This window comes from Pseudomonas abyssi, from assembly GCF_003444685.1.
Classification (GTDB): domain Bacteria; phylum Pseudomonadota; class Gammaproteobacteria; order Pseudomonadales; family Pseudomonadaceae; genus Halopseudomonas; species Halopseudomonas abyssi.
In genome coordinates, this window is the sequence record NZ_LMAZ01000001.1 from 639,942 (window position 1) to 694,434 (window position 54,493).

59 protein-coding genes, 1 pseudogene and 1 riboswitch (1 of these 61 running past the window's edge) are annotated in these 54,493 nt (G+C 62.3%); of the genes and pseudogenes, 20 read left to right on the plus strand and 40 right to left on the minus strand.

The window, feature by feature from the left end:
* Window positions 1-17: 17 nt before the first annotated feature.
* The 7 genes from ASB58_RS02955 to ASB58_RS02985 form a co-directional block, all read right to left on the minus strand.
* Window positions 18-458 (minus strand): PaaI family thioesterase, encoded by a 441-nt coding sequence (locus tag ASB58_RS02955; RefSeq protein ID WP_118129286.1) that lies wholly within the window; start codon window positions 456-458, stop codon window positions 18-20.
* Between the two features lie 9 nt (window positions 459-467).
* Window positions 468-2,120 (minus strand): acyl-CoA dehydrogenase family protein, encoded by a 1,653-nt coding sequence (locus ASB58_RS02960; protein WP_096003499.1) that lies wholly within the window; start codon window positions 2,118-2,120, stop codon window positions 468-470.
* A complete protein-coding gene (locus ASB58_RS02965) occupies window positions 2,117-2,755 on the minus strand; it encodes a TetR/AcrR family transcriptional regulator (RefSeq protein ID WP_096003500.1) in 639 nt (212 codons plus the stop codon). The genes ASB58_RS02960 and ASB58_RS02965 overlap by 4 nt, the downstream gene beginning before the upstream one ends.
* 94 nt (window positions 2,756-2,849) lie before the next feature.
* Window positions 2,850-3,020: a DUF2788 domain-containing protein gene (locus ASB58_RS02970; RefSeq protein WP_096003743.1), complete on the minus strand. Its 171-nt coding sequence runs from the start codon at window positions 3,018-3,020 to the stop codon at window positions 2,850-2,852.
* 84 nt (window positions 3,021-3,104) lie between these two features.
* Window positions 3,105-3,593: an Lrp/AsnC family transcriptional regulator gene (locus ASB58_RS02975; protein ID WP_118129287.1), complete on the minus strand. Its 489-nt coding sequence runs from the start codon at window positions 3,591-3,593 to the stop codon at window positions 3,105-3,107.
* 306 nt (window positions 3,594-3,899) lie between these two features.
* On the minus strand, window positions 3,900-4,769 hold the full coding sequence (locus ASB58_RS02980) for a cation diffusion facilitator family transporter (RefSeq protein ID WP_328587541.1): 870 nt from the start codon (window positions 4,767-4,769) through the stop codon (window positions 3,900-3,902).
* Window positions 4,770-4,780: 11 nt separating this feature from the next.
* Complete coding sequence (locus ASB58_RS02985; protein WP_118129289.1) at window positions 4,781-5,197, minus strand: polyribonucleotide nucleotidyltransferase; 417 nt, start codon at window positions 5,195-5,197, stop codon at window positions 4,781-4,783.
* Between the two features lie 117 nt (window positions 5,198-5,314).
* Here ASB58_RS02985 and hrpB point away from each other — a divergent pair, with 117 nt between their 5' ends.
* From hrpB to ASB58_RS03000, 3 genes are all read left to right on the plus strand, one after another.
* Window positions 5,315-7,852, plus strand: coding sequence for an ATP-dependent helicase HrpB (hrpB, locus tag ASB58_RS02990; RefSeq protein ID WP_118129290.1), 2,538 nt, complete (start codon window positions 5,315-5,317; stop codon window positions 7,850-7,852).
* 71 nt (window positions 7,853-7,923) lie between these two features.
* Entirely contained in the window at window positions 7,924-8,943 is a 1,020-nt protein-coding gene (locus tag ASB58_RS02995) for a methyltransferase (protein ID WP_118129291.1), read from the plus strand.
* Window positions 8,944-8,969: 26 nt separating this feature from the next.
* Window positions 8,970-9,154: riboswitch (yybP-ykoY riboswitch) on the plus strand.
* A 25-nt stretch (window positions 9,155-9,179) separates the two neighbouring features.
* On the plus strand, window positions 9,180-9,752 hold the full coding sequence (locus ASB58_RS03000; RefSeq protein WP_118129292.1) for a TMEM165/GDT1 family protein: 573 nt from the start codon (window positions 9,180-9,182) through the stop codon (window positions 9,750-9,752).
* Window positions 9,753-9,790: 38 nt separating this feature from the next.
* Here the strand turns inward: ASB58_RS03000 and ASB58_RS03005 are convergent, their stop codons facing one another.
* On the minus strand, window positions 9,791-10,732 hold the full coding sequence (locus ASB58_RS03005; protein ID WP_118129293.1) for a GGDEF domain-containing protein: 942 nt from the start codon (window positions 10,730-10,732) through the stop codon (window positions 9,791-9,793).
* 83 nt (window positions 10,733-10,815) lie between these two features.
* Complete coding sequence (locus tag ASB58_RS03010) at window positions 10,816-12,135, minus strand: beta/alpha barrel domain-containing protein (protein ID WP_096003507.1); 1,320 nt, start codon at window positions 12,133-12,135, stop codon at window positions 10,816-10,818.
* A gap of 214 nt (window positions 12,136-12,349) precedes the next feature.
* Between ASB58_RS03010 and ASB58_RS03015 the strand changes: the two genes are divergently transcribed.
* A complete protein-coding gene (locus tag ASB58_RS03015) occupies window positions 12,350-13,591 on the plus strand; it encodes an ABC transporter substrate-binding protein (RefSeq protein WP_407920668.1) in 1,242 nt (413 codons plus the stop codon).
* A 5-nt stretch (window positions 13,592-13,596) separates the two neighbouring features.
* Here ASB58_RS03015 and ASB58_RS03020 read toward each other — a convergent pair whose 3' ends face one another.
* The 5 genes from ASB58_RS03020 to ASB58_RS03040 all read right to left on the minus strand — a co-directional run bounded on the left by ASB58_RS03020 (window position 13,597) and on the right by ASB58_RS03040 (window position 17,694).
* Complete coding sequence (locus ASB58_RS03020; RefSeq protein WP_328587542.1) at window positions 13,597-14,688, minus strand: ArsA family ATPase; 1,092 nt, start codon at window positions 14,686-14,688, stop codon at window positions 13,597-13,599.
* Complete coding sequence (locus ASB58_RS03025) at window positions 14,631-14,912, minus strand: cory-CC-star protein (protein ID WP_096003510.1); 282 nt, start codon at window positions 14,910-14,912, stop codon at window positions 14,631-14,633. Before ASB58_RS03025 ends, ASB58_RS03020 begins: the two co-directional genes overlap by 58 nt.
* Entirely contained in the window at window positions 14,902-16,587 is a 1,686-nt protein-coding gene (locus ASB58_RS03030; RefSeq protein WP_118129296.1) for a carbon starvation CstA family protein, read from the minus strand. Before ASB58_RS03030 ends, ASB58_RS03025 begins: the two co-directional genes overlap by 11 nt.
* A gap of 277 nt (window positions 16,588-16,864) precedes the next feature.
* The gene (locus ASB58_RS03035) at window positions 16,865-17,458 is read right to left on the minus strand and encodes a LysE family translocator (protein WP_118129297.1); all 594 of its coding nucleotides are present in this window, start codon (window positions 17,456-17,458) and stop codon (window positions 16,865-16,867) included.
* Window positions 17,458-17,694: a DUF1272 domain-containing protein gene (locus ASB58_RS03040; RefSeq protein WP_118129298.1), complete on the minus strand. Its 237-nt coding sequence runs from the start codon at window positions 17,692-17,694 to the stop codon at window positions 17,458-17,460. The genes ASB58_RS03035 and ASB58_RS03040 overlap by 1 nt, the downstream gene beginning before the upstream one ends.
* A gap of 117 nt (window positions 17,695-17,811) precedes the next feature.
* Between ASB58_RS03040 and ASB58_RS03045 the strand changes: the two genes are divergently transcribed.
* Window positions 17,812-18,474 (plus strand): DsbA family oxidoreductase, encoded by a 663-nt coding sequence (locus tag ASB58_RS03045; RefSeq protein ID WP_118129299.1) that lies wholly within the window; start codon window positions 17,812-17,814, stop codon window positions 18,472-18,474.
* A 52-nt stretch (window positions 18,475-18,526) separates the two neighbouring features.
* On the opposite strand, the gene ASB58_RS03050 is transcribed toward ASB58_RS03045, so the two are convergent.
* A complete protein-coding gene (locus ASB58_RS03050; protein ID WP_181977852.1) occupies window positions 18,527-18,973 on the minus strand; it encodes a DUF2846 domain-containing protein in 447 nt (148 codons plus the stop codon).
* Window positions 18,974-19,261: 288 nt separating this feature from the next.
* Between ASB58_RS03050 and chrA the strand changes: the two genes are divergently transcribed.
* Entirely contained in the window at window positions 19,262-20,614 is a 1,353-nt protein-coding gene (chrA, locus tag ASB58_RS03055; RefSeq protein WP_118129301.1) for a chromate efflux transporter, read from the plus strand.
* 41 nt (window positions 20,615-20,655) lie between these two features.
* Here chrA and ASB58_RS03060 read toward each other — a convergent pair whose 3' ends face one another.
* From ASB58_RS03060 to ASB58_RS03070, 3 genes are all read right to left on the minus strand, one after another.
* A complete protein-coding gene (locus ASB58_RS03060; RefSeq protein WP_096003517.1) occupies window positions 20,656-21,309 on the minus strand; it encodes a 7-cyano-7-deazaguanine/7-aminomethyl-7-deazaguanine transporter in 654 nt (217 codons plus the stop codon).
* A 175-nt stretch (window positions 21,310-21,484) separates the two neighbouring features.
* Window positions 21,485-22,291 carry a M48 family metallopeptidase gene (locus ASB58_RS03065; protein WP_118129302.1) on the minus strand — a complete coding sequence of 269 codons (807 nt, stop codon included), beginning with the start codon at window positions 22,289-22,291 and terminating at the stop codon, window positions 21,485-21,487.
* A 304-nt stretch (window positions 22,292-22,595) separates the two neighbouring features.
* Entirely contained in the window at window positions 22,596-22,727 is a 132-nt protein-coding gene (locus ASB58_RS03070; RefSeq protein WP_096003519.1) for an entericidin A/B family lipoprotein, read from the minus strand.
* Between the two features lie 1,322 nt (window positions 22,728-24,049).
* Here ASB58_RS03070 and ASB58_RS20480 point away from each other — a divergent pair.
* Together ASB58_RS20480 and ASB58_RS20485 are read left to right on the plus strand one after the other, a co-directional pair.
* Window positions 24,050-24,205 (plus strand): annotated as a pseudogene (locus ASB58_RS20480) (HAMP domain-containing protein); the annotation flags it as partial.
* A gap of 84 nt (window positions 24,206-24,289) precedes the next feature.
* Window positions 24,290-25,063: a methyl-accepting chemotaxis protein gene (locus ASB58_RS20485; protein ID WP_425056557.1), complete on the plus strand. Its 774-nt coding sequence runs from the start codon at window positions 24,290-24,292 to the stop codon at window positions 25,061-25,063.
* Here ASB58_RS20485 and ASB58_RS03080 read toward each other — a convergent pair.
* Genes ASB58_RS03080 through ASB58_RS03090 form a run of 3 tightly spaced genes read right to left on the minus strand, consistent with a single transcriptional unit; the run spans window position 25,048 to window position 26,152 of the window.
* Entirely contained in the window at window positions 25,048-25,698 is a 651-nt protein-coding gene (locus tag ASB58_RS03080) for an SOS response-associated peptidase (protein WP_165771210.1), read from the minus strand. The two genes, ASB58_RS20485 and ASB58_RS03080, sit on opposite strands and share 16 nt — an antisense overlap.
* On the minus strand, window positions 25,695-25,955 hold the full coding sequence (locus ASB58_RS03085) for a putative signal transducing protein (protein ID WP_118129303.1): 261 nt from the start codon (window positions 25,953-25,955) through the stop codon (window positions 25,695-25,697). Before ASB58_RS03085 ends, ASB58_RS03080 begins: the two co-directional genes overlap by 4 nt.
* 2 nt (window positions 25,956-25,957) lie before the next feature.
* Window positions 25,958-26,152: a CPXCG motif-containing cysteine-rich protein gene (locus ASB58_RS03090; RefSeq protein WP_202974581.1), complete on the minus strand. Its 195-nt coding sequence runs from the start codon at window positions 26,150-26,152 to the stop codon at window positions 25,958-25,960.
* 113 nt (window positions 26,153-26,265) lie between these two features.
* On the opposite strand from ASB58_RS03090, the gene ASB58_RS03095 reads away from it, so the two are divergent.
* On the plus strand, window positions 26,266-27,408 hold the full coding sequence (locus tag ASB58_RS03095) for a 1-acyl-sn-glycerol-3-phosphate acyltransferase (protein ID WP_118129304.1): 1,143 nt from the start codon (window positions 26,266-26,268) through the stop codon (window positions 27,406-27,408).
* A 132-nt stretch (window positions 27,409-27,540) separates the two neighbouring features.
* Here the strand turns inward: ASB58_RS03095 and ASB58_RS03100 are convergent, their stop codons facing one another.
* Entirely contained in the window at window positions 27,541-27,816 is a 276-nt protein-coding gene (locus tag ASB58_RS03100; RefSeq protein ID WP_235827177.1) for a hypothetical protein, read from the minus strand.
* Between the two features lie 273 nt (window positions 27,817-28,089).
* On the opposite strand from ASB58_RS03100, the gene ASB58_RS03105 reads away from it, so the two are divergent.
* The 7 genes from ASB58_RS03105 to ASB58_RS03135 all read left to right on the plus strand — a co-directional run bounded on the left by ASB58_RS03105 (window position 28,090) and on the right by ASB58_RS03135 (window position 34,509).
* Window positions 28,090-28,551, plus strand: coding sequence for an outer membrane lipoprotein (locus ASB58_RS03105; RefSeq protein ID WP_096003524.1), 462 nt, complete (start codon window positions 28,090-28,092; stop codon window positions 28,549-28,551).
* 215 nt (window positions 28,552-28,766) lie between these two features.
* A complete protein-coding gene (locus ASB58_RS03110; RefSeq protein WP_118129305.1) occupies window positions 28,767-31,559 on the plus strand; it encodes a monovalent cation/H+ antiporter subunit A in 2,793 nt (930 codons plus the stop codon).
* A complete protein-coding gene (locus ASB58_RS03115) occupies window positions 31,559-31,885 on the plus strand; it encodes a Na+/H+ antiporter subunit C (RefSeq protein ID WP_096003526.1) in 327 nt (108 codons plus the stop codon). The genes ASB58_RS03110 and ASB58_RS03115 overlap by 1 nt, the downstream gene beginning before the upstream one ends.
* The gene (locus ASB58_RS03120; protein ID WP_118129306.1) at window positions 31,885-33,402 is read left to right on the plus strand and encodes a monovalent cation/H+ antiporter subunit D; all 1,518 of its coding nucleotides are present in this window, start codon (window positions 31,885-31,887) and stop codon (window positions 33,400-33,402) included. The genes ASB58_RS03115 and ASB58_RS03120 overlap by 1 nt, the downstream gene beginning before the upstream one ends.
* Window positions 33,399-33,905 carry a Na+/H+ antiporter subunit E gene (locus ASB58_RS03125; RefSeq protein WP_096003528.1) on the plus strand — a complete coding sequence of 169 codons (507 nt, stop codon included), beginning with the start codon at window positions 33,399-33,401 and terminating at the stop codon, window positions 33,903-33,905. The genes ASB58_RS03120 and ASB58_RS03125 overlap by 4 nt, the downstream gene beginning before the upstream one ends.
* Window positions 33,890-34,159, plus strand: a complete 270-nt coding sequence (locus tag ASB58_RS03130) for a K+/H+ antiporter subunit F (RefSeq protein ID WP_083723584.1) — start codon at window positions 33,890-33,892, stop codon at window positions 34,157-34,159. The genes ASB58_RS03125 and ASB58_RS03130 overlap by 16 nt, the downstream gene beginning before the upstream one ends.
* 11 nt (window positions 34,160-34,170) lie before the next feature.
* Entirely contained in the window at window positions 34,171-34,509 is a 339-nt protein-coding gene (locus tag ASB58_RS03135) for a Na+/H+ antiporter subunit G (protein WP_096003529.1), read from the plus strand.
* Between the two features lie 91 nt (window positions 34,510-34,600).
* On the opposite strand, the gene ASB58_RS03140 is transcribed toward ASB58_RS03135, so the two are convergent.
* Together ASB58_RS03140 and ASB58_RS03145 are read right to left on the minus strand one after the other, a co-directional pair.
* On the minus strand, window positions 34,601-35,926 hold the full coding sequence (locus tag ASB58_RS03140; RefSeq protein WP_118129307.1) for a Na+/H+ antiporter NhaC family protein: 1,326 nt from the start codon (window positions 35,924-35,926) through the stop codon (window positions 34,601-34,603).
* Between the two features lie 98 nt (window positions 35,927-36,024).
* On the minus strand, window positions 36,025-36,582 hold the full coding sequence (locus ASB58_RS03145) for an OmpA family protein (protein WP_165771211.1): 558 nt from the start codon (window positions 36,580-36,582) through the stop codon (window positions 36,025-36,027).
* Between the two features lie 148 nt (window positions 36,583-36,730).
* On the opposite strand from ASB58_RS03145, the gene ASB58_RS03150 reads away from it, so the two are divergent.
* Window positions 36,731-37,375 (plus strand): hypothetical protein, encoded by a 645-nt coding sequence (locus tag ASB58_RS03150; RefSeq protein WP_118129308.1) that lies wholly within the window; start codon window positions 36,731-36,733, stop codon window positions 37,373-37,375.
* Here ASB58_RS03150 and ASB58_RS03155 read toward each other — a convergent pair.
* The 5 genes from ASB58_RS03155 to ASB58_RS03175 form a co-directional block, all read right to left on the minus strand.
* Window positions 37,360-38,061, minus strand: coding sequence for an ATP-binding cassette domain-containing protein (locus ASB58_RS03155; RefSeq protein ID WP_096003533.1), 702 nt, complete (start codon window positions 38,059-38,061; stop codon window positions 37,360-37,362). The two genes, ASB58_RS03150 and ASB58_RS03155, sit on opposite strands and share 16 nt — an antisense overlap.
* Window positions 38,062-38,073: 12 nt before the next feature.
* On the minus strand, window positions 38,074-38,841 hold the full coding sequence (gene livG / locus ASB58_RS03160) for a high-affinity branched-chain amino acid ABC transporter ATP-binding protein LivG (protein WP_096003534.1): 768 nt from the start codon (window positions 38,839-38,841) through the stop codon (window positions 38,074-38,076).
* Window positions 38,838-40,094, minus strand: coding sequence for a high-affinity branched-chain amino acid ABC transporter permease LivM (livM, locus tag ASB58_RS03165; RefSeq protein WP_118129983.1), 1,257 nt, complete (start codon window positions 40,092-40,094; stop codon window positions 38,838-38,840). The genes livG and livM overlap by 4 nt, the downstream gene beginning before the upstream one ends.
* Window positions 40,094-41,020: a high-affinity branched-chain amino acid ABC transporter permease LivH gene (livH, locus tag ASB58_RS03170; RefSeq protein ID WP_118129984.1), complete on the minus strand. Its 927-nt coding sequence runs from the start codon at window positions 41,018-41,020 to the stop codon at window positions 40,094-40,096. Before livH ends, livM begins: the two co-directional genes overlap by 1 nt.
* A 99-nt stretch (window positions 41,021-41,119) precedes the next feature.
* On the minus strand, window positions 41,120-42,247 hold the full coding sequence (locus tag ASB58_RS03175) for a branched-chain amino acid ABC transporter substrate-binding protein (protein WP_096003535.1): 1,128 nt from the start codon (window positions 42,245-42,247) through the stop codon (window positions 41,120-41,122).
* 316 nt (window positions 42,248-42,563) lie between these two features.
* Between ASB58_RS03175 and ASB58_RS03180 the strand changes: the two genes are divergently transcribed.
* Window positions 42,564-42,866 carry a DUF2288 domain-containing protein gene (locus tag ASB58_RS03180; protein ID WP_202974582.1) on the plus strand — a complete coding sequence of 101 codons (303 nt, stop codon included), beginning with the start codon at window positions 42,564-42,566 and terminating at the stop codon, window positions 42,864-42,866.
* A gap of 87 nt (window positions 42,867-42,953) precedes the next feature.
* Here the strand turns inward: ASB58_RS03180 and phnE (ASB58_RS03185) are convergent, their stop codons facing one another.
* Genes phnE (ASB58_RS03185) through ASB58_RS03200 form a run of 4 tightly spaced genes read right to left on the minus strand, consistent with a single transcriptional unit; the run spans window position 42,954 to window position 46,229 of the window.
* Entirely contained in the window at window positions 42,954-43,718 is a 765-nt protein-coding gene (phnE, locus tag ASB58_RS03185) for a phosphonate ABC transporter, permease protein PhnE (protein WP_118129309.1), read from the minus strand.
* On the minus strand, window positions 43,715-44,551 hold the full coding sequence (gene phnE / locus ASB58_RS03190; RefSeq protein WP_118129310.1) for a phosphonate ABC transporter, permease protein PhnE: 837 nt from the start codon (window positions 44,549-44,551) through the stop codon (window positions 43,715-43,717). Before phnE (ASB58_RS03190) ends, phnE (ASB58_RS03185) begins: the two co-directional genes overlap by 4 nt.
* Window positions 44,552-44,559: 8 nt before the next feature.
* Window positions 44,560-45,363: a phosphonate ABC transporter ATP-binding protein gene (locus ASB58_RS03195; RefSeq protein WP_118129311.1), complete on the minus strand. Its 804-nt coding sequence runs from the start codon at window positions 45,361-45,363 to the stop codon at window positions 44,560-44,562.
* The gene (locus tag ASB58_RS03200; RefSeq protein ID WP_118129312.1) at window positions 45,360-46,229 is read right to left on the minus strand and encodes a putative selenate ABC transporter substrate-binding protein; all 870 of its coding nucleotides are present in this window, start codon (window positions 46,227-46,229) and stop codon (window positions 45,360-45,362) included. The genes ASB58_RS03195 and ASB58_RS03200 overlap by 4 nt, the downstream gene beginning before the upstream one ends.
* 162 nt (window positions 46,230-46,391) lie before the next feature.
* Between ASB58_RS03200 and ASB58_RS03205 the strand changes: the two genes are divergently transcribed.
* Window positions 46,392-47,204 (plus strand): hydroxypyruvate isomerase family protein, encoded by an 813-nt coding sequence (locus tag ASB58_RS03205; protein WP_118129313.1) that lies wholly within the window; start codon window positions 46,392-46,394, stop codon window positions 47,202-47,204.
* 16 nt (window positions 47,205-47,220) lie between these two features.
* On the opposite strand, the gene ASB58_RS03210 is transcribed toward ASB58_RS03205, so the two are convergent.
* A complete protein-coding gene (locus ASB58_RS03210) occupies window positions 47,221-47,649 on the minus strand; it encodes a PA0061/PA0062 family lipoprotein (RefSeq protein ID WP_147336785.1) in 429 nt (142 codons plus the stop codon).
* A 2-nt stretch (window positions 47,650-47,651) separates the two neighbouring features.
* Window positions 47,652-48,887 (minus strand): substrate-binding periplasmic protein, encoded by a 1,236-nt coding sequence (locus ASB58_RS03215; protein WP_118129315.1) that lies wholly within the window; start codon window positions 48,885-48,887, stop codon window positions 47,652-47,654.
* A gap of 319 nt (window positions 48,888-49,206) precedes the next feature.
* Here ASB58_RS03215 and ASB58_RS03220 point away from each other — a divergent pair, with 319 nt between their 5' ends.
* Window positions 49,207-50,055 (plus strand): SDR family NAD(P)-dependent oxidoreductase, encoded by an 849-nt coding sequence (locus ASB58_RS03220; protein ID WP_118129316.1) that lies wholly within the window; start codon window positions 49,207-49,209, stop codon window positions 50,053-50,055.
* Between the two features lie 52 nt (window positions 50,056-50,107).
* Here the strand turns inward: ASB58_RS03220 and ASB58_RS03225 are convergent, their stop codons facing one another.
* The 5 genes from ASB58_RS03225 to rfbB form a co-directional block, all read right to left on the minus strand.
* Complete coding sequence (locus ASB58_RS03225; protein WP_118129317.1) at window positions 50,108-50,974, minus strand: alpha/beta fold hydrolase; 867 nt, start codon at window positions 50,972-50,974, stop codon at window positions 50,108-50,110.
* 116 nt (window positions 50,975-51,090) lie between these two features.
* A complete protein-coding gene (rfbD, locus tag ASB58_RS03230; protein WP_118129318.1) occupies window positions 51,091-51,957 on the minus strand; it encodes a dTDP-4-dehydrorhamnose reductase in 867 nt (288 codons plus the stop codon).
* Window positions 51,957-52,502, minus strand: a complete 546-nt coding sequence (gene rfbC / locus ASB58_RS03235; protein ID WP_096003547.1) for a dTDP-4-dehydrorhamnose 3,5-epimerase — start codon at window positions 52,500-52,502, stop codon at window positions 51,957-51,959. The genes rfbD and rfbC overlap by 1 nt, the downstream gene beginning before the upstream one ends.
* Window positions 52,499-53,377 (minus strand): glucose-1-phosphate thymidylyltransferase RfbA, encoded by an 879-nt coding sequence (gene rfbA, locus ASB58_RS03240; protein ID WP_096003548.1) that lies wholly within the window; start codon window positions 53,375-53,377, stop codon window positions 52,499-52,501. Before rfbA ends, rfbC begins: the two co-directional genes overlap by 4 nt.
* Window positions 53,378-53,398: 21 nt before the next feature.
* A protein-coding gene (rfbB, locus tag ASB58_RS03245; RefSeq protein WP_235827179.1) for a dTDP-glucose 4,6-dehydratase crosses the window boundary here: on the minus strand, window positions 53,399-54,493 show its 3' portion. It continues 3 nt past the right edge of the window; 1,095 of the gene's 1,098 nt are visible here — the last part of the coding sequence; its start codon lies off the right edge, out of view — the gene reads right to left on this strand; its stop codon occupies window positions 53,399-53,401.

Consider the following 54,493-nt stretch of genomic DNA (forward strand, 5'->3'; position numbering starts at 1 on the left):
CGAAATGGCAACAGACCCTAGGCCAGCCCATCACTTGAGACCACGGCAAGGGTGACGGTGGCCTTGCTGAACAGCCGCTTCTTACCCTCCTGTAATGCGAATACCTCGGCCTCGACGACGCTGATCTGCTTGCCCGGTTTGAGTACCTCGGCGCGGCACAGCAGGGTCTTACACAGCGCCGGGCGCAGCAGGTTGAGCTTGAACTCGACCGTCAGTGGCGCGTAGCCCTCAGGCAGCAGCGTGGCGGCGGCGGCGCCAGCGCTGTGGTCGGCAATGGTGCCTTGCACCCCAGCATGGACGAAGCCATTTTGCTGGCTGTGACGGTGGAGAATCGGCAGCTCGGTTTCGACCCAGCCGGGCCCGCAGGCAACCAGCTTGACACCCAGGTCGCTGAGAAAGGCGGCGCGGTCAAAGCCGCTGCGAACCAGTGCTTCGATCTCTTGTTGTGTTCTGTTCATGCGCATCCCTCAGAGGTTGGCCGGTGTGGAGCGGGTGACCAGCGCCGCCACATCTATGCCGCGCGGCAGTGTGCCATACGCTTGCCCGTGCTCGCCCAGGCGGCTGGCGATAAAGGCGTCGGATACCGTGCTGTTGCCTGCTTCGAGCAGCAGTTTGGCCTGCAGTGCGATGGCGACATCTTCGGTCAGTTGGCGGGCGCGGTATTGAATGTCGTCGGTGTCGGCAAAGTGCTGCTTGATGTGCTCGATGCGCTGTTTCAGCGCGCTGGAACCGTGGCCGTCACCGAGTTCGATGAACAGGGCATCAAGCACGCCCGGTTCTTTGGACAGTGCGCGCAGAACATCCAGACATTGCACGTTGCCTGAGCCTTCCCAGATCGAGTTGACCGGCGCTTCGCGGTACAGGCGCGGCAGGATGGTTTCTTCAACGTAGCCGGCACCACCCAGGCACTCCTGTGCTTCGTTGATCATGCCGGGCGCGCGTTTGCAGATCCAGTATTTGCCGATGGCGGTGACCAGGCGAGCGAACTTGTCCTCCTGCGCATCGTGGGCGTTGTCCAGCGCTCTGCCCATGCGCATGGTCAGGGCCAACGCGGCTTCGCTTTCCAACGCCAGATCGGCCAGCACGTTTTGCATCAGCGGCTGCTCGCTTAGAACCCGCGTGCCTACGGTGCGGTGCGCGCAGTGATGCGTCGCCTGGGTCAGCGCTTGGCGCATCAGCGAGCTGGAGCCGATCATGCAGTCGAAGCGGGTCAGCGAGACCATCTCGATGATGGTGGGTACGCCGCGCCCCTCCGGGCCAACCATCCAGGCCAGCGCTCCGCGGTACTCGACCTCGCTGGAGGCGTTGGCCCAGTTGCCCAACTTGTTCTTCAGGCGCTGCACGTAAAATTCGTTTCGGCTGCCGTCGGGGCGGTGGCGCGGCAGCAGGAAGCAGCTCAGGCCCTTGTCGGTCTGCGCCAGGGTGAGGAAGGCGTCGCACATTGGCGCTGAACAGAACCACTTGTGGCCGACCAGTTCATACGCCTGCCCCGGACCGCCGACACCCACCGGGTAGGCGCGGGTGGTGTTGGCGCGCACGTCGGTGCCGCCCTGTTTCTCGGTCATCGCCATGCCAATGGTGGCGCCGCTCTTCTGCTCAATCGGCAGGTTGCGCGGGTCGTACTGGCCGGACAGGATCTTCGGCAGCCAGGTCTTGGCGATGTCGGGCTGCAGGCGCAGCGCGGGGACGCAGGCAAAGCTCATGGTCATCGGGCAGCTGGTGCCTGCCTCGGCCTGGTTGTGCAGGTACATGGTGGCTGCACGGGCAACCTGTGCGCCTGGGCGCGGATCGTTCCAGGGTGCGCTGGTGATGCCGGCTTTGATGCCGGCGGCCATCAGTTCGTGATACGCCGGGTGGAAGTCGACCGTATCCACGCGGTGACCGTAGCGGTCATGGCTCTTGAATACCGGCTTGTTCTCATTAGCCAGGAAGCCCGCCTCCATCAGCGCGCCGCCTGCCAGCTGGCCGTAGGCGTTGAGCTGCATGTCGGCCCAGTCGCCCTGGTAGCGATGCACCCATTCCTGCAGTGGCAGGTCGGCGCGATACAGGTTGATGCCTTCCAGCGGTGGGACCTGATTGGTGACTTCGTGGGTTTCGGCGTACTGCTGTAACTGGCTCATGGAACCTCCTTGGCGTTGATGGCGCGCAGGCAGAAACGAACAATGGCGAGGGTAACGGCCTCCAGCGTTTCGCTGGGCAGGCCGCTCTCGCGGTCTGCTCGGGCCTGTGGTGAGAGCGGGCCGACCAGCGATTCGGCGACAGCCCCGACCACGCAGGCGGATGTCAGCGGAATGTTCTCGACCTGAAAGCTGCCGTCGGCGATGCCCTCGGCGATCAGTTCGCCGTACAGCGATGCATAGGCCTGACGGTAGTACAGACGCTGGGTCTCGACTTCTTCTTCGGCGGGTTCGGCAATCAGGGCATAGGCGAGCTGGCGGCTGTGCCAGGCGCGCGCGGCAAACTGGGTCAGGCCGTTGCGCAGGCGGTCGACCGCGCGGCCTTTGGCCTGGAACTGCTGCTTGAGGGTATCCAGCTCAAGCCGCGTGGCCTTGACGAAAACGTCGGCAGCCAGCTCGCCCTTGCCGGAGAAATGCCGGTACAGGCTGCCGGTGGCCACACCGGCGTTGCGCGCCAGCGTACTCATGGTCAGCGAGCTGAATCCACCCTCGGCGACCTGCTGTACGGCGCAGTCGAGGATGTGTTCGCGTAGCGCTTGATCGCGCTCGATGCGGCTGGCGGTGGTGCGGTAGGCCATGTTCTGAATCCTGGTTCACTTCTTTGAGTGCTAGTGAATCAGGATTCAGACGTTGGAGCAGCGGGGAAAACAGCCAGAAAAGCGGCTGAATTGGTCAGTGTTCGACCACCATGATCAACACTTCCTTGACGATGAAGGCGGCCACACCCAGGCCCAGCGCAAAGAACAGCACGGCGGTACCGTAGCGGCCGGCCTTGGACTGCTTGGCCAGATCCCAGACGATGAAACCCATAAAGGCAACCAGCCCGAAAATCATCAGGGGCATGGCAATGGCTTCGAACTGTTCGTAATTCACAGGCGACTCCGGCGCAAAAGTGGGGCGCCAGTATAGCGGTGTCGCACCGATAAATCAGCGCTTGCTCAAATGCGTCAGCGGCAGCTCCGTACTGGCAATGATCTGATGAAGCACGAAGCTGGAGCGCACGCTGGAGACGCCTTCAATGCGCGTCAGCGTGCCCAGCAGCAGTTGCTGATAGTGCTCCATGTCCGGCACCACCACGCGCAGGTGGTAGTCGGCGTCCATGCCGGTGACCAGGCAGCAGTCGAGGACCTCGGGGCACTGAGCAATCACCTTTTCAAAGCCGGCGAAGCGCTCCGGGGTGTGACGGTCCATGCCGATCATGACAAAGGCGGTCAGCTTGAGACCCAGCTTGGCAGGATCGAGCAGGGCCACCTGGCGGCGGATCAGGCCGCTTTCTTCCAGTTGCTTGACCCGGCGCGAGCAGGGCGAGGGGGACAGGCCGATGCGTTCGGCCAGCTCCTGATTGCTGATGCGGGCGTCGTGTTGCAGGGCGGCGAGGATCTTCAGGTCGTAGCGATCAAGGTTGAGAGAATTCATAGGTTTTAACCGATTGCTGGTGTTGTCTGATTTTTAGGTTTTTATTGCGCCATTGGCAAGCATTTGTGCAAAAAGAGGGAATTAATGTCCGGGCTGTCGCGATACCATGTTCAACAGATTCAGCCAGAGCCGGTCGTCCAGATCGCTGCGTCCACAAGGCGAAGCGAAGCCAGAACATCCAGAAGATGTGCGGCAAACCGGTTACCCAGCCCACAAGGCACGGGAGCAAAGGCATCATCCCAAGAGGATGGAAGGGGACGTAAAAAGGCGAGCTGCCCTGCAGGCAGCTCGCCTTTTTTTATGCGCTCAGGCCGGGTCCTTGTGGACCAGTACGTCGGCCTGCGGGTAGCGCGCCATGATCGCCAGCCGGGCTTGCTCGCCCCGTTCGTGGGCCTCAGCCAGGGTGAGCGTGGCCGGCAGCTCAAGATGCAGCTGCATAAACCAATGTTGCCCGGACTGACGGGTGCGCAGGTCATGCACGTCGATGACGTCGGGTACGGCGCGGGCGATGCGCAGGGCCTCGGCACGCACGTCGTCAGGCAGTTCATGGTCCATCAGAATCTGAATGGCATCCAGCCCGATGCGCACGGCGCCGTAGCCGATGAACAATGCTATACCCAGACCGAACAGCGCATCTGCCTGCTGAATGCCGAACTGGGCGAGCAGCAGCGCGATGATGATGCTGAGGTTGAGCAGCAGGTCGGAGCGGTAATGCAGGGCGTCGGCGCCGACGGCGGTGGACTGGGTCCGGGCGATAACGTGTTTCTGGATCATCAGCAGGCCGAGCGTAGCGGCGATAGAGAACACCATCACAGCCACACCGGCCCAGGCGGTATCCAGCGGCTCGGGATTCAGCAGGCGGTTGATGCCCTGCAGCAGCACCAGCACCGCTGACCCGGTGATAAAGGCAGACTGCGCCAGCCCAGCCAGCGCCTCTGCCTTGCCGTGGCCAAAGCGGTGTTCCTTGTCAGCGGGCTTCAGGGCGTAGCCAACGGCAAACAGGTTGATGATCGACGCGGCTGCGTCCATCAGCGAGTCGATCAGGCCAGCCAGCAGGCTGACCGAGCCGGTGCTCATCCAGACCGTGGCCTTTAGCGCGATCAGCAGCAGCGCAACGGCGACCGAGGCGCGGGTCGCCAGCCGCAGCAGCCGGGCGCGCTCCTCGCTGGTGGCCAGCGGTGAACTCATCAGCCGCGGCCAGTGTGTTGCAGCAGGGCCAGTTGGCTGAGTGATTCGGCTTTGATCTGGGTCGCTTCGGCGAGCGGCAGATCCTGTCCCAGCTGCTGCTTGAGAATCTGCTGCAGCATGGCGGTATCGACCTGGCCGTCGGCGTCGACTGCCTGCTGCAGGGTCTCCGGGGCAACGCTGTATTTACCATTCGGCAGGTAGATGGCACCGGTTGCGAAGTCGACGCCAAAGGCGATCAGGCCCGGGATGATGTAGATCAGCAGGCCGATGCCATTGAGGATGGCGACGCCTGGGTCAATCTGGCTGCTGATCTGGCCTCGCCGTTCGGGGTAAAAAATCGAACCGCAGGCGCTGAGTTGGGTGATAAGGCTGCCGCACAGCACGATGGCGGCCAGAGGTTTGAGTCGGGTTTTCACGCGAGGCGCTCACAGCAGAGGGTTGACTGGAAATCGGCTTTAGCATAGCCGGCGGCCTGCGTGACGGGAAGCCTCCGGCCGCTATAATGCGGGCTCATTTCAGTCAGTCCAGGCCCCATGAACGACCTGCCCGTTTCCCAGATACTGCCCGAGCTTCAACAGACCTTCAGTGCGCATCACTCGGTGGTGCTGCAGGCACCGCCTGGTGCGGGCAAAACCACCTTGGTGCCGTTGGCATTGCTGAGGTGCGATTGGCTGGCCGGGCAGAAGATCATCATGCTCGAGCCGCGACGGTTGGCGGCGCGAGCGGCTGCCGAGCGCCTGGCCGAGTTGCTGGGTGAGCCGGTTGGGCAAACGGTCGGTTATCGCATTCGGCTGGAGAGCAAGGTCAGCGCAGCGACGCGCATCGAGGTGGTTACCGAGGGCATATTGCAGCGTCTGCTGCAGGACGATCCGGAGCTGCCGGGTGTCGGCGTGGTGATTTTCGATGAGTTTCACGAGCGGAGTTTGGATGCGGATCTGGGGCTGGCGCTGTGCGTGCAGACCCAGCAGTACCTGCGCGATGATCCACCGCTGCGATTGCTGGTCATGTCGGCAACGCTGGATACCGAGGGTGTCAGCAGCTTGCTGGATGATGCGCCGATCATCACCAGCGAAGGGCGTCAGTACCCGGTGGATATACGCTATGGCGCGCCGGCGACGTTGGGTCGGGCAAATGATGCCGAGGTCGTTCAGACCGTGCTGCGCGCAGTGGATGAGGAGGCGGGTAGCGTGCTGGTGTTCTTGCCGGGCATGGCCGAGATCCGCCGGGTGCTGGCGCGCCTGGAAGAGGCCTTGGGCGACCAGCCGAAGGTGCTGCTGACTCCATTGTATGGTGATCTCGATCTGACCGCGCAGCGCCGTGCAATTGCGCCAGCGCCGGAGGGTGCGCGCAAGATCGTGCTGGCGACCGCCATTGCCGAGACCAGCCTGACTATTGAAGGCATCAGGGTGGTGGTGGATGCCGGCCTGTCACGCGAGGCCGCTTTTGATCCGCTGTCGGGCATGAGTGCCCTGCAGACCCGCCGGGTATCCCGCGCAGCGGCGGAGCAGCGCGCTGGCCGTGCGGGGCGGCTGGAGCCCGGTGTCTGCTATCGGTTGTGGTCGGCGCAGCAGCATGAGCAGTTGGCTGCGCAGCGCGACGCCGAAATGCTGCAGGCCGATCTCGCACCGCTGGCATTGCAACTGGCTCAGTGGGGTATTCAAGAGCCCAGTGAACTGGTCTGGCTCGACCCGCCGCCTGCCGCTGCGTTGCAGCAGGGTAGGGAGCTGCTGGAGCGATTGGGCGCCTTGGTGCGCGATGGCGCCCACTGGCAATTGACCGAGCATGGCCGCGTCCTGGCGGGCTTGCCAATGCACCCGAGGCTGGCGCATATGCTGGTCGAGGGGCAGCGCCTTGGGCTGGGCGAATTGGCGGCGCGTATCGCAGCGGTAGTCGATGAACGCGATCTGCTGCGCCGCGCCGACAACGCTGATCTTGGTACCCGACTTGGCCTGTTTGACGACCCGCGCGGGGCCGATGTCGATCGTGGCGCGCTGCAGCGTGCCAAACGACTGGTAGAGCAATGGAAGCGCATGCTAAGCCGCCTGCCGTGTACCGACCCGGTCAGCGATCCGCAGAGTGATGACTGGCATGGCGTGCTGCTGGCGCTGGCCTACCCGGATCGTATTGCCCAGCGCCGTGGTGCGGCGGGTTCAGACTACCGTCTGGCCAATCGCCGCTCGGCCGGCTTTGTCGACGTCGATCGCCTGCAGCAGTGCGAGTGGCTGGCCGTGGCGGCGTTGGGTGGGCAGGGTGGTCAGCGCCAGGCGCGCATATTCATGGCCGCCGAGCTGAACGTTGAGCGTCTGCTGGCGGTGGAACCAAGCATGCTGGCGACGCGTGACACATTGGAGTGGGACAGCCGCAGCGAGACCCTGATGGCCGAACGGCAAGAGCGGATCGGCGAGCTGGTCTGGCGTCGTAAAGCCCTGCCGAACGTGGCGCCGGAGCAGCGTCAACGCGCGCTCTGTGAGGTGGTGCGACGTCAGGGCATCAACCTGCTGCCGTGGAAGCCGGAGCAGCGTCAGTGGCAGGCGCGGGTCATGTTGCTGCGCGAGCTGGATCTTGCGCAAGCTGCGGACAGCCGCTGGCCGGACCTGTCGGACGAGGCCCTGCTCGCCAGCCTGGAAGACTGGCTGGCGCCTTATCTGGACAAGGTCACCCGGCTCGCCCACTTCGCCAATCTGGAGCTGGGCAACATCCTCGCCGGACTGCTGCCCTGGCCGCTGCCCAAAGAGCTGGACGAACAGGCGCCGACCCACTGGACAGTGCCGACCGGCTCGCGCATTCGCATCGATTACAGCGAGACGCCGCCGGTACTCGCTGTGCGTCTGCAGGAAATGTTTGGCAGTGCCGATACGCCGCGCATCGCGGGAGGTCGGCAGGCGCTCAAGCTGCATCTGCTCTCGCCGGCCCAGCGTCCGGTGCAGGTTACTCAGGATCTGGCCGGGTTCTGGCAGGGCAGTTATGCCGAGGTAAAAAAGGACATGAAGGGGCGTTATCCCAAGCATTATTGGCCGGATGACCCGCTGCAGGCCGAACCCACCCGCCGCGCCAAGCCGCGTGGCACCTGACTGAGTTGATCTGTGCTTCCCTGGATCAGCACATCCCTTACAATGCGCCCCTTTGATCAGTGGAGAGCCCGATGGACAACACCAGCCAGATTCTTGAGCGCAGCGCCGAGCTGTTCAGCGGTCAGCGACTACTGCTGGTCAATCCCGCGGCCGATGGTCTGACGCGCAGCCTGGCGGCAGACTGGACGGTGTGGAGCTGGGATTATGCGTCCAGTCGCGGCCCGGCCGGTGCGCTGCCGGAGGATCGCCTGGTGTTCTCGCATCTGTGTCCGCAGGTCGATGATCTGGATGCGGCAATTCTGGTCATGCCCAAGGCGATCGAGCGCGCGGAGTATGCGCTGGCGCAGATGGTGCCGTTGCTGGCGCAGGGCAAGGCGGTGTATCTGGTCGGTGAGAAGAAGGGCGGCATCACCCGCGCGGAGAAGCTGCTGGGGCGCTACGGAGCGCAGCCTGAAAAGCTGGACTCGGCGCGTCACTGTCAGCTCTGGCGGGTGGTGGTCGATCAGCCGGTCGCACCGTTCCAGCTGGAAGACTGGCTGCAGCGCTACGAACTGAGTATTGATGATCAGCCGCTGCAACTGGTCAGCCTGCCCGGCGTGTTCAGTCATGGTCGGCTGGACGAGGGAAGTGAGCTGCTGCTGGCCGAGCAGCGTGCGCTGCCTGAAGGGCGCGTGCTCGACTTTGGCTGTGGCTCCGGCGTGCTATCGATTGTCATGGCGCGGCGTAATTCGGGCTGCCGCTTCGAGCTGGTGGATATCGATGCGCTGGCAATTTACTGCGCAGGTCAGTCTCTGGCGCTCAACGGCATCGAGGCAGAGGTTTATCCCTCGGATGGGTTGAGCGACGTGCACGGCCGTTTTGTGGCCGTGATCAGCAATCCGCCGTTCCACACCGGCATCCGCCAGGACACCAGCATTGCCGAGCGCTTCTTTAATCAGGTCACGCGTAATTTGCTGCCGCGCGGCGAGTTACGCATCGTTGCCAACGGCTTTTTGCGCTATCCACCGCTGATTGAACAGCACATCGGACCGTGTCACGTGCTGCGCGAGAATAACCGCTTCAAGGTTTACTCAGCGGTCGCACCGGGTTGATTCGGCTTGCCGTTGCCGTTATATTTGCGTCCGTCTTAGGGGAGTAGTCTCTCCGCAAGCGCCTGCTTGCACTGGCAAACGTCAACATAATTGATCCGCAGATCATGGCGTTTGCGACCCTCCACCGCCCTGCGCGGTACCGGGTTTGACGAGACCTTTGACACGCGACCACCAGCCGAGGGCGGGGGTAGTCGTGTGTCAATGGAATCGTAATCCCGCCCTCTTCTGGAACCTCCGTGGAAGCTTTTTTCGTATCAAGCGGGATTGTCACGCTGGCTGAGATCGGCGACAAAACCCAACTGCTGGCGTTGCTGCTGGCTGCCCGTTTTCGCCGTCCGTGGCCGATCATCTGGGGCATTCTGGTTGCGACTGTGGTCAATCACGCGATGGCTGGCGCCATCGGTCAGCTGGTTGCCGATTACCTCAATGACACTTGGCAGCACGCGATCCTTGCCGTTTCCTTCCTGGCGGTTGCTGCCTGGACGCTGATTCCGGACAAACTGGACGAAGACGAAGCGCCGCCGGTCGGACGTTACGGCGCCTTCGTGGCAACCGTGATTGCGTTTTTCCTGGCTGAAATGGGTGACAAGACGCAGATTGCGACCGTGGTACTGGCGGCGCAATTTGATGCTTACGTCTGGGTTGTTCTGGGGACAACGGTCGGCATGCTGCTGGCCAACGTACCGGTGGTGATCTTGGGCAATGTGGCTGCCGAGCGTCTGCCGCTGACGCTGATCCGCCGTGTTACTGCCTTTGCCTTCCTGCTGCTGGGGCTGTATTCGCTCTGGTTGCTGCTGGCTGGCAGCTAGCAGCCAGCGTTGTGCCGCCCAGCAGCACGCCCGCATGATCAGCCGTTGTTGATCATGCGGTCGCGGCCCTGTTGCTTGGCCTGATAAAGGCTGCGGTCGACCTTGTCCAGAAAGGCCCGCGGGTCGTCCCGCTGGCTCGGGGTAATGGTGCCGATACCCATGCTGATGGTCAGAAGCTGGCTGACCGGTGAGTTGGCGTGAGTGATCTGCTCCTTGAACAGCAGTGCCCGGCAACGCTCGGCCACACGCTCGGCGGCGCTGGCGTCGGTTTCCGGCAGCACCAGAATAAACTCCTCTCCGCCGTAGCGGGCGAAAAAGTCTCTGGCCCGGGCCGCCGCGCCGCTGAGTACCTTGGCAACCCGCTTTAGGCAGTCGTCACCGGCAATGTGGCCATAATGATCGTTGTACTGTTTGAAGTAGTCGATATCCAGCAGGATCAGTGAAAGCGGTTGGCCGTTGCGACGCGCGTTGGTCCATTCCAGCTGCAAAATGGAGTCGAACATGCGCCGGTTGGCGACGCCGGTCAGGCCGTCCTTGAACGAGAGTTCTTCGAGCTCTCGTTGCAGAGCCTTGAGCTTCTCTTCGGTTTTCTTGCGCTCGCTGATGTCGAACATAAAGCCGATCAGCGCTTCTACCTCGCCGTTTTCGTCCCGCGCCACATGCACCACATCGCGAATCCAGACATAGTCTCCATCGGCAGTCAGGGCGCGGTAGTCCGCCTCGTGGTCGGTGCCGGATTGTGACTGCGATACGCAAAAGTTGACCACCCACTCGCGGTCTTCCGGGTGCATGCGGGTGGCCCAGTCGTCCACGCTCAGCCAGCTGTCCTGCCGCCAGCCCAGCAGGTGCTCGATCTGCGGGCCAATGTAGGTGAAAGCCATGGTCTTCCAGTCGATCTTCCACGGAATGGCCTTGGTCGATTCCAGCAGGGTCTTGTATACCGCGCTGTCATGGGCAATTTCGGTGGCGATGTCGGTCATGGTCACATCTCTTCTGGCGGATGGTGTCAATCTGTCACGGATAAACGTTAGCAGGCTTCATGCCAAGTGGCCATTATGGTTGTTCACTGTGGCGATTGTGTGTCCGTGAGGCTGTGTACCGCGCGCTGGTACAGTGCCATCAGCTGCTCTGGTTGATCATAGACAATGCGTTCGCCGGCGCGCAGTTCGCGGCGCATCAGCCGAATCATCTGCTCCAGAACGGGTTGCCCGAAGTTGCTCGCTGGCTCGCCGGTGACCTCCGCGAGGCGTCCGGCAATGACAGCTGCATCGCTGACAACCGGGCAGATGCGGTAGCGATAGGTGCCGCCGATGGCCTCGGGTATCAGGTCCATAAAGCGGTCTGGTCGTTGGCGGAAAAAGCTCAGCGGCAAGCGATAGGCGTTGTGGCCGAGAATCGGCAGATCGTCCGGTACTGCCTCTTCCTCGTCCAGCACCTGCAGGCCGGTGGCCAGCGGCAACAGTTGATCGAGTTGATAGTTCTGGGCCATGTGCGGGTTGCCAACCCGCACCAGGTTGGCGATCAGCTCCCCGAGCGAGGCGTGGCCAATGATGGCAGCGCGCTTGGGCAGGCCGCCCCAGGCGCCGTCGGCGCCATTGAGCAGGGCCTCCAGCACCGAGGCGTTCTCGAACCCGCCGCCAGCATGCATGTGCACCAGCAGCTTGAGTGGGCTGGGCAGGCAGCTGCGCGCCACGGCGACAAAGGCGCCGACCTGAAAGGGCAGGTAGGTGCCGCGATCATCTTCCATGCTCAGGCCAAAAATCGGCTGCTGGGCCAGCAACTGAAGAATCTCGATCGTCTCGCTCGGGTTGTCGGCAAAGGCGTCACAGCCGTCGACGACGTTGATCAGAATCTTGGGAGCGCCGCCGTGATCGCCGCGAATGTTCTGTTGCAGCCAGGCGATGCTGGCCGGCAGGCTGCGCCGCAGGGTGGCGAAGTCATACTGGCCGCTCATGCCGTCCTGGCTCAGGTAAATTTCGTGCAGGGTATTGGGGACGCCATAGTCACGCAGCTTGAGCATGGAAGGAGAGGGCGTGAACTCGCCCGCGTCGTTGACCAGGCCGATATCGGTGAAGGCGTAGCAGCCGGTCATGTCGATCTGATGGTCACGCAGGTACATCATGAAGTCGTCGTCGACCTCCAGCTCATCGGGCATGGAGTAGTCGAGGGTGCCCAGCAGGATGCTGTCGAACCCGAATTCACGCACCTTGGGCAGAATGGCCAGCTTGTCCTGCAGGGTTTGGCCAACGCGCGCACCAACCGGGTTTTCGCGCAGGGACAGGTCAATAAAGAACGGGTTGATGTTGCGCAGTTGATCGATCTTGGCCTGCGCCCCAGCGAGAATCGCATGGGCGTTGCTGAGAGTGTCGTCGATTGTCGACATCGGCATTACCTTCCGTGGTGTGTCAGCTCCTGTGTATAGCACTGACAGGTCGGCCTTGCCACCGCATCTGGTCGCCAACTGCGACCAAAGCACACTGCAGGTTGTCATCTTGCTGTGTTACCTATGATGTAGATCAGCACGCTGACCGTATCCAAAACCCATAATTCGTGCTGCCGATTCAAGGATGTCTGTCATGAGCCCGTTTATTGCCCGTTTGTCGCGTTGCCTGCTGCCAACCCTGCTGTTTGGCTGGAGTTCACTGGCCTTTGCAGCTGACCCCATTTATCTCGGTTTGAACCTGCCTCGCACCGGACAATATGCCCAGGAGGGCCTGATGCAGATGCGTGGGGCGCTGTTGGCAGTGGACGAGCTCAATCAGGCGGGGGGCGTGCTGGGCCGGCCGTTGCAGCTACTGGAGCGTGACTCGGCCTCCAATCCCGAGCGTGCACGCCGCAACGTGGACGAACTGGCCAACGAAGGCGCCCGCATGCTGTTTGGTGGCGCCTCCAGTGCGGTGGCGATTGCGGCGGGACAGCGTGCTCGTGAGCGCGGGCTGCTCTACTTCGGCACCCTGACCTACTCCAACGACACCACCGGCGCGGCCGGACATCGCTATATGTTCCGCGAGAGCTACAACGCCTGGATGGCGGCGCGGGTGCTGTCAGCCCAGTTGCAGAAGCAGTTCGCCGGCAAGCGCTATTACTACGTGACCGCCGATTACACTTGGGGGCACAGCACCGAGCAGTCGATGCGGCACTTTACTGATACCACCTCGACCGAGACGCACGGCGCGACGCTGGTGCCTTTCCCGAATGCGTCGTTGCGTGAAATGCGCGAGTCGCTGCAAAAAGCCAAGGATGCCGATCCCGAGGTACTGGTGCTGGTGCTGTTTGGCGAGCAGATGGTCAAGGCGATGAGCATTGTCCGGCAGCTGCGTTTCGATGATGTCCAGGTGGTGGTGCCCAACCTGACCCTGAGCATGGTCGAGCAGGCCGGTCCCGCGGTCATGGCGGGGGTGATGGGCGCGGTGCCCTGGGCCTGGAATGTGCCGGCGCAATTTGGCTATGCGCGGGGTGAGGAGTTTGTCGGTGACTTTGTCGAGCGCTATGAAACCTACCCGTCCAGCTCGGCCGCGTCAGCCTACAGCATCGTCTATCAGTGGGCCGATGCGGTCACCCGCACAGGCTCACTGGACAGCGAAACGCTGATTCGTGCGCTGGAAGGGCACAGCTATGAATTGCTGAAAGATACCCAGACCTGGCGGACATTTGATCACCAGAACCTGCAGACGGTGTACGCGGTGCGTATCAAACCGCGTGCCGAGGTGATGGCTGACCCGCTGCATCAGGACTATTTCGAGATCCTGGACTCATTGGCAGGTGAGCAGGCTGCCCAGACGCTGGAGCAATGGCAGACGGTACGTCGTGAGGCCGGGCAACCGCTGACCTTGCAATAACGGCGTCAGAAGCCCTGCCTGGCGAGCAGCGCTGCGACCTGCTCCAGCGCAGGGATGTCCTGCACATCGGTCTCCAGCCACGGCAACTGGGGGCGCGGCAGCGCAGCGAAGGCCTGTTCGATCTGCCGCAGGTACTGCGCTTCCTGATCGCGCCTCCGGCGCAGAAAATCGCCGTCGGCGTCGCCGGGAATGACCCGGTTGACCAGGGTCGCGACGACCGGAATGCCTGCTTCGCTGAGTGCGCTGACCGCGCGTTCGGTTTCTAGAATCGGCAGGCGCTCGGGTGTCAGCACAAAGAGAAAGCCGCTCTGTACCGGATCTTCCAGCTGACGCCGGGCCTGGTGAAATAGCCGGCGGCGCTTGCGCAGGGTGTCGGCTATGTCGCGACTGCGGCGGTCCAGTCCACTGAGCTGATCCTCGTTGGGGTCGGCCAGCGGATTGGCCAGATCGCGCCCACTGCGTGGCGTCAGGTGCTGCAATACCTTGCTCAGCTCGGCAGACTTGCGGTTGTGACTGAGCAGGCCGTCGGTCCAGGCTGCCATGGCTTCGGGCAGCGTCAGCAGGCGCAGGGTGTGGCCGGTGGGCGCGGTATCAAAGATGATCAGGTCGTAGTCATCCGGAGGCGCCGTCAGCAGCCGCGCGATGCGCTCGAGCAGCGCTGCTTCCTGGGTGCCGGGTGAATGCCGGGTCAGCTGCATCTGGCGCTTCAGCTCCTGCAACATTTCCGGCGCGGCCAGTTTGCGCATGTGTTCGATGACCCGCGCCAGATGAGCGTCCACCTCGGCGTTCGGATCAATTTCCATGGCATCCAGGTTGGGCAGCAGACGGCGGGGATGGTCGTCGAGCGGCCGGGCAAACACATCACCCAGGCTGTGGGCCGGGTCGGTGGAAACCACCAGGCAGCGCTTGCCGCGCTGGGCGGCCAGCACGGCGAGGGCGGCCGACACGGTGGTCTTGCCCACACCGCCCTTGCCGCCGACCCAGATCAGGCGGCGCTCGAGCAGATTGGAAAGGTTGGCTGAAATAAAAGGTCTCCCGTTCAGCAGCAGCGGAAATGATCCAGTGGCGAGTGTTCCATGCCCATGCGTCGATGCCAGTCATGAAAGCGCTCAAGCAGCAGCGGCTGTAGCTCCAGCGTGTAGTAGGCGGCGGGGTTGGGCACGCCCATCATTTCGCTGAACACCAGCAGCATGAACAGGTCATCGTGGTCACGACGGCTGCGGGCAATGGCGCCGCGATAGCGCGCGCTGTAGCTCTCCTCCAGGAAGAAACGGGCCTGGCTCAGCCAGGCCCGCCAACTGTCACTGCGTTTAGTCGGCATCAGGCTGCTCCGTAGCCGCCAGGGCGCGATGGCGCTTGAGCGCTGCGGCGCATTCCAGCGCTACCAGAATCGCCGCCACCAGTACCACGATATCCAGCCCCAGCAGGAAGTAGTTCTCCTGTTCGAAGAAGGTCTTGAGCTGCAGCACCAGAGCCAGCACGGTCATCAGCAGCAGGAAGCACAACGGCAGCAGGGTAAACCACATGGGGCGGCGCATGTGCACCAGCATGACGGTGATTACCAGCAGGGTCAGGCCGGCCAGCAGCTGGTTGGTGGTGCCGAACAATGGCCAGATGATCATACCGCCGGAGCCGTCTGCACCGCCGGCACCAAAGGCCAGCAGCAGGCAGGTGCCGATGGCCAGCAAGGTAGCCGGCAGCGGCTTTTTCATCCATGGCTGGTTATAGATTTCGCCCCATTCCTGGAAGATGTAACGCTGCAGGCGCAGGCCCGTGTCCATGGTGGTGCCGGCGAACAGCGCGGCCATCACGGTCAGCAGGGTCGCTGCTGTGACCTGCGGCAGGCCCAGGCCGTTGTGGATCACGTAGGCGCCGCCTTCAACGAAAGCCGTTACACCGCCTTGGCCAAAGGCCGAGTACATGGCTTTCCAGTCCGTCAGGCTGGCAAAGCCGGCACAGGCGACCAGAATCGCTGCCAGTGACAGACAGCCTTCGCCGATGGCGCCGAAGTAACCGACAAAGCGGGCGTCGGTTTCCTTGTTGAGCTGTTTGGAGGTGGTACCGGAGGCGACCAGTCCGTGGAAGCCGGAAATGGCCCCGCAGGCAATGGTCACGAACAGCAGGGGCAGCAGCGACGGGGTGCCGGCGGGCACATCGTTGTTGATCATCGGGGCTACCAGCACCGGATTGAGCAGGGCGATGGCACCATAGAGAATCAGCAGGCCAACAAACAGCTGCAGTCCGTTGATGTAGTCACGCGGCTGCAGCAGCATCCACACCGGCAGGACCGACGCGATACCGGCATACAAAAACAGCAGCAGAATCCACACCGCGTTGCCGGACATGCCCGCTACCTCGGCGGGCATCTGAATCGGCACGCTGGGGCCGGCCCAGATCAGTGCATACAGCGCCACCACACCAATCACCGATACCACCGGCAGGCTGACGATGCGGCGATAAATTAGCTGGCCGACGATCAGGGCGACGACGATAGCACCCCACACCGGCAGCACCGCAGTGGGGAAGTTCATCATCAGCTTGGCGATCACCACAGCGAATACGGCGTTGACCATCAGCAGTACCAGGAAGATGACGATCATGAAAATGCTGCGGGCGCGCTTGCCGACCACGTCGCCGGTCAGCGAGCCGACCGATTTTGCCTTGTTGCGCACACTGGCCCAGATCGCGCCCATGTCGTGCACGCCAGCGAAAAAGATGGTGCCCATGACCACCCAGAGAAAGGCGGGCAACCAGCCCCAGATAACGGCAATGGCCGGGCCCACAATGGGCGCAGCGCCGGCAACCGAGGTGAAATGGTGGCCCCAGAGAACGAAGCGGTTGGTGGGGACGAAGTCGATGCCGTCTTCAAATTCGTGCGCCGGAGTACGAAAGTCCGGGTCGAGGCGGTAAATACGCTGGGCGATAAAGCGTGAGTAAATGAGGTACCCGAGGGACATCAATACCAGCCCGATCAGCAGAAGGATCGCTGCGCTCATGGGGTGGGGCTCCTGTGCGGTTGGGTCTTGTTTTAAGGGGATGCCTTTGTCTCAGGCAAGCCACTTACGACTATAGTTCAGCGTGGCGGCAGGCGTTTTACGACTAATGTCTAGGCTAGAGTCTGTTGCCGTTTCGCTCACTCGCTTACCGGCGGCCCTTTTTCGGCCATGCTGCGTTGCCGGTCGCTTGTGGTGGAATGACCACGCCACGTTTTTCGCTCCTTGATTGGCGGCTTTACAGGCAGCAACAGACGGGAGAGCGAAACGGCAACAGACCCTAGCGACTGGCAAGCCACAGGCCGCAGCCAATCATCAAACCGCCCCCAAGCTTGCGGGCGGCAGGCTGCTCAAGCGGGCTGGACAGTCGGCTACCGAGCAGCGCATACGTCCCCTTGACCAGCAGCAGCGCGGCTGCGGTGGTGCCCAGCACCTGCAGGCATAACAGCGGTGTCAGTGGGGCGGCCACAAAGAGCGGGAAGAAACTGGCATAAAACACCAACGCCTTGATATCACCGAGGGTCAACATCAGCCCGGCCAGCAGGCTGGTGCCCCAGCTGCCTGCAGCGCCAGAGGGTGGGCGGGTTGTCGGCTGCCTGAACCAGAGCGTCCAACCAAACCAGACCAGATAGGCCGCAGCCAGCCAGCGCAATAGTTGGAACAGGGAGCCCAGGCTTTCCATTGCTGCCTGCCAGCCGGCCAGCGCCAGTGCGGCCAACAGCAGATCTGCCAGCGTAATGCCCGCTGCGGCGGCCAGGCCATGGCCGATGCCCCGCTCGGCACTGCGCACGACGACCAGGGCAACGCTGCTGCTGGGCAGCAGTGCGAGGGCGATCAGGGCCAGAAACAGTGACAGCAGGGCCGCCAGGCTCATCAGCTGTCATGCGCCTTGAGTACCCGCTCGCGACTGGCGGGGTAGCGCTGCAGTAGCGATGCTGGTCGGACGGGCCGGGCGACAAGATTGCCGCCGCAGTTGGGGCAGCGTCCGCCAAAGCGCTGTGCTGCGCAGGTCTGGCAAAAGGTGCATTCAAAACTGCAGATCAGGGCGTTGCTGGCATCGGCTGGCAGGTCGGTGTCGCAGCACTCGCAGTTGGGGCGTAGTTGCAGCATGGGGCGGATTCCGGTAACGGGCTTATTCGCTGTTATAGCAGTGGCTGATGCGCGGTGAAAGCTGGCTGGCAAGGGTGTACGCTGAGTACTGACTTTTTTCCTGATGTGAGCAAGCCCATGCAAAGCCTGACCATTGATATCGTTTCCGACATTGCCTGCCCCTGGTGCGCCATCGGCTATGCGCGCCTGGAGCAGGCGTTGACCACGCTCAAGGGTGAGATCGATGGGCAGGTCGAGTGGCATGCCTTTGAACTCAACCCTGACCCGAATCAGCAGCCGATGCCCATCGTCGAGGCACTGTCACGTAAATACGGCCGTACCGAAGCCGAGATGCGGGCGGCGCAGGACAACATGATCCGTATCGCCACCGATCTGGGGCTGAATTTTACCCATATGCAGGAACGCAGCACCGCCAACACCTTTGATGGACACCGGCTGGTCAAATGGGCGGCCGAGCATGGTCGGCAGACGGCGATGAAGCAGGCCCTGTTTGACGCTTACTTTGGCGAAGCGAAAGACGTCAGCGATAAAGGCGTCTTGCTGGAGGCGGTGCGCGCGGCCGGTTTGGACGCAGCCGAGGCCGAGCAGGTGCTGGACACTGACCGCTTTGCCGACATCGTGCGCGCCGATGAGGCCAAGTGGCAGCAAGCCGGTATCTCGTCCGTGCCGGCCTTTGTGATCAATGGCCGTTATTTGATCTCGGGTGCGCAGGAGCCGGACTATCTGGTGCAGTCGTTGCGCGAGATTGTCCGGCAAGATGCCGAGGGTGCGCCGGCCTAGGTGACCGGCAGCCTGAACGCCCCGCAGGGCGTGTGGAGTTATCAGAGCTTGCCTAGAGGTTGCTCTTGATCATGGTGCACTGCTGAACGCCGGCGCGGCCCTGTTGCTCGCTGACAACCTGCAGCTTGGAGCCACCGGAGACCAGGCCCAATTTCACTTCCTGCCAGACAAAGTAGTTGCGGTTTGCTTCGGTGTTGAGCAGGAGCGACGAGGCGCCATTTTGTGAGCTGATGGTGTGCTGACCCGGTTCGAGCTGGAAGCGGAAGAATGACTTGGGCCCGGTGGTGCCCGCCTGCCTGCCATCCACCGATACCGGCATCGATAGTGCGGCCCCAAAGGTTTCATTGCGGTAGACGTAAACTTGGGCGTAATCCGGGTGGGTGTTGAACTGCTTGGCTTCGGTGTTCATGGCGCTGGGCGCCTTGTTGATGCTGGCGCAGCCTGTGGCCATTGCCGCGGCAACGAGTACGGCAGAGAAAAGCGTGTTTCTGATCAACATCGGGTTCATCCTTTTTTTGTGGGTGATGCTCTTGGTTGCTTGACGGCGCTGACAGCTGGCGCACGAAAGCGCCAGCGTTGAAACGCCGGGAAACAGGAATACAGGGCAGAGTATCGGGGCATCCATGCCGAGGAGGGCCGCGAGGCGGTGCCTGCGATGGCGAAATAATGCCTCTGCCGATGATATTCCGCTAGCCCTATTTTTCAGTCAGATTGCAATCAGGTTGCAATCTGAGGTTGGCATGCTTCCCTAATGCCAACGATGGCTGAGAACAGGAGAGAGGCTGGCATGGATTCATCCCAGACCGGGGCTGCAGGGCAGCCGGTGGCGCAGGCATCGCTGCGCCAGGCGCTGCTGTTTTGGTTGAAACTGGGTTTTATCAGTTTTGGCGGTCCGGCCGGGCAGATTGCCCTGATGCACGAGGAGCTGGTGACCCGGCGGCGCTGGCTGTCAGAGCGACGTTTTTTGCACGCGCTGAATTACTGCATGCTGCTGCCAGGGCCTGAGGCGCAGCAGTTGGCGACTTATCTGGGGTGGTTGCTGCACCGCACCTGGGGTGGTGTGGCCGCCGGGCTGCTGTTCATTTTGCCGTCGTTGCTGCTGTTGATCGTGCTGGCCTGGGTATATCTGGTATTCGGCCAGGTGCCAATGGTCGCCGGGCTCTTCTATGCGATTAAGCCGGCAGTAGTGGTCGTGGTGTTTCAGGCTGCCTGGCGCATCGGCGGGCGGGTGCTGCGCAATGGCTGGTTATGGGCGATCGCTGCCGTGGCCTTTGCCGCGATCTTCTTTTTGCGTCTTCCCTTTCCGCTGATTGTTCTGGGCGCCGCTCTGGCCGGAGCACTCGGCGCGCGTTGGCGCCCCGGCGCCTTTACCACCGGTGGCGGCGAGGCGGCGACCTCATCGGCGGCACCAGCGCTGATCGACGACCATACCTCGACGCCTGAGCACGCCCGCTTCAGCCGGCTGCGTCTGGCACGTCTGATGCTGCTGGGGGCGGTGCTCTGGTGTTTGCCGATGCTGGTGTTGACTGCCAGCGTGGGTTGGGACGGTACTCTGACGCAGATGGCCTGGTTCTTTACCAAAGCGGCGCTGCTGACCTTTGGCGGTGCCTATGCGGTATTGCCTTACGTCTACCTGGGGGCGGTGGTGCAGTTTGGCTGGCTATCGCCCTTGCAGATGATTGACGGGCTGGCGCTGGGTGAAAGTACGCCGGGGCCGCTGATCATGGTGGTCGCCTTTGTTGCCTTTGTCGGCGGCTATCTGGGGCAGGTGCTGGGGCCGGAGCAGCTGTTTGCGGGTGGTGCACTGGCAGCATTGCTGGTGTGCTGGTTCACCTTCCTGCCGTCCTTTCTGTTCGTGCTGGGTGGGGCGCCCCTGATTGAGGCAACGCGTGGGGAGCTGGGCTTCAGTGCGCCACTGACGGCCGTCAGCGCGGCAGTGGTAGGGGTGATCCTGAACCTGGCACTGTTCTTTGCCTGGCATGTCTTCATGCCGCAGGGGCAGGGTCCCGACTGGCTGGCGCTGGGCCTGGCGGCGGTAGCCGCGGTGCTGATGTTCGGGCGTGGCTGGACGGCGCTGCAGACGCTGCTGCTGTGCGGGGCGGCAGGTCTGCTGTTGGGCTGGGCCGGCTGGCTGCCCTGAGTGGTCGTCAGCCGGATAGCGCCGTTACCGCAAGCCCTGTTTCAGGCAGCGGAGTGAGCCGGGCCACCCAGACGGTTCATCAGGGTGCGCAGCAGTACGCCGTAGAGCGGCAGGAACAGCAGCATGCTGATAATCAGCTTGATGGCGTAGTCGACGGTGGCAATTTCCACCCAGTGCTCGGCCATGAAGGGGTTGCTGCTGTGCCAGAAGGCGACCGAGAAGAAGGCAAAGGTGTCGGCCAGGTTGCCCAGTACGGTCGACAGGCTGGGGGCAATCCACCAGGCCTTGATACGGCGCAGGCGGTCGAATACCTGAATGTCGAGTAACTGGCCGATGACATAGGCGACGAAGCTGGCCAGCGAGATGCGCAGGACGAAATCATTGAACGACAGCAGCGATGACACGCCGCGATAGCTGCCTTCCTGGAACACCACCGACACCAGATACGAAGCAACCAGCGCCGGTAGCATGACGCGAGCTATGACGCGGCGCGCGGCCTGTTTGCCGAGCAGGCGAACGGTCAGATCGGTAGCCAGGAAGATGAACGGAAAGCTGAAGGCGCCCCAAGTGGTGTGGTAGCCGAACAATGTGATCGGCAGCTGCACCAGGTAGTTGCTGGCAATGATGATGATGATGTGAAAGCTGATCAGCAATGCGAGCGCGCGGCGCTGCATGCCGGAGGTAAGTACGGTCATGTGTCGTCCTTTTTACGATTCGGACCGGTTGGTCCGCCGTTTTGTCAAATGGGGTGAGGGAACCCATGTCGTTCGGGGTCGAACGGCGCGCAATTGTACCGGTTTTGCGGCGATTGACTAGCGTCTTTGCGGCTTTCCGACCGGCGGAGCGGGTGCTACGCCGGTCGGAAGGTGCCTATCTGGCGGCTTCGTACAGCGGTTGCACCTGAGGCGTGGCCGCCTGCAGGGCCTGGATGCGACCGGCGGAAGAGGGGTGAGTGCTCATGAAGGCGGGCGGCTCGCCCTGAGACGCGGCCTGCATTTTCTGCCACAGGCTGACCGCAGCCTGCGGGTTGTAGCCGGCACGGGCTGCCAGTTCCAGACCGATCAGGTCGGCTTCGCTTTCGTTGGAGCGGCTGTTGGGCAGCGTCAGGCCGTACTGCACGGCCATCTGAGCTGCCTGGTTGCCGGCATCACCCAATCCGAGCAGGGCGCCTGCCAGCTGGGTGCCCATCTGTGTGACGTAGGCTCGAGAGATGGCTTCGCGGCCATGCTCGCGCAGGGCGTGGGCAATTTCGTGCCCCATGATCTGGGCGATCTCGTCATCGCTGAGTTGCAGCTGGTCGATGATGCCGGAGTAGAACAGAATTTTGCCGCCGGGCGCGCAGCTGGCGTTCAGTTGGTCGTCTTTGATCAGGTTGACTTCCCAGTCCCAGCTGCTGGCGTCGGCGCGGAAATGCGGGACTTCCTCGATCAGCTTGCCGGCGATCGTGTTGAGACGGCGCACGGTCGCTGCGTTGGTGTTGAGCAGACCTTGCTTCTTGGCTTCTGCCAGGGTCTCCTGATAGGCCTCGTCTGCCATCTGGTTGACCTCTTCGGCTGACAGGCCTCCCATCATGTACTGGGTTCGGTTGACGCCGACATTGCCGCCCTGGGTGGTTTGAACGCTCTGGCAGCCGACCAGCAGAACGAGGGGCAGGCAGAGGAGAAAACGCAGTCGCATGGCAGATACTTCCTTGGTGTCTGATGAAGTTGGAGTCGGTTGAGTTCAGGCTGCGCCGACAGGGTCAGGGCAGCGTGACTGGTCGCCCACGACCGTTGTTGCCGCCAGGCAAGGCAGGCGGCGATGGGTGACGTTGGCGTGGCGCAAGGGTAACAGAACCGGGCCGGGTGGCGAAAAGTAGTCGTGTTACCTGTGTCACGTTCAGGGCCTGCGCAGGTCTCTAAGCAACGGTTGGGCGCCGCCATTGTAGAGTCCTGAGCAGGCCCAAGCGGCCTTTCAGTCGATGCTGGCTCGAGGTCTCGCGCTAGTTGGCGGCGTCCTGAATGCCGTCACCTACCGCCTGAACATCCTCACCGACGCCCGCGACGGTGTTGCAGCCAGTCAGTCCTGCGGTACCAAACAGCGTAAACAGCAAAATCACCAGTGCTTGCTTCATGATCTATGCTCCTGACAGAAGTTGGAGATGCCGGAATACTCCAGCCGTAGCTGCCACCTGGCAGGGGCAGCTTAAAGGGTGGGACAGCGAAACGATGACAAAGTATGCACATGACTGTAGTTTTTTTATCGCTGGCCGATATACCCGATGAAGCGGTATCGTTCGACGCCCTGCAGCCCCCCGAGTAGAGGTAATCCATGAAATTCAGGTCCATTCAGCTGTCCATCGCCGTTTTGGCCGGTGCCTGCCTGTTTATCGCCGTTGGTGTGATGACGCTCTATTCGGTCTATTCGGCAGAACGTAGTCAGAAACATGTGCAGGAACGTTCGCGTGTACTGATCGATGAATTGGTAAAGGATCGGGTACAGGCGATTGCCTCTGGCGAGCAGGCGCGTATCCGCCGTCATCTGGAGTACCCGCTGGCCGTTGCCTCCCAACTGGCGCAGCTCAACTCGATGCTGGGCCAGATTCAGGATGATGGCATGCCGGCACTGATGATGGGGCGTGAAGAAATGACCCGCGTCATCCGCATGACGCTGGAGCAGAATCCGAACCTGTGGGACGCCTACGTGGGCTGGGAGCCTAACTCCCTGGATAATCTCGACAGCTTTTTTGAAGGCATCGAAACCGATGGTTATAACGGTACCGGCCGCTATATGCCGCTGTGGTTCCGAAATGCCGATGGCGAACTGTCCCTCGAGGCCTTGGGCGATCTTGAGGATGAGACCATTCTCGATAACGGCGTCAGAACCGGCGAATACTATCTTTGCCCGCGCGAGACCATGCGTCCCTGTGTGATCGATCCTGCGCCCTACGAGGTGGGTGGCAAAACCGTTTTGCTGTCGTCTTTCACGGTGCCGATCATCAGCGATGGCGAGTTCATGGGCGTCGCCGGTGCCGACCTCTCCATGGATTTTTTGCAGGGTATGCTGCGCGCAAGTGACGAGGATCTGTACGACGGTGCAGGCGAGCAGGCGCTGGTCAGCTCCACCGGACGTCTGGTGGCTTATACCGGGGAGGGCGCCAAACCGGGCGACCAGGCAGCTACCGTGCTGGATAAGCAGGAGCTTGAAAGTATTTCCAGACTAGGCAGCGAGCCGCTGTTCGAGGTGGATCGCGAGGGGACTGATCATATGCAGTTGATCATGCCGATCACCCTGGATGGTACTGACGTGCGTTGGGCTCTGGTTATCAAGCTGCCGCTGGATGTGGTCATGGCGGAGTTCAACCAACTGGATAACGATCTCACCGACATGCGTGTTCAGGACTCGCTGCTGTTGGCGGGTATCGGCCTGCTGGTGGCGCTGGCCGGCCTGGTCGTGATGGTGTTGCTGGCCTACAGTCTGGCCAAACCGGCCCGCCAGCTGGTGGCGATGCTGGATGACATCGCTAAGGGCGAAGGGGATTTGACCAAGCGTCTGGCGGCTGATCGAGCGGACGAGCTGGGCGACATCGCCCGTGGCTTCAATGCCTTCCTGGACAAATTGCAGGGCATGATCCGCGAAGTGGTCGGCTCGGTGCAGCAGGTGACCGATGCCTCCGAGCATACGGCGGATATCGCCATGCGCACCAACGACGGCGTGCAGCGTCAGCTCAGCGAGATCGACCTGGTTGCCACCGCTGTCACCGAAATGACCGCCACCGCGCAGGATGTGGCGCGCAATGCCTCTCAGGCTGCCAGCGCCGCGCATAATGCTGACGGCTCCGCCAGCCATGGCCGTGAAGTCGTCAGGGCGACCTCTGAAACCATTCAGAGCCTGTCGCAGGATATTCAGCGCGCGGTGGACAGCGTTCAGGCGTTGGCCCGTAACAGCGAGAACATCACCGGTATCCTCGACACCATTCGTGGCATTGCCGAGCAGACCAACCTGCTGGCTTTGAACGCTGCCATTGAGGCCGCCCGTGCTGGCGAACAAGGTCGCGGTTTTGCCGTGGTGGCTGATGAGGTGCGTAACCTGGCGCAAAAAACCCAGAGTTCGACGGAAGAAATTCAGCACATGATCGAGCAACTGCAAAACGGCACCCGCGATACCGTGAAGGTGATGGAGCAGAGCCGTACACGCACCGAGCAGAGTGTATTGCAGGCAGAAGAGGCCGATGCGGCGTTGACGTCGATTACCCAGGCAGTATCGGTGATCAATGATATGAACAACCAGATCGCCAGCGCCGCCGAGGAACAAAGCGCGGTAGCCGAAGACATCAACCGCAATGTGACCACCATCGACACGGTGGCCAAGGCGGTCGCCAAGGGCGCCGATGAGGCCTCACAGGCCAGCGGCTCGCTGACCAAGCTGGCCGAGCATCAGCGTCGACTGATCAATCAGTTCAAGGTCTGAGCCGGGCCGCTCGGGTTGCAGCAATGCGGCCCGGCCGTGGCCGGGTTGCTGACTGCCGGGTTGACCGGGTAGATCATCTCGATACGCCCCTCGGCGTTCAGCAGCAGCGGCTGCAGGGCGCTGACAGCGGTGCGGTCGGCCAGCCAGATGGCCTGCTCTCCGCTGTTCAGGGCCGCTGGCATGCGATCGCCAAGGCGGCCGGCCAGTCCCTTGGCAGGCACGGTGATCAAGGCGCAGCTATCCCAGAATTGGCCGTCATCAAGCTGGTAGCGCTCCCATAGCCCCGCCAGTGCCAGCCCTCCTTCCTTTCGTCGCACGTACCAGGGTTGCTTGCGCGCCCCCTGCTGCAGCCAGAGAAAGTAACCATCAACCGGGATCAGGCAGCGTCGCTGGGCAAAGGCCTGGCGGAACATGGGCTTTTCATGCAGGTACTCGGCGCGGGCCGAGAAACTGGCGCGACTGAGGTCAGTCAGCCAGGTCGGGGTAAGATTCCATAGCACCTGTACACACTCGATCTGGCCGGCTTGTTTGCGCAGGATCAATAGCGGTTTGCCCGGAGCCAGGTTCCAGCTGGGTTTCCAGTCGGCGGGCAGGTGGCTGTGCGGAGGGCTGAACTGGGCAAGTCGACCGCTCACGGCTGCTGCTCCGGGCTGATCTGCCAGCTGTCATCGTCGTCAACCGGCGTAGCGCTGAGATATTGCTGAATCAGCTGGTCGCTGCGTGCCTGGTCTTCATCCTGCACCCACAGGCCAAGCAGGTCATGTACCGGCAAGTCACCGATTGCGCCTTGCAGATAGCGTCCACTGACATGGCTGTGGATGTGGTGATCGGCCAGCATGGCGCGCAGCAGGTCGGCTTCGGCCAGATCGGCCGGTCGGTAGACGCATTGCATGCTCAGTCCTGTTCCCGGCGCAGGTCGATATGGACTTCTTCGCTGTGCTCATCCATCCACAGGCTGACCAGAATCGGCTGGCAGCAGATCTCGCAATCCTCGGTATAGGACTGGCTGCCACCGCTCAAATCGAGCAGCAGGGTGATCGGTTCGCCACAGTGTGGGCAAGTGAGGTTGGCTTCTTCCAGTGCCTGCACTGGGAGTACTCCGTCGGACGTGTGTGACACAAAGTGTAGCGGTATCGTCAATCTGGCGAAACCACGGTCAGCGACGCATAATGCGCGGCTGATGATAAGACTCAGAGGGTGACATGAGCGAGTTCGAGGGCATCCGCCCGTACAACGATGCCGAAGTACCGGCGGTGCTGCAGCGACTGCTGGCCGATCAGGAGTTGATGCGCATGCTGGCGGCCTATCGGCTGCCGAAGCTGAATCGGCTGCTGCCGGGGCTCAGTCGTCGCGTGGTACAGGCAGCATTGCGCCGGGAAGCACGTGGCGTGGCGACGGTAGAGGACCTGCAACACCGCCTGGAACCCTACCTTGATCGGCTGATCGAGCGCAGCACGCTGGAGGTTACCTACAGTGGGCTGGACCAGCTCAGCGCCACCCAGCCTCACCTGTTTATCGCCAACCATCGCGATATCGTGATGGACCCCGCTTTTGTCAACTATGCGCTCTATCACGCCGGCCATCCTACGCCGCGTATCGCCATTGGCGATAACCTGCTGCAGCGCCCCTTTGTCAGCGATCTGATGCGGCTGAACAAGAGCTTTATCGTGCATCGCTCCCTGACGGGACGGCGCGAGAAGCTGCAGGCCTATCAGAATCTGTCCGCCTATATCAGCCACTCGATTGCCGAGGGTGAGTCGATCTGGATTGCTCAGGCCGAAGGGCGCGCCAAGGACGGCCTGGATGAAACAGATTCGGCGATCATCAAGATGTTTTGCATGAGCCGCAAGAGCGAGCCTTTTGACGAGGTCATCGCGTCACTGAACATGGTGCCGGTGTCGATCTCTTACGAGTGGGATCCCTGTGACGGCATGAAGGCGCGCGAGCTGGAGCAGCGTGCCCGGACCGGAGCCTACGTGAAGGAGGCAGGCGAGGACGATCGTTCCATCGCCATGGGGCTGACCGGTTACAAGGGGCGGGTGCACGTGGCCTTTGGGACGCCGTTGCCGGCCGGGATGGCGGATGCCCGTGCGGTGGCGGCCGAGGTGGACCGCCAGGTGCTGGGCAACTATCGCTTGTATCCGTCCAACTACCTGGCCTTTGAGCAGCAGGACGCGTTGCCGCCGGCGTTGTCCGAGTGGCGAAAGGGGTTTTCTGCACTGGAGCTGGCGCAGGAACAGCAGCGCTTCACCGCGCGGCTGGAAGGGCTGCCCGAGGCCCTGCGTCCGTATTGGCTGTTGCAGTATGCCAATCCGGTGCGCAGCCGCTTGCGGGTGCTTCCCTAGGGGCTGTTGACGTTTCGTTCATCCACCTGTTGCTGCCTGTAAGGCCGCCAATCAAGAAGCAAGGAGCACAGTCGCCTTGCCTGGCCAAAAAAATGGCCTACGGCAGGCGGGCGAGCGAAACGTCAACAGACCCTAGAGCTGGGTGCTGGTCAGCGATAGCAGCGTGGCCAGGCCCAGGCACACGGCGCCGACACTGTAGAACAGGCGGTTGATGCGCTGATCGCGGGTGAGAGTCGGCTCGCTCTCACTGGGCGGCAGGGTTGCCAGCCGCTGACGGCCCAGGCTGCTGCGCAGTTGGGTGGCGATCCACAACCAGCTGCCATTGACGGCAAAGAACAGGGCAAGGCCGTTGAGGACCAGCGCCGGGTTTTCCAGGTAATAAAGCCAGGCTGCCTGCAATGGGAACACGGCAGTACCTCCGGTGTCTCGGACTCGGGCAACCAGCTGTCTATTATTGTGGTTTTACAGGTTACGACGGAGTACAAAAAAGGAATGACATGGCGCGGCATTTTCAGGGCGCCGGTTCATAAGCGCGACCGATGTTATGCCAGGGCGCGATTGATTTCGACTCGGATTGATCGCTTTCCGATCAATGGTTGTCCAAGTACAGCGTGTTACTCTTTTTCGACGACAGCGCCGGTAGCAAGTTCGGCGGGGTCGCTTTCAGCGAGGTGGTTAATCATGAAAAAGCAGGCGTTTGCAGCAGTTGTACTAGGTGCGCTTCTGGCGCTGGGTGGTTGTGCGTCCTCCCTGACCGGTGATGTGTACAGCCGGGAAGATGCCAGAGCACCGCAGACGGTGCGTCAGGGCACTGTCGAATCGGTTCGTTTGGTTCAGATTGAAGGCACCAAGACGGTAATCGGGCCGGCTGCGGGTGCCGCAATCGGTGGTGTTGCCGGTAGTACGGTCGGCGGCGGGCGCGGCAGTACGATTGCTGCCATTGTGGGTGCGCTTGCCGGTGGCGTTGCCGGGGCGGCGGCCGAGGAGGGTATTACCCGGACCCAGGGTGTGGAAATTACCGTCAATGAAGATGGTGGCTATACTCGAGCCTACGTGCAGGAAGCCGTGGATGGAGTGAACTTTGCGCCCGGTGACCGTGTTCGCATCATGACGGTCAATGGCCAGTCTCGGGTGGTCAAGTAGCCGATCATGCGGTCGTGCTGGCACCGGCGCCGCTGCCTGTGACACCAGGTTACGCATTTTGTAACGGATTCAGCGGCTTGCGTTGATCGGCTAGAGGGGCTTGCCTCTATAATGACCTGCGCTTCCTGAGCACTATGGCTCGGCAACACTGTGTTTACCCGGTGTTGCCGTGCTGGCACGGAGGCCGCAATGGCCATATAAGGAGCTAGTCCTGCATGACCCTGGCGCTGATCGTCATTCTTCCTCTGCTTGGCAGCCTGCTGCCGCTATTGTTCAACAATCAGGGACGTTCCCTGTGCGCCGCGATGACCATGGTCGCGCCGGTGATCGGATTGGTTCTGCTGTGGCAGCATGCCGATGCGGTGTTTGCTGGCCAGGCGGTGATCCATTCCTGGCCCTGGTTGACTGACCTGGGGCTGAACATCAGCTTTCGCCTTGATGGGCTGAGCTTCCTCTTTGCATTGATGATCCAGGGCATTGGCCTGCTGGTGATTCTCTACGCGCGCTATTACCTCTCAAAACGCGACCCGATGGGTCGTTTTTTCTGTTATCTGCTGCTGTTCATGTCGGCCATGCTGGGCGTGGTGCTGTCCGAGAACCTGCTGTTGATGATGGTGTTCTGGGAGATGACCAGCCTGTCGTCCTTCCTGCTGATCAGCTACTGGTCCCACTCCACTGATGCGCGCAAGGGCGCGCGCATGGCGCTGGCGGTGACCGGTGCCGGTGGTCTGGCGCTGCTGGCCGGTGTACTGCTGTTGGGGCAGGTAGTGGGCAGTTACGAACTCACCGATGTCTTTGCCGCCGGTGAGCAGATTCGCGCGCACGCCCTATATCCGGTGATTCTGGTGCTGGTGCTGCTGGGGGTGTTTACCAAGTCGGCGCAGTTCCCGTTTCATTTCTGGCTGCCGCACGCGATGGCAGCGCCGACGCCGGTATCGGCTTATCTGCATTCTGCAACCATGGTCAAGGCCGGGGTGTTTTTGCTGGCGCGCCTGTATCCGGCCCTGGCCGAAACCGATCTCTGGTTCTACCTGGTCAGCAGTGCCGGCATGGCGACTCTGCTGGTGGGGGCCTGCACGGCGCTGTTCCAGCATGATCTCAAGGGCCTGCTGGCCTATTCCACCATCAGCCACCTGGGCCTGATCACGCTGCTGTTTGGTCTGGATACCCGGCTGGCTGCGGTCGCTGCGGTATTCCATATTATCAACCATGCGACCTTCAAGGCCTCGCTGTTCATGGCGGCGGGCATTATCGACCACGAAACGGGCACCCGTGATATGCGCCGCATCAACGGGTTGCTGCGTTACATGCCGCATACCGCGACGTTGGCGATGGTCGCGGCCTCGGCGATGGCCGGAGTGCCGCTGCTCAACGGTTTCCTCAGTAAGGAAATGTTCTTCACCGAGACCCTGGAGCAGCACATGCTGGGCAGCTTCAGCTGGTTGATTCCGCTGGGCGCGACCCTGGGCGGTGTCTTCTCGGTGGCCTACTCGCTGCGCTTTATTCACGACGTGTTTTTCAACGGCAAGCCGGTCAACCTGCCCAAATATCCACCGCACGAGCCGCCCCGTTACATGAAGGTGCCGGTCGAGGTGCTGGTGGCCATGTGTCTGGCGGTGGGTCTGGCGCCGGGCTTTACCGTTGCCGGTTTGCTGGCGACAGCCGCAGCAGCGACGGTTGGTGGTCCGCTGCCCGAGTACAGCCTGGCTATCTGGCACGGCTTTAACTTGCCGCTGCTGATGAGTTTTGTCGCCATGCTTTTGGGCATTGCGGTGTATTCGGCACGTCGCCCCCTGTTTGCCTGGTATGCGCGTCAGCGCGATGTGGACGCCAAGCTGGTGTTTGAGCGCGTGGTGCAGACGGCGGTGCGTGGGGCCGCGCACATTACCCTGCTGTTGGAGAACGCATCTTTGCAGCGCTACCTGACGTGCCTGCTGCTCAGTGCGCTGGTGGTGAGCGGTTGGTGGCTATGGCGCCTGCCGGCGCTGCAGGGGCCGGTGGCATTGACGCCGATCGATGGCGTGACCCTGGCGGCGGCGGTAGTGATGATGCTGGGCGCTCTGGCGACCGTTTACTGGCACCGCATGCGCCTGGTGTCGTTAACCATGTTGAGCGTGGTTGGTCTGGTTGTTTCGCTGGCGTTTGCCCGTTTCGCGGCACCGGATCTGGCGCTGACGCAAATCTCCGTCGAAGTGGTAACTATCGTCCTGCTGATGCTGGCGCTGTTCTTCCTGCCGGCGCGCACACCGCGTGAGTCCTCGGCGCTGCGTCGGGGCCGGGACGTGCTGGTCGCCGGCGGCTGTGGCTTGCTGGTCGGCGCGCTGGCGTTTGGCATGCTGACCCGGCCCTACGACAGCATTTCCGGCTTCTTCCTCGCCAACTCGGTCACCGGTGGCGGCGGGCATAACGTTGTCAACGTGATTCTGGTCGACTTCCGTGGCTTCGATACCATGGGCGAGGTGACGGTGCTGGCGATTGCTGCCATCGCCATCTACGCCCTGATCGACGGTCTGCGCCTGCGGGTGCCGGGCGGCGATAGCCTCGGCAAGCCCTGGGCGCAGCGCGGCGATTTGCTGATGCTGGTCAACCTGTCCCATGTGCTGCTGCCGCTGGCGCTGATGATCTCCGTGTATATCTTCCTGCGTGGCCACAACCTGCCCGGTGGCGGCTTTATTGCCGGCCTGATTACCTCGGTGGCCTTGATCCTGCAATACGTGGCCAGTGGCGAGGCCTGGACCTCCGAGCGCTGGCCGGTCAACTACCACTGGCTCGCCGGGGCCGGGGTGCTGATTGCCGGTGCCACCGGGCTGGGTAGCTGGGCCTTTGGCTATCCCTTCCTGACCAGTGCGTTCGACCATTTCCACATTCCGCTGGTAGGGGATATCGAGCTGGCCACGGCGATGCTGTTTGACCTGGGCGTCTATCTCACGGTGGTGGGGGCGACGCTGCTGATTCTGGCCAACCTGGGCAAACTGCCCCAGGGGCGCCCAAGCGAAGGAGAAATCTGATGGAGCTGCTTTACGCGCTGGCGTTGGCGGTGCTGACCAGCTGCGGTATCTACCTGATGCTGCGTGCGCGCACCTTTCCCGTGGTGGTCGGGCTGGCGCTGCTGAGTTACGCGGTGAATCTGTTCCTGTTTGCCACCGGCCGTCTGGCTGAAGCTGCGCCGGCGGTGCTGGGCAAGGCTGAGGTCTATGCCGACCCGCTGCCGCAGGCACTGGTGCTGACGGCCATTGTTATCGGCTTCGCCATGACCGCCTACGCGCTGGTACTGGCGCTGCGTGCGCAGGGCGAGCTGGACAGTGACCACGTTGACGGCAAGGGAGACCATTGATGAGTCACCTGCCGATTATGCCGGTGCTGGTGCCCATGTTTGTCGGGGCACTGTTGCTGGTGCTGCGTGGCAGCCTGGATATGAAGCGCGCGATGGCCCTGTTGGCGACCCTGGTGCAGGTGCTGCTCGCGAGTCTGCTGATGGTCGAGGCCAGTCAGGGTACGCAGGTCTATGCTCTGGGCAACTGGATGCCGCCCTTTGGCATCGTGCTGGTCGTGGATCGCCTCAGCGCCTTGCTGTTGCTGGTGACCTCGATACTGGCCAGTGGCGCGCTGTTGTACGCGATCCGTGGTGACGACGCAGCAGGGCGCAACTTCCACCCGCTGTTCCAGTTCCAGCTGATGGGAATCAACGGTGCCTTCCTGACCGGCGACCTGTTCAACCTGTTTGTCTTCTTCGAGATTCTGTTGATCGCCTCCTACGCCTTGCTGCTGCATGGCGCGGGCTCCGCGCGGGTCCGTTCTGGCCTGCATTACCTGCTGCTGAATCTCACCGGCTCTGCGCTGTTTCTGATTGCGGTCGGCACCCTCTACGGTGTGACCGGCACGCTGAATATGGCGGACATGGCGTTGCGCGTGCGTGAGCTGGGCGCAGACGATGCGCCGCTGGTGGGCGCGGCTGGCATGCTTTTGCTGGTGGTGTTTGGCCTGAAAACGGCGTTTTTCCCGCTGTATTTCTGGCTGCCGCGTGCCTATGCCGCGGCCAGCGCGCCGGTCGGCGCCTTGTTTGCGATCATGACCAAGGTTGGGCTGTACTCGATCCTGCGGGTCTACACGCTGATCTTCGGCGCCGAGGCCGGCCCGCTGGCAGACATGGCGGTTGGCTGGCTTTGGCCACTGGCCCTGGTAACACTGGGCCTGGGCGCCATCGGCGCACTGGCCGCCAGTACGCTGAACGCCTTGAGTGCCTACCTGGTGGTGGTGTCGGTGGGTACCCTGCTGGCCGGCGTGTCCCTGGGCACCGAGCAGGCGTTGAGTGCCAGCCTCTACTACCTGATGCACTCGACCTGGATTTCCGGTGCACTGTTTCTGCTGACCGGCATGTTGCAGCGGGTGCGTGGGCCGCGCTTCGCTGCGCGTCTGGTCGCAGGGCCTGCATTGCCGCATCCGATGCTGCTGGGCGGCTTGTTCTTTCTCTCGGCGATGGCGATTGCCGGTATGCCCCCGTTGTCCGGCTTCCTGGGCAAACTGATGCTGCTGGGCGCCGTTGGCAGCGGGCGCGAGGCGGCTTGGCTGTATCCGGTGGTGCTTGGTGGTGGGCTGTTGGCGCTGATCGCGCTCAGCCGTGCCGGCAGCACGCTGTTCTGGCGCCACACCGACGTGGCGCCCTCAGGCGAGCCGCTGGACGGCATGCGCCTGGCGGCTACCCTGTTGCTGCTGATGTCCAGCCCGGCGCTGGTGGTGTTTGCTGGCCCCACACTGGAGTATTTGAATCAGACGGCAGCACAGCTGCTGCAGCCGCAGAGCTATATCGATGCCGTCATGTCTGTCGCACCGGCCACGGGGGGCGCGCCATGAGACGACCTGATCGCTGGTTTCCGCATCCCTGGCTGACTGTCACTCTGGTGATCGGCTGGTTGCTGCTGATGAATTCGCTGTCCTTCGGCAACCTGCTGATGGGCCTGGTGCTGGGCTCTGTCATTCCCTGGCTGACCCACGTCTTCTGGCCCGCTTCGCGCTATCGCCTGCGGGTCGGCAAGCTGGTGCTGTTTGTTGCCCGGGTGGTCACTGATATCGTGCTGGCCAACCTGCAGGTCGCGCGTCTTATTTTGGGGCCGCGCCGGGACCTGCGTCCTGCCTTTGTGAACTACCCGCTGACGCTGGAGACCGACTTTTCCATCAGTGTGCTGGCCAGCACTATTTCCCTAACGCCCGGTACCGTCTCGGCGGACATCAGCGCTGATCGCAAGTGGCTGCTGATTCACGGTCTGGATGTGGGGGATGAGGTGGCGTTGATCGAGCAGATACGTCTGCGCTACGAAGAACCAATTCGGGAGATATTCGAATGCTCGACACCGTAGTGCTGATCTGTCTGGGGATCATCAGTCTGGCGATGGTGTTGACCTTTGTCCGACTGGTACGCGGCCCGGATCTGCCGGACCGCATCCTGGCGCTGGATACCCTTTACATCAATGCCATCGCGCTGATCATGTTGCTGGGGTTGTATCTGGATTCCAATCTGTTTTTCGAGGCAGCACTGCTGATTGCGGTGATGGGCTTCGTCAGTACGGTTGCCATCGCCAAGCATTTGCTGCGTGGCAACATCATCGAATAGGAGGCTGCAGCATGGGCGAAGCAAGCTGGATGGAATGGCTGGTTGCAGCGCTGCTGCTGACCGGTAGCCTGTTTGCGCTGGTGGGGGCGATTGGCTTGTGCAAGCTGCCGGACTTTTTCATGCGCCTGCACGGGCCAACCAAGGCGACCACACTGGGAGTTGGCTCGCTGGTCGTCGGCTCAATGGTCTACTTCAGCGTGCAGAGCGGCGCGCCGAGTCTGCATGAGCTGCTGATTACCTTTTTCCTGTTTATCACCGCGCCGGTCAGCGCCAACATGCTCGCCAAGGCGGCGATGCACGAAAAGCTGCGCCGCGAAGCGCGCACCCGCGGCGAGCCCTGGGATCAGTAGTGCCCAGCCTGCAGTACTCGTATGGCCCTGCTGACAGCGCAAGACCGTGCTCGCTCAGGGGCAGGCCACGGCAAGCCGTGGCCAGGTAGCGTCAGTCTGAGTTTGCCGGCGTTTTGATGCGCGGAAATCCGAACACGATGGCCAGTGCCGCCATCAGCCCGAGCAGCCAGCAGTAGTGCACCTGGGTGATCAGCGCCAGGGGCGACAGCGCGGCCAGCGAGCCCGCCAGCAGAATCTGCGCACCGTAAGGTATCAGCCCCTGTACCACACAGGAAAAGATATCCAGCAAGCTGGCGCTGCGCCGTGGGTCAACGTTGTAATGCTCTGCCAGGTCCTTGGCGACGCTGCCACTGATGATGATGGCCACGGTGTTGTTGGCGACAAACAGGTTGGTTGCGGCAACCAGGCCTGCAATACCGGTTTCACCGCTGCGCCGGCCGGCGTTGTGCGCCGCCAGTGCCTGGATGCGCTCGCGCAGCCAGTCCAGCCCGCCCTCCTGCTTCATGATGGCCGACAGGCCGCCGATCAGCATCGACAGCACCATGATCTCCAGCATGCTGGCAAAGCCCTGGTAGATGTCATTGCCGTAGGTAGCCAACTGGTATTGCGGGGTGACCAGCATGCCGGTGATACCCGACAGAATGATGCCGGTCATCAGCACAATCATCACATCCAGGCCGCACAGGGCGAGGACCAGTACGACCAGGTAGGGCATGACCAGGCGATAGTTGAACTCGACCGGCTCCGGCTGAATGCTGGTGTCGCCCAGCACGAACAGCACCGCCAGCGTCAGCAGCATGGCCGGCAGGGCGATGGTGAGGTTGAGGCGAAACTTGTCGCGCATGCCCACGCCCTGGGTGCGAGTGGCGGCGATGGTGGTATCGGAGATGATCGACAGGTTGTCGCCCGCCATGGCGCCGCCGACCACGGCGCCGATGGCCAGCGGCAGAGACAGGCCGGTCACCTCGGCAAAGCCCAGCGCGATCGGCACCAGCGCGCCGATGGTGCCCATGGACGTACCCATGGAGGTGGAGATGAACACCGCGATCACAAAGAGGCCAGGCAGGATCAGGCTGGGCGGCAGGATGCTCAGGCCCATGTTGACGGTGGCATCGACGCCGCCGATGGCCTTGGTGACGCTGGAAAAGGCGCCGGCGAGCAGAAACACCAACGCCATGGTGATGATGTTGCGGTCACCGATGCCATCAATGAAGGTTTGCAGGTTTTCGCGGTAGCTGGGTTTGGCCAGCAGCAGACCAAGAATGATGGCGGGTAGAATCGCCACCGGTGCCTTGATTTGGTAGAAGGCGAAGTCGGTGCCGGCCAAGCTGTAGTAGATGCCGCTGCCAAGGAAAATCAGCAGGAACACCAGCAGGGGAAGTAGGGCGGCTGCCCGGGGTTGAACGGGTGCTTGCATGAAAAGGGTCTCTGTAGAACGAACAATGCCGTCGTGACGACGGCAGCGTTCGCTATTCTAGCAGAGACCTGCCGGCTGCCGGAGGCAGCCGGTCGGTGTCAGGGCGCCAGGGCGATACTGGAGGCAGGGTTGCGCGGGGTAATGTTGATTACCACGCGGCGGTTCAGCTCGCGACCTTCCACGGTGCTGTTGTCGGCCCGCGGCGCGGCTTCACCTTCGCTGCGCAGCTGCATGTTGTGACGGCTGACGCCGCCCAGTTGCAGTACGCTGGCCACCGCTTGAGCGCGTTCCATGCTGAGCTGCTGATTGAGGTTGTCATCGCCCAGACTGTCGCTGTGGCCGGTGACCTGGATATTGCTGTCGGTGGCGCCGCGCAGCACCTTGGCCACGCGGGACAGCGGGACCAGACCGGAAGGCAGCAGCAGGGTGCGTTTGGGGTGGAAATTGCCGTTAACCGGGATGATCAGGCGAATCTCTTCACCGTTGTTTTCGATTTCATACTTCTCCTCCAGGGCGATGGCTGTCAGTTCGGCCATATGCAGCTGGGCCCAGGGGGTGGCTTCGGGAGTTGGCGGTGGAACCGGGGCTGGTTCTTTGCTGGCGCAGCCGGCCAGGAACAGACAGCCCAACAGGGAAAAGGCAGAAATCAGCTTCATTATTGTTAATCCATAGATGCAACGGGAACAAAATGCCGCTTGGTTGAATCGCAAGCGAATAACTGCGGCACAGATTAGCATCGGCTTGTGCGTTTGTGACCTGCCGTATGTCATGATTTACGCGGTATTTAAAGGAGTTCACAGATTGATGCGTATTCGTTGGAGCACCATGGCATTGGCTCTGCCCCTGTTGCTGAGTGGCTGCAGTGCATTCGAAGGGTATTTTTCCGGTCCGGAGCAGCGCTTCAGCGGCTTGCTGGAGCGCTCTGGGGCAGACTATGTGCTGCGTGAGTGCGGCAGTCGCGAAATGCGTCCGGTTCAGGCGACAGCGGCGCTGGATGGCTTGTGGGCACAGACTGCGCAGCCAGGCCAGACCGCTATCTTCGCCGAGTTCATGGCGCGGCAGGGTGATGCCCTGGTGCCTGCCGAGGTGCTGCGCATGCAGTCGCACGGCCGTGGCTGCGCTGACCTGACTGGCGCCGACGCTCAGTGGGTAGCGCTGAGCTACAAGCCGGGCTGGCAGGCAACCCTGGACGGTCGCGGGCTCAATCGCAGTGAGCAGGGGGAGAGGGTGGCGACGGACTCGGTGATGATTGAGTACCTGCCCGACGGCTCCTTGAATGCGGCCTCGCTGCCGGCCCACCGGGTGCAACTGTGGTTGTACCCGCAGGCCTGTCAGGAGCCGGTCAGTGGCGACTACTTTCACATGCGCGCCACCCTGGTCGTGGACGGCGAGCAGCGCAGCGGCTGCGCCTATCGAGGCCGGCAGGCGAGCAATCAGCCGCCGAGATAGGCCTTGCGCACCTCGGGGTTGGCCAGCAGCGCTTCACCGCTGTCTTCCAGCACGATATGGCCGTGCTCCATCACGTAGCCGCGATCAGCCAGCTTGAGTGCCTGGTTGGCATTTTGCTCAACCAGAAACACGGTCACGCCCTGCTGGCGCAGTTGCTCGATGATGTCGAAGATCTGCTGAATGATGATGGGCGCCAGGCCGAGTGAGGGTTCGTCCAGCAGCAGCAGTCTTGGTTTGCTCATCAATGCTCGACCGATCGCCAGCATTTGCTGCTCGCCGCCGGACATAGTGCCGGCGCGCTGGGCAAAGCGCTCCTTCAATCGCGGGAACAGGGTGAGCACCCGGTCCAGCTGTACCTGGCGGGTTTCCTTGTCGCTGAAAAAGCCACCCATGACCAGGTTCTCTTCCACGGTCAGGCGCGAGAATACGCGGCGGCCCTCTGGGACGATGGCAATGTCCTTGCGCATGATCTGGGCGGTGGTCAGGCCGGTCAGCTCTTCGCCTTCATAGCGAATGCTGCCGGTGGTTGCCCGCGGGTCACCACATAGCGTCATCAGCAGGGTCGTCTTACCGGCGCCGTTGGCCCCGATCAGGGTAACAATCTCGCCGCGCTGGACCTCCAGGTTGACCTCATGCAGCGCCTGAATCTTGCCGTAGTGGGTTGATACGTTCTTCATGTACAGCATGTCAGGCGATCCTCAGGTTTCACCCAGATAGGCTTTGATGACGTCCGGATTCTGTTTGATCTCGTCCGGGGTGCCGGCGGCCAGGGGGCGCCCCTGGTTGATCACCACAATGCGGTCAGAAATGCTCATGACCAGCTTCATGTCGTGCTCGATCAGCAGCACGGTGATCTGGTGCTGGTCGCGCAGCTCGCTGATCAGCTCCTTGAGGTCGTCGGTTTCTCGCGGGTTGAGGCCCGCGGCCGGCTCGTCCAGCATCAGCAGTTTGGGCTGGGTCACCATGCAGCGGGCAATCTCCAGGCGTCGCTGTTGCCCGTAAGCCAGGGTGTTGGCGGGGCGGTTGGCAAAGGCGTGCAGGTCAACCCGGTCCAGCCAGTAGGCGGCGCGCTCCAGCGCTTCCTGCTCACTGCGCCGGTAGCCCGGGGTCTTGAACAGGCCGGCCAGCAGATTGGTATTCATGTGCTGGTGCTGGGCAACCAGCAGGTTCTCCACCACCGTCATTTCCTTGAACAGACGCACGTGCTGAAAGGTGCGGATCATGCCGCGGCGGGCCACCTTGAAGCCCGGCATGCCTTGAATCTCGCGGCCGTCAAAGAGGATCTTGCCGCCACTCGGCTTATAGAAGCCGGTCAGGCAGTTGAATACCGTGGTCTTGCCGGCGCCGTTGGGGCCGATCATCGAAACGATTTGTCCGGGCTCGACACTCAGGTGCACGCCGTCCACGGCCAGCAGGCCGCCAAAGCGCATGGTCAGGCCCGATACATCCAGAAGGGGGCGGCTCATGTACGTAACTCCAAGTGCGGACGGCTCATCGGCAGCAGACCCTGGGGGCGCCAGATCATCATCAGCACCATCATCAGGCCGAACAGCAGCATGCGGTACTCATCAAACTCGCGGGCCATTTCCGGCAGGATGGTCATGATGATCGCCGCCAGGATCACCCCGACCTGCGAACCCATGCCACCCAGCACCACGATGGCGAGGATGATGGCCGACTCGATAAAGGTAAAGGATTCAGGGCTGATAAAGCCCTGGCGCGCAGCGAAGAAGCAGCCGGCAAATCCGGCGAAGGTCGCGCCAATGGTAAAGGCGCTGAGCTTGACTGCAGTGGGGTTGATACCCAGCGCACGGCAGGCAATTTCATCCTCGCGCAGCGCTTCCCAGGCGCGACCAATGGGCATGCGCAGCAGGCGGTTGATGACGAACAGGGTAATCAGCACCAGCAACAGGGCCAGCAGATACAGGAAAATAATGCGGTGTTCCGAGCTGTAGCTGATGCCCACAAATTCGTGGAAGCTCTGCATGCCCTCGCTGGCACGGCGGCTGAATTCCAGGCCGAACAGGGTTGGCTTGGGGATGCCGCCGATGCCGTTGGGGCCGTTGGTCAACCAGGTCATGTTATTGAGCAGGATGCGAATGATCTCGCCAAAGCCCAGGGTCACGATGGCCAGGTAGTCGCCACGCAGGCGTAGCACCGGAAAGCCCAGCAGAAAGCCGAACAGCGCCGCCAGCAGGCCGGCGATCAGCAGCCCGGTCCAGAAGCCGACGTCGAAATACATCGCCATCAACGCATAGCCGTAGGCGCCGACGGCGTAAAAACCGACGTAGCCCAGATCGAGCAGGCCGGCCAGACCCACAACGATGTTCAGGCCCAGACCCAGCATCACATAGATCAGCACCAAGGTGCCGAGGTCCGTGCCGCCACGATTGGACAGGAAGGGCCAGATGATCGCTGCGGCGATCATGAAGCACCAGAACAGCCGGCGCAGCGCCGGCTTGTGGCTTACTTCAACCAACTTTTGCGGCGCTTTGGGCAGGCCCGGGAGGCCTTTCCAGAGTGCGCTGAGCTGGTCGCGGAACAGGTTGAAGAAAAACAGGAAGACGGCGGCGGCGCCGATTTTCCAGTACACATCCGGCCCGGCACCGACCAGCGACAGTGTGGTGCCTTGCTGGTCCAGGCGAATGCCCAGCAGCAGGCCGGCGAGGACGGCGACCACCACTGCGGAGATGATCGCCGGCTTGATATTGGCGCGCATCATACTTTCTCCACCTCCGGACGGCCGAGGATACCGCTGGGGCGGAATAACAGAATCAGAATCAATAGGGCAAAGGCCACAACGTCCTTGTATTCGGAGCTGAAGTAGCCCGCGGTGATGGCTTCGGTCACGCCCAGCAGCAGGCCGCCGAGTACCGCGCCGGGGATGCTGCCGATGCCACCCAGTACGGCAGCGGTGAAGGCCTTGAGGCCGGCCATAAAGCCGATGTAGGGGTTGATCACGCCGTAGTACATGCCCAGCAGTACGCCGGCAATGGCCGCCAGTGCGGCGCCAATGACAAAGGTCAGGGCGATAATGCCGTTGGTATTGATGCCCAGCAGGTTGGTCATCTTCAGGTCTTCGGCGCAGGCGCGACAGGCACGGCCCATGCGCGAACGGGAAATGAACAGCGTCAGGCCGAACATGGTGATCAGCGTGACGACAAAGATGATCATCTGCATGTACGACAGCGTGGCGTGGAAGCCCTCGTGCGGGCCGATATCAACGCCGCCGGAGATCATGGTGGGCATGGCAATGTCGCGCGAGCCCTGCGCAATGCGCACCAGGTTCTGCAGGAAGATCGACATGCCGATAGCGGAAATCAGCGGAATCAGGCGGTTGCCGCCACGCAACGGGCGGTAGGCAACACGCTCGATGCTGTAGCCGTAGGCACTGGTCACCATCATGCTGATGGCAAAGGCTGCGACTATCATCAGGGGCACCGATTCGATCCCGAACATCGCCAGCGCGGCGATGACAATAAAGGCGATATAGCTGCCGATCATGTAAATCTCGCCGTGGGCGAAATTGATCATGCCGATAATGCCGTACACCATGGTGTAACCAATGGCGATCAGGGCATAGGTACTGCCCACGGTCAGGCCGTTGATCAGCTGCTGAATAAAGTAATAGAGGGACTCTGGCATGGCCATGACACCAATAATGCTGGGGGACTATTGCCGCCGCGCGGGCAGCAAATAAAAGGGCCTGCCAACGGAGGTTGGACAGGCCCTGGGTGGTCTTGCTTACTCGGTCATTGCGGTCTTGGTGGCGTCGGCGTGCCATTCATAGACGACAAAGTTGAAGTCTTTCAGGTCGCCCTTCTCGTCGAAGGCCAGGGTGCCTGTCGGGGTCTCGAAGCTGTTGCTGCGCAGGGCCTCGGCGACGGCTTCGGTGTCGGTGCTGTCCGCCAGCTTGATACCGTCGGCGATGACCTGGACGGCAGCGTAGGCCGGGAAGACGAAGGCGCCGGACGGGTCTTCGTTCTTGGCCTGGAAGGCTTCAACCAGGTGCGCGTTGGCCGGATCCTGATCGAATGCCTTGGGCAGGGTAACCAGCAGACCTTCGGAGGCTTCGCCGGCGATGGCGGAGATGTCGGTGTTGCCGACGCCTTCCGGGCCCATGAAGCCAACGTCCAGACCCTGCTCGGCAGCCTGACGCAGAATCAGGCCCAGCTCCGGGTGGTAGCCGCCGTAATAGACGAAATCAACGCCTTCCTGACGCAGCTTGGCGATCAGCGCCGAGAAGTCCTTGTCGCCAGCAGTGATGCCTTCAAATACCGGTACTTCGATGCCGGCTTCAGTCAGGACGTCGCGCACCGCGGTGGCGATGCCTTCACCGTACTGCTGCTTGTCGTGGATGACGGCGACCTTGCTGGGTTTGACCTGCTGGGCGATGTAGTTACCGGCGGTCGGGCCTTGCAGGCTGTCCAGACCAATGGTGCGGAAGATCATCTGGTAGCCGCGCTCGGTGATTTCCGGGCTGGTGGACGCTGCGGTGATCATCAGAATGCCTTCTTCCTCATAAATGTCGGAAGCGGGCTGGGTGGAGCTGGAGCAGAGGTGACCAACGACAAAGCTGATGCCTTCGTTGACGATGCGGTTGGCAACCGCGACGGCCTGTTTCGGGTCGCAGGCGTCGTCAAACACAACCCCTTCGAGCTGGCTGCCGTTCACGCCGCCAGCCTTGTTGATCTGCTCAATGGCCATCTTGGCGCCGATAAACTGCATGTCGCCGTACTGGGCGACCGGGCCGGTGACCGGGCCGGCCAGGGCAATCTTGATGGTGTCGGCTGCCAGTGCGCAGGTGCTGGCGCCGGCCAGGGCTGCTGCGGCGATCATCTGGGAAAGTGCTTTTTTGTGTGCCATTTTCATGTCATCTGCTCGCTTGTGTTGTTATTCCGAAGTCGTGTTGGCTCGTACTTCTTTGCTAGAGAATGCAAACGCTGCGTGGAACTGTACCGGCGCAGTTTAGCAACCGCCGAGGCGGCAGGGAAAGCGGGTGTTGCACAAACCGGTTTTGTGTCCGCAAACTGCAACATTCTGTCTGTATAGCGACATGTTCGCGCTCACAACCGTGTTTTCCGGCGAATTTGCGCCTGTGGCCAGGGGCGCATGGTTTGGGCACTGTGGCGTCGGTCCGGGCTTCCCTTGTATGCTTCGGCCCGAATTAATGGGGAGGTTTACGGCAATGACAGTCTCGGATGAGGCCTACGCGGCCATTCTTGGCGCCACCGCTCAGATTGAATGGAGCGTGCTGGAGCCGCACTTTGCGCGTGGCGATCTGCTTGCTGTTGCAGCGCAGCTGGATCTGGTGGCGGTAGCGGCAGCCATGATGGAAGACAACAGTGAACGTATCAAAGGCTGGATGGACGCCGGGCAGTTGCAGGTGGCCAGCGACGCGCAGGCGGCGGACTGGGCCGAGCGTCAGCCCGACACCTTGTGGGCGGTGGTGATCCGGCCCTGGGTGCTGGTGCAGGAACGAGCGGCTTGATTGCCCGCGGCCAGCCTGAGTTACATCCTGCGCTTGCGGGGGGTTACCCCTGAAGCGCTTATCCTCCAGCGGCTGTTTTACCCGCCGTTATCTCAATCTGGCGCGGATCCAGCCGCTCAACGCATCCACCAGCAACACCATTGCCAGCATCGCCAAGATCACGCTGGCAGCCTTGGATTGCTGGAACAGGCTGAGGGTGACGTGCAGCATCTGTCCCAGCCCGCCGGCGCCAACAAAACCAAGTACCGCCGCCATGCGGATGTTGTTTTCCCAGCGATACAGCGTGTAGGACAGCCACTGGGGTAGAACCCCGGGTAGGGTGCCGTAGACAAAGGCAGCCACGCGCCCGCTGCCAGCCTCGCGCAGCGCCTGCGCTGGCGCCGATGGGGTGTTTTCCAGCGCTTCGGCAAACAGCCGGCCCAGCACGCCGGTGGTGTGTAGCGCCAATGCCAGCGTGCCGGCAAAGGGCCCCAGGCCGGCGGCCAATACCATCAGCGCGGCCCAGACCAGCTCGGGGACTGAGCGCAGTGCATTGAGCAGCAGCCGACAGACGACGCGCGCGGCTGCGCCCATGCGCCCGGCAGCCAGCAGACTGAGCAGTGCCCCGAACAGGGCCGCCAACAACGTGCCGATGGCGGAGATGGCCAGCGTCTCAAGTGCGCCTCGCCACAGCTTGAGTAGCCAGGCCGGGCTGGTGTCCGGCGGGAAAAAGGCGGCGGCGTAGTCGTGCATCTGACGGCGACCGTCGGCGGTCAGTAGCGCGCTGAGATCCAGCTGCAGCCAGATGAACGACGCGGCAATGGCTACCAGCAGCAGGCACAGAATGAAAAGGTTTCCGCCGGCGCGCTTCATGCCAGCCTCCGCCGCAGCTGCAGGCTGATCTGGTCGGCCAGCAGGACCAGCAGAAGAAAGGTTATCAGGATGCTGGCGACTTCGCCGCCGGCGAACATACGCAGGGACAGGTCGATCATCTGGCCAAGGCCGCCTGCGCCGACAAAGCCCATGACCACCGAGGCGCGCACCGCGCACTCCCAGCGGTACAGGGTGTAGGACGTCAGCTCCTGTGCCGCGTTCGGCAGCAGACCATAGAAAAAGGCGGACAGGCGCGAGCTGCCAGCCAACAGCAGGGCGCGGGCAGGTGCCGGATCAACCGACTCCAGTATCTCGGCGTACACCTTGCCGAGCATGCCGCTGTAGGTGATGGCAATGGCCAGTACCCCGGCCGTTGGGCCGAGGCCGACCGCACGCACAAACAGCAGTGCCCAGACAATCTCCGGAATGCTGCGCAGCACCATCAAGAGTAGGCGCACCGGGTAGCGCAAGAACTGCCCGAGTACGCCTGCGCGGTCACTGAGCAGGCGTGAGACGGAGAGGGCGCGGGTGGCGAGTAGCGCCGCTGGGATGGCCAGCAGCAGTGCCAGTGTCATCCCGGCGGTTGCCATGGCCAGCGTCTCCAGCGTGGCCTTGCCGAGCAGGCGCAGAAAGTCCGCATCGCGCGCCGGCGGCCAGAACCCGGCAAGAAAGCGCCCCATGGTGTCCAGGTTTTGGCTGTTGAACAGCACCTGCGGCCGAAACTCGGCGAGCTGCAGCCCCGGCCACAGCAAAGCGATCAGCAGCAGGGTGATCAACGCTCGCGGGAGAGCGGCCGGATCGCGTGACTGCCATTGGCTGCTTTGTCGGATCATCGGCTGGCTCAGCAGCGCCCGGGGCGCAGTGCGCCGGCCTGGCTGTGTGAGGTTGGCGCGGCGCTGGCCAAACTATCGTTGGCGTACAGGGCAGCCAGGTCGGCCTGGCTGACCTCGCCGCTGGCCTTGTCGAACAGCACGCGGCCATCGCGTAGGCCAAGTACTCGGGGGAAGTGACGCAGGGCCAGATCGACCGCATGCAGGCTGGCTACCAGCGGGATGCCGCGCTCGCGCGCCACTGCACCGAGCAGGCCCAGGGTGTGGTCGGCCAAGACCGGGTCCATGGCTGATACCGGTTCGTCGGCGAGCAAGAGATCGGGTTGCTGGTAGAGGGTACGGGCAATGCCGACACGCTGGAGTTGACCGCCTGAGAGCTGATCGCAGCGCTGAAACAGTTTGTCGGCCAGGTCAAGGCGCGCCAGCTCCTGTCGGGCGCCGGCGGCGTCGACGGGATAACACAGCGAGAGCAGTGCGCGCAGCAGCGACCATTGGCCCAACCGCCCGGCCAGCACCGCTGTCACCACCCGCTGGCGCGGGGGCAGGGGCGGGCTCTGATGGATCAGGCCGATGCGACTGCGCAGCCTGCGCAGGCCGCGGCCGGAGAGGCGGGCGGGCTGCTGGTCCAGCAGGCTGATGCTGCCACTGACTGGCTGCAGGCTGGTGCTCAGCAGGCGCAGCAGGGTGGTTTTACCTGCCCCGGAGGGGCCGATGATTGCCAGCTGTTCACCTGCTGCCACCTGTAGATCAATCGCTTGCAGCGCGCTCTGCCCGTTGGGGTGAGCATAACTCACCCCAGACAGGCGCAGACTCACTCCAGCAGGCCGGCAGCGCGGGCGGCTTGCTCGATGCCCTCGTAGTTCTCGGCCGCGGTGGGGATAAAGCGAGACGCGCGCTGCAGGTCGAGGATGGCCTTGTGCTCGGGGTTTTCCGGGTCCAGCGCCAGGAAAGCAGCCTTGATGCGCTCTACCAGCTCCGGCTCCAGGTCCCCGCGTACGGTCCAGTTGTAGTCATAGTAGGTTGGCGTGGTGCTGTAGACACGCACCTTGTCGGTGTCGACTTTGTTTTCTTCCAGCAGCTTGTCCCAGACCGACGAGTTGAGCACACCGGCGTCGACCTTGCCTGATTCTACCCAGGCCACGGTCGCGTCGTGGGCGCCGGAAAAACCGACACGGCTGAAGAAGGTATCAGGGTCGATGCCGTCCTGCTGCAGGAAATAGCGCGGCATCAGGTGGCCGGAGGTCGATGACACGGAGCCGAAGGCAAAGCTCTTGCCTTCCAGGTCGGCGTGGTTCTGCACGCTCGGGTCAGCGGTGATAAAGGTGCTGGTAAAGACCTCATCCTGCGCGCGTTGTACCAGCGGTATGGCGTTGCCGGTGCGCAACTTGGCCTGTACGAAGGTAAAACCGCCAAGCCATGCCAGATCCAGCCGCTTGGCGGCCAGCGCTTCTACGACGCCGGCGTAGTCGGACACCGGCTGAAAGACCACCGGCATGCCCAGCTCGGCTTCCAGGTATTGGCCCAGCGGCTCGAATTTGCGCTGCAGTTCGGTGGGCGCTTCATCAGGGATGGCGGAGACCCGCAGGGTGGTGGTCTCGGCCTGGACACTGGCAGCGAACAGGGTAGCGACAGACAGGCACAGGCCGGCCAGCAGCGCCGTAGGGCGGGAGCGTGAGGACATGGTTTTCTCCGGTTCAATAGCGGATGACTCGGGCCCGAGGTCCACTCGAGCGAGGCGTGTGCAAAGTGTAGTGAAAAAAGCGGCCCGGGCGAAGCAGTGTGTTTTGCTTTATCGGCTGGCGCATCTCCTATACTGGCCGACCATTTCTGCGGAGGACAGGCCATGAGCTGGCCCCTGGCTGCCAATTTATCGTTGTTGTTTCCTGAACTGTCCCTGACAGAGCGTGTTGCCGCTGCCCGGCAAGCGGGCTTTGACGGGGTCGAGATCCAGTTTCCCTATGACACGCCAGCTAAACAGCTGGCGTCTGCGCTGGCTGCCGCAGAGCTGCCGCTGGTGCTGATCAACCTGCCGGCGGGCGACTTTGTCCAGGGCGGGCCAGGGCTCGCTGCTGTGCCGGCGCGCCAGGCCGAGTTTGATGCGGCCCTGGCCCAGGCACTGAGCTACGCTGCCGAGGCGCGCCCCCAGCGGGTCAACGTGTTGCCCGGGCGCCAGGCCGAGGGTGTTGGGCGCGCCAGCGCACTGGACTGTCTGGTTGCCAACCTGCGGCGCACCGCCGATGCCTTCGCTGAGCTCGGGATCGGCGTGTGCTGCGAGGCAATCAACCGGCTGGATATCGAAGGCTTTCTGATCTCGGGTTCAACCGAGTTGGCCGAGCTGATCGCCGAGGTGGATCACCCCAACTGCAGCGCGCAGTTGGACTTCTACCATATGGCGCGCATGGGTGAAGCGTTGCCGGCCTCGGTCGCTGTGCTGGCCGGGCGCATCGGGCATGTGCAGTTTGCCGATGTGCCCGGTCGCGGGGCGCCCGGCAGTGGTGAGATGGATTTTGAGGCGGCGTTAAACGCACTACGTCAGGCGGGCTATGAGGGTTGGCTGGCGGCTGAGTACCGACCGGCGGTTGCGGCTGAGGCTGCGGAGCTGCAGTGGCTCGTTCAGTGGCGTCAGCAGGGTTGGGCCAAGGCTGGAGAAGCCTGAACACGGGCTGCTGCGGTCAAACGCCCGGGCCGCAGCGCACCTCGCGTGCGGTTGCCAGCTTTTTGCCGCTGGCATCCAGCAGCCAGCCGGCAGGCCCCCAGCCCCGTCGTGAGGCATGGAACTGATAGTGCTGCCCTGCTGCAAAGTCGGGATACTCGACGGCAAGAATGCAGCGCCGCTCGCCCGTGCTGAAGCTGCCACTGACGTCGCCGCCGCCGCCGGGCACCTCGAAAAACAGCCGCACCTCGAGGCGGTGCTCGCCAAGCTTCAGGTCGGGGAACTGCAGGCCACGTACCGGCTCACCGTCCAGGCGAGAGGCCTGTACCCGGTTGGCAGCTTCGGTCTTCAGGCTAACGCGGGCGTGCGCGTTGTCCAGCGGTGGCAGTGGAGCAACTGCGCATGCGGACAGCAGGGCCACCATTGGTAGGCTAAGCGGGTATTTCAAAATCAGTGGCCTCCGTTGAGGTTTTCCATGTGCAGCGCTCGCTCGATATCAAGACCAATGATCAGTACACCAATGATAGCGCTGGTTTGTGGGTGGCGAACGCTGGTGCTGATATGGACCTGATAACGCTGGGTTGACTGATCGTACGCCAACTGCCCCATGTAGGGGCGGTCGGTAGTGGCAAAAAAGGGCTCGGCAAACTTGGCCTCATCGCCTTGCCAGTAGTCGGTGGTCAGGTTGCTGACGGCGACGTTCAGCCCCTGCTGGTCGGTCAGCAGTATTTCACTGATCAGGCCTTCATGTTCTGCCTGGCGCGCGCGCAGCCAGTCGGCGACCGCGTTGTTGAGCACACTGTCGATCAGCGGCCCGCTGCCGTTCGCCTGCTCCTGTTGCCACTGCTGATCGCGGGCGTGGATCTGCGGCATGCTGAGCTGGTTGTGCTGGCTGTTGTGCTGTATGACGGCATCGATCAGGCGCGGTTCCTGTTTCCAAGGGCTGAATAGCTCTGCATACAGCTGCTGCAAACGCTCGCGCTCATCGGCCTGTAGTACACCGATTTCCGGCAGGCAGCCGAATACCTGCTGGTTGAACTGATCAAGAAAGCCTGGGTGACGTGCAAGATAACGGTTGGAGAAATAAACGCCGAGCGTGGTGTAGCGCTGAAATCGCGCATGCCTTGGACGCAGTACGGTCGGTTGGCGGGTCAGTTCAATGCGCAGGGTTTGCTGGTCCGCGAGGAAGGCGTCAATGCGGCCGCGCTGCAGCAGTTGCAGCAGTTGGCTGGTGCTGCTCACCAGCGGCTCCACGCGGTAGCCTTGCTGCTGCAGCCAGTTAGCCTCGTTGCTGCCTCGGATACCCGCGACACGGAGCGGCGCGCGTCCGCCATCGGCGTTCAGTGGCACGGGCTGGTTGCTGTACCAAAACCATTTTTCCAGTGCCAGCGGCGCCGACAGGGTGGCAAAGCTGCTGGCCCTGTTCATGCTGGTAGCGGAAAAAAAACCGTCTGCCTTGTCATCGCTGACCTCTTGGATGGCGCGCTCCCAGGGCAGCACGCGAATCTGGTACTGCAGGTTCATGGTCTCGAAGATGCAGGCCAGCGCCGTGATCGAGCTGCCGCTCAGGTGGTCACCCTCACGTATCTGATAGGGCGGAAAGATATCCGTATTCAGGCGCAGGGGCGCGGCTGCAGCGACGCCGTTGGTCAGCATCAGCAGAAAGAGTAGTAGAGCGCGAAGCATGAAAGTCGTCCTTGGGCAGTCAGGCTTTGTTAAGGAAGCACTGATTAATTCCACACGCCCTCTGCGATTTCTCGATAGGTCCCGACATGCCTTCGAAACCACGCCTTGATTACGGCCCAGCCTGAACGCCAGAGGGCATGCGGAATTAAATCAGTGCTTTCCTAACTATAGGGTATGAACCGGTGTTCATAAACCGGATTGCTGGCAGTCGATCAAGCGTACCGATAGCACTGGCAGGAAGGGAGTTGGCGATGCATGATATTCACCCTGTTTATTATCAACCAGTCTGCCCATCACGCAGACAGTGGAGGAGGCTCGCATGCAACAACTTCAGGGCAAGGTGGCGGTTATCACCGGCGGTGGTAGCGGTCTGGGACGTGAGTTGGCGCTATGCTGCGCGGCACGCGGCATGAAGCTGGTGCTGGGCGACGTAGACGAAAACGGCATGCAGGAAACCCTGCGCCTGGTCGAGGCGCAAAGCCCGGGCACCGAAACGGCCACCATGCGCCTGGATGTCTCCAAGCTGGAGCAGTTGCAGGCGCTGGCGGAGCTGTGCACCTCGCGCTTCGGCGCAGCTCACGTGCTGTTCAATAACGCTGGCGTGAGTGTTGGCGGTGCGGCCTGGGAAAACACCGTTGATGACTGGGAGTGGGTCATGGGTGTCAACCTGTACGGCGTGGTCTGGGGCGTGAAAACCTTCACTCCGATGATGATTGCCCAGGGCGAAGGCCACATCGTCAATACCGCCTCGGCCGCGGGTTGGGTGAATGGGCCGAACATGTCGGTGTACAACGTGACCAAGCACTCGGTGGTGGCGCTGTCCGAAACTCTGGCGCTGGACCTGCGTGACGCCGGTGCCAATGTCGGTGTGACCTGCCTTTGCCCGGCGTTCTTCCCCACCGGTATTCACGAGTCGGCGCGTAACCGCCCGGCAGACAAGGGTGATACCGTTGAGCTGAGCGAAACCGCGCTCAAGCGTGCCGAGCTGACCAAGGCGGCGATTCAGAAAGGCCGGATTCAGGCGTCTGATATTGCCGAGATGACGGTCAAGGCGGTGGAAGAGGACCAGTTCTACGTCTTCCCGCATCGCAAGATCAAACAGTTGATCGGTCTGCGTGCGCAGGCAGCAGCGGATGAGAAGACCGTTTTCGATTCGATGAATCCGTAACGCTCTGCTGGTTGCAGAAGAACCCCGGCGCTCTCGCCGGGGTTTTTTATTGTCAGCCTGCCAGCGCCAGACGTTGCTGGCTGCTGGTTGCTGGTGCTTGCAGCACAAAACGCTCGACAGCCGCGCGCATGTCCTGCCAGGCGGTCTTGTGTTCCATATCCAGAAAGTGACCGGTGTGGGCAATGCCGATGAACGCGGCGTTGGGCGCCAGGTCGGCAAAATGCCGTGCGTCTGCCGGTCCGGTGTACCTGTCCCACTCGCCGTTGATAAACAACAATGGAATGTCGATGTTGCGCACGCAGCGCATGTACTGACCGGCGTCCAGCTCCAGCACCTGGCGGATATGAAACAGCATCTGGCCGTACTCGTGTTCGTCCAGACTGCTGACATGACGGAAGTTGCAGCGCTTGTAGAGCGACGGTAGATGCTCGCCAATGGTCTCGTTGATTAGCTCGCCGATCGCCTGGCGGTTGCAGGTGGCCAGATGGGTCTTGCCGCGCGCGAGATAATCTTGCATGGCCGGGTTGAGCACCGGCGCAAAGGAGGTCACCAAAGCCCGGCGAATCCGCGCAGGGCGCTGCGCCAAGGCCAGCATCGCCGCGACGCCGCCCCAGGAAAAGGACATCAGATGATCGGCGCGAAAGTGCTCGATCAGATCCAGCAAAATCAGTGCTTCGTCTTCCTTGCCAAGCAGCGGCAGGTTGGGGTTGTGGGCTCGCGAGTGGCCGCTGTAGGGCTGGTCAAACAGGACCACGTTGAACAGTGGCTGCAGGTAGCGCAGGGTCTGGCCGAAGGAGGCGGCGGTGGCCAGTGAGCCATTGACCAGGATGATGGTCGCCTCGGTCTCGGGATTGGGGTAGAACCAGGTGTGCACCTTCAAGTCACGGTGCACGCGAATAACGGCTTTCTCAGCGTACATGGGCACCTCGGTGTCAGTCGGTCAGCGCACGCCGATGGCGCGCAGGTCAGAATCGACACCAGCTAACCCCAGACAGATGACAGCGACGTGTCACCGGAGCGCCGTTCAGGCGATCTTCACGGGGTTGTCATCTGTTGCAGGCAGGAGGTCAGCGCGCAGGTCCAGTCGGGTTGGGCGATACCGCATTCGCGTTGCAGGCGAGTGCAGTCCAGAACCGTTGATGCAGGGCGCTGCGCAGCGGTGGGATACTCGGCGGTAGTCAACGGTGTGAGCTTGGGCGCCTGCTTGAGCAGGCCCAGCTGCACCGCGTTGGCGAAGATGCGTTGGGCAAAGTCGTACCAGCTGCAGGGCGGGTTGCCGCTGTAATGGAAAACCCCGTGAGCGTCGGGCAGATCTGCCAGTTTCCACAGGGTTTGGGCGATGGCCTGCGCGGGTGTCGGCCCCCCGGTCTGATCGCAGACGATGCCCAGCTGCTGGCGCTCGGCGCCGAGGCGCAGCATGGTTTTGACAAAGTTGTTGCCGTGTACGCCGAACACCCAGCTGGTGCGCAGCACCAGCGCCTGCTCACCCAGGGCCAGTGCCGCCTGTTCGCCCGCCAGCTTGCTGGTGCCGTAAACGTTAAGCGGCTTGCAGGGGGCGTCTTCTGCCAGTGGGGCGCTGGTGTCACCAGCGAAGACATAGTCGGTAGACAGCTGAAACAGCCGTGCGCCGATGGCGCCGGCCGCTGCGCTCAGATGCTCGACGGCGCCGGCGTTGACGGCAAAAGCGTGTTCGGGCTCGCTCTCGGCGCGGTCAACGGCGGTGTAGGCAGCGGCGTTGATGATCAGCTCGGGACGCCATTGGCCAAGCAGCTGGCTGATCTGCTGTGGCTGGCTCAGGTCGAGTTCACGGGAGCCGGGTGCCAGGCATTCGACGCCTTGCGGCTGGCAGGCCAGCAGGGCATGGCCGACCTGCCCGCTGGCACCGGTGACGAGTACGCGCATCAGCTCTGGCTACCTTCCAGCAGGGTTTGCAGTGTGGGGTTCTGGCGGTCTTTGTCAGACAGCTTTGGCTCGCTGACGGGCCAGTCGATTGCCAGGGCCGGATCATTCCACAGCACACCGCCTTCGTCCTGCGGCTGGTAGTAGTCAGTGCATTTGTACTCGAAGTCGGCTATCTCGCTGAGCACGCAAAAGCCATGGGCGTAGCCCGGCGGTACCCACATCTGCAGGTGGTTGTCGTCTGAGAGAATGGCCGAGGCGTGCTGCCCGCAGGTCGGTGAGTCCGGGTTGATATCCAGTACCACGTCGAACACGCAGCCGCGGCTGACGCGTACCAGCTTGCCCTGCGGACGGCTGCGCTGGAAATGCAGGCCACGCAGCACTCCGCGTGCCGAGCGGGAGTGATTGTCCTGCACAAAGGGCTGGGTAATGCCCAGCGCTGCGTAGCGCTCGGTCTGAAAGGTTTCAATAAAGAAGCCTCGGCTGTCGCCGAACACCCGAGGCTCCAGGATCAGCACGCCGGGCAGGGCGGTTTCGCGTACCTTCATGGCTTGCCGTCCTGCTGCAGCAGACGCAACAGGTACTGGCCGTAGCCCGTTTTGCTCAGGGCGCTGGCCTCGGCGCGCAGAGCCTCGGCGCTGAGCCAGCCCTGACGGTAGGCAATTTCCTCCAGGCAGGCAACTTTCAGGCCCTGCCGCGCCTCGATGGTCTGCACAAAGGAGCTGGCGTCCATCAGCGAGTCGTGGGTGCCGGTGTCCAGCCAGGCGAAGCCGCGCCCCAGCAGGCTGACGTTGAGGTCGCCGCGCTCCAGATACGCCATGTTCACGTCGGTGATTTCCAGTTCGCCCCGGGCGGATGGTTTGATGCCGCGGGCGATCTCGATCACGTCGTTGTCATAGAAATACAGGCCGGTGACGGCGTAATTGGATTTGGGCTGGGCCGGCTTTTCTTCAATCGATACCGCCATGCCCTGCTCATCAAATTCGACCACACCAAAGCGTTCAGGGTCGCTCACGTGGTAGCCGAACACGGTGGCGCCGCTGCGGCGCTGGGCCGCTTCGTTGAGCATGGCGCTGAAGCCGTAGCCGTAGAAGATGTTGTCGCCCAGAATCAGGCACACGTTGCTGTCACCGATGAACTCCTCACCGATCAGAAAGGCCTGGGCCAGCCCGTCGGGAGAAGGTTGCTCGGCGTAGCTGAGGTGAATACCAAAGTCGCTGCCATCGCCCAGCAGGCTGCGAAAGTTGGGCAGGTCATGCGGGGTGGAGATGATCAGAATCTCACGGATGCCGGCCAGCATCAGCACCGACAGCGGGTAATAGATCATCGGCTTGTCGTAGATCGGCAGCAGCTGCTTGGAGATGCCGCGGGTAATCGGGTGCAAGCGCGTGCCGGAGCCGCCGGCCAGTATGATGCCTTTCATGATCGCATCCTGTTGTTGGAATCAGTCCTGAGTATGGCCCAAGCGCCCCAACTGATAACTGCCGCTGAGCACGTTCTGCCACCACGGGCGGTTAAGCAAATACCATTCCACGGTCTTGCGAATGCCGCTTTCAAAGGTCTCCTGCGGTGTCCAGCCGAGTTCGCGCTGTATTTTTGACGCATCAATGGCGTAGCGGCGGTCGTGCCCCGGCCGATCCTTGACGAAGGTGATCAGCTCGCGGTAGCTGGCAAGCCCTGCCGGGCGCTCATCCGCCGCCAGTTCGTCGAGCAATTGGCACAGGGTGTCGACGACCTCGATATTGCGTTTTTCGTTGTGCCCGCCAATGTTGTAGGTCTCCCCCACGGCGCCCCGCGTGGCCACCTCGATCAGGGCGCGGGCGTGATCCTCGACGTACAGCCAGTCGCGCACCTGGCCGCCGTCACCGTAGACCGGCAGCGGTTTGCCTTGCAGGGCGTTGAGGATCATGTGCGGAATCAGCTTTTCCGGAAAGTGATAAGGCCCGTAGTTGTTGGAGCAGTTGGTCACCACCACAGGCAGGCCAAAGGTGCGCTGCCAGGCGCGGACCAGGTGATCTGACGCCGCCTTGCTGGCAGAGTAGGGCGAGCTGGGGGCGTAGGCGGTGGTCTCGGTAAAGAGATCGTGTTCGCCCTCAAGGTCACCGTACACCTCGTCGGTAGACACATGATGAAAGCGAAAGGTCGCGCGGCGCTCGGCTGGCAGGCTCAGCCAGTATTCGCGGCAGGCTTCCAGCAGGCTGTAGGTGCCGACGATGTTGGTCTGGATGAATTCGCGCGGCCCGTCGATGGAACGGTCAACATGCGATTCGGCGGCCAGGTGCATGACAATATCCGGTTGAAAGTCGTGCAGCAGCGCGCTCATGGCCGTCTGATCGCCGATATCCTGGCGGGCAAAGCGGTAGCGGGGTGACTGCTCGACCGGCGCCAGCGACTCCGGGTTGCCTGCGTACGTCAGTTTGTCGACGTTCAGCACCTGATGCGCTGTACTGGTAATCAGGGTGCGGATGACCGCAGAGCCGATAAAACCGGCGCCGCCGGTGATCAGAAGTTTGAGGGGGCTGGGGTGCTGGCTGGCTGG

Coding starts and splice junctions, on each gene's coding strand:
- ASB58_RS02955 (WP_118129286.1), bottom strand. CDS start 458: ATGAACAGAACACAACAAGAGATCGAAGCACTGGTTCGCAGCGGCTTT.
- ASB58_RS02960 (WP_096003499.1), bottom strand. CDS start 2,120: ATGAGCCAGTTACAGCAGTACGCCGAAACCCACGAAGTCACCAATCAG.
- ASB58_RS02965 (WP_096003500.1), bottom strand. CDS start 2,755: ATGGCCTACCGCACCACCGCCAGCCGCATCGAGCGCGATCAAGCGCTA.
- ASB58_RS02970 (WP_096003743.1), bottom strand. CDS start 3,020: ATGCCCCTGATGATTTTCGGGCTGGTTGCCTTTATGGGTTTCATCGTC.
- ASB58_RS02975 (WP_118129287.1), bottom strand. CDS start 3,593: ATGAATTCTCTCAACCTTGATCGCTACGACCTGAAGATCCTCGCCGCC.
- hrpB (WP_118129290.1), top strand. CDS start 5,315: ATGAACGACCTGCCCGTTTCCCAGATACTGCCCGAGCTTCAACAGACC.
- ASB58_RS02995 (WP_118129291.1), top strand. CDS start 7,924: ATGGACAACACCAGCCAGATTCTTGAGCGCAGCGCCGAGCTGTTCAGC.
- ASB58_RS03005 (WP_118129293.1), bottom strand. CDS start 10,732: ATGACCGACATCGCCACCGAAATTGCCCATGACAGCGCGGTATACAAG.
- ASB58_RS03010 (WP_096003507.1), bottom strand. CDS start 12,135: ATGTCGACAATCGACGACACTCTCAGCAACGCCCATGCGATTCTCGCT.
- ASB58_RS03025 (WP_096003510.1), bottom strand. CDS start 14,912: ATGCCGACTAAACGCAGTGACAGTTGGCGGGCCTGGCTGAGCCAGGCC.
- ASB58_RS03030 (WP_118129296.1), bottom strand. CDS start 16,587: ATGAGCGCAGCGATCCTTCTGCTGATCGGGCTGGTATTGATGTCCCTC.
- ASB58_RS03035 (WP_118129297.1), bottom strand. CDS start 17,458: ATGAGCCTGGCGGCCCTGCTGTCACTGTTTCTGGCCCTGATCGCCCTC.
- ASB58_RS03040 (WP_118129298.1), bottom strand. CDS start 17,694: ATGCTGCAACTACGCCCCAACTGCGAGTGCTGCGACACCGACCTGCCA.
- ASB58_RS03045 (WP_118129299.1), top strand. CDS start 17,812: ATGCAAAGCCTGACCATTGATATCGTTTCCGACATTGCCTGCCCCTGG.
- ASB58_RS03050 (WP_181977852.1), bottom strand. CDS start 18,973: ATGTTGATCAGAAACACGCTTTTCTCTGCCGTACTCGTTGCCGCGGCA.
- chrA (WP_118129301.1), top strand. CDS start 19,262: ATGGATTCATCCCAGACCGGGGCTGCAGGGCAGCCGGTGGCGCAGGCA.
- ASB58_RS03060 (WP_096003517.1), bottom strand. CDS start 21,309: ATGACCGTACTTACCTCCGGCATGCAGCGCCGCGCGCTCGCATTGCTG.
- ASB58_RS03065 (WP_118129302.1), bottom strand. CDS start 22,291: ATGCGACTGCGTTTTCTCCTCTGCCTGCCCCTCGTTCTGCTGGTCGGC.
- ASB58_RS03070 (WP_096003519.1), bottom strand. CDS start 22,727: ATGAAGCAAGCACTGGTGATTTTGCTGTTTACGCTGTTTGGTACCGCA.
- ASB58_RS20485 (WP_425056557.1), top strand. CDS start 24,290: ATGCGCACCAACGACGGCGTGCAGCGTCAGCTCAGCGAGATCGACCTG.
- ASB58_RS03085 (WP_118129303.1), bottom strand. CDS start 25,955: ATGCAATGCGTCTACCGACCGGCCGATCTGGCCGAAGCCGACCTGCTG.
- ASB58_RS03095 (WP_118129304.1), top strand. CDS start 26,266: ATGAGCGAGTTCGAGGGCATCCGCCCGTACAACGATGCCGAAGTACCG.
- ASB58_RS03105 (WP_096003524.1), top strand. CDS start 28,090: ATGAAAAAGCAGGCGTTTGCAGCAGTTGTACTAGGTGCGCTTCTGGCG.
- ASB58_RS03110 (WP_118129305.1), top strand. CDS start 28,767: ATGACCCTGGCGCTGATCGTCATTCTTCCTCTGCTTGGCAGCCTGCTG.
- ASB58_RS03115 (WP_096003526.1), top strand. CDS start 31,559: ATGGAGCTGCTTTACGCGCTGGCGTTGGCGGTGCTGACCAGCTGCGGT.
- ASB58_RS03120 (WP_118129306.1), top strand. CDS start 31,885: ATGAGTCACCTGCCGATTATGCCGGTGCTGGTGCCCATGTTTGTCGGG.
- ASB58_RS03125 (WP_096003528.1), top strand. CDS start 33,399: ATGAGACGACCTGATCGCTGGTTTCCGCATCCCTGGCTGACTGTCACT.
- ASB58_RS03130 (WP_083723584.1), top strand. CDS start 33,890: ATGCTCGACACCGTAGTGCTGATCTGTCTGGGGATCATCAGTCTGGCG.
- ASB58_RS03135 (WP_096003529.1), top strand. CDS start 34,171: ATGGGCGAAGCAAGCTGGATGGAATGGCTGGTTGCAGCGCTGCTGCTG.
- ASB58_RS03140 (WP_118129307.1), bottom strand. CDS start 35,926: ATGCAAGCACCCGTTCAACCCCGGGCAGCCGCCCTACTTCCCCTGCTG.
- ASB58_RS03145 (WP_165771211.1), bottom strand. CDS start 36,582: ATGAAGCTGATTTCTGCCTTTTCCCTGTTGGGCTGTCTGTTCCTGGCC.
- ASB58_RS03150 (WP_118129308.1), top strand. CDS start 36,731: ATGCGTATTCGTTGGAGCACCATGGCATTGGCTCTGCCCCTGTTGCTG.
- ASB58_RS03155 (WP_096003533.1), bottom strand. CDS start 38,061: ATGCTGTACATGAAGAACGTATCAACCCACTACGGCAAGATTCAGGCG.
- livG (WP_096003534.1), bottom strand. CDS start 38,841: ATGAGCCGCCCCCTTCTGGATGTATCGGGCCTGACCATGCGCTTTGGC.
- livM (WP_118129983.1), bottom strand. CDS start 40,094: ATGCGCGCCAATATCAAGCCGGCGATCATCTCCGCAGTGGTGGTCGCC.
- livH (WP_118129984.1), bottom strand. CDS start 41,020: ATGCCAGAGTCCCTCTATTACTTTATTCAGCAGCTGATCAACGGCCTG.
- ASB58_RS03175 (WP_096003535.1), bottom strand. CDS start 42,247: ATGAAAATGGCACACAAAAAAGCACTTTCCCAGATGATCGCCGCAGCA.
- ASB58_RS03180 (WP_202974582.1), top strand. CDS start 42,564: ATGACAGTCTCGGATGAGGCCTACGCGGCCATTCTTGGCGCCACCGCT.
- phnE (WP_118129309.1), bottom strand. CDS start 43,718: ATGAAGCGCGCCGGCGGAAACCTTTTCATTCTGTGCCTGCTGCTGGTA.
- phnE (WP_118129310.1), bottom strand. CDS start 44,551: ATGATCCGACAAAGCAGCCAATGGCAGTCACGCGATCCGGCCGCTCTC.
- ASB58_RS03200 (WP_118129312.1), bottom strand. CDS start 46,229: ATGTCCTCACGCTCCCGCCCTACGGCGCTGCTGGCCGGCCTGTGCCTG.
- ASB58_RS03205 (WP_118129313.1), top strand. CDS start 46,392: ATGAGCTGGCCCCTGGCTGCCAATTTATCGTTGTTGTTTCCTGAACTG.
- ASB58_RS03215 (WP_118129315.1), bottom strand. CDS start 48,887: ATGCTTCGCGCTCTACTACTCTTTCTGCTGATGCTGACCAACGGCGTC.
- ASB58_RS03220 (WP_118129316.1), top strand. CDS start 49,207: ATGCAACAACTTCAGGGCAAGGTGGCGGTTATCACCGGCGGTGGTAGC.
- ASB58_RS03225 (WP_118129317.1), bottom strand. CDS start 50,974: ATGTACGCTGAGAAAGCCGTTATTCGCGTGCACCGTGACTTGAAGGTG.
- rfbD (WP_118129318.1), bottom strand. CDS start 51,957: ATGCGCGTACTCGTCACCGGTGCCAGCGGGCAGGTCGGCCATGCCCTG.
- rfbC (WP_096003547.1), bottom strand. CDS start 52,502: ATGAAGGTACGCGAAACCGCCCTGCCCGGCGTGCTGATCCTGGAGCCT.
- rfbA (WP_096003548.1), bottom strand. CDS start 53,377: ATGAAAGGCATCATACTGGCCGGCGGCTCCGGCACGCGCTTGCACCCG.